This window comes from Streptomyces sp. NPDC048297 (assembly GCF_043201585.1).
Lineage (GTDB): Bacteria > Actinomycetota > Actinomycetes > Streptomycetales > Streptomycetaceae > Streptomyces.
Genome location: NZ_JBICZA010000046.1, coordinates 1 through 50,453 on the forward strand (window position 1 = coordinate 1; position 50,453 = coordinate 50,453).

The 50,453-nt window shown below is 69.3% G+C and carries 37 protein-coding genes and 1 pseudogene; 23 read left to right on the forward strand and 15 right to left on the reverse strand.

Annotated elements, in window-relative coordinates; translation table 11 throughout:
• Window positions 1-128: pseudogene (locus ACGFYV_RS33695) on the forward strand (IS630 family transposase); the annotation flags it as partial.
• Here ACGFYV_RS33695 and ACGFYV_RS33700 read toward each other — a convergent pair.
• From ACGFYV_RS33700 to ACGFYV_RS33710, 3 genes are all read right to left on the reverse strand, one after another.
• Complete coding sequence (locus ACGFYV_RS33700; protein ID WP_393882329.1) at window positions 125-1,033, reverse strand: aminoglycoside phosphotransferase family protein; 909 nt, start codon at window positions 1,031-1,033, stop codon at window positions 125-127. The pseudogene ACGFYV_RS33695 and the gene ACGFYV_RS33700 overlap by 4 nt on opposite strands.
• Window positions 1,034-1,153: 120 nt before the next feature.
• Window positions 1,154-1,663: a ferritin-like domain-containing protein gene (locus ACGFYV_RS33705; protein ID WP_393882330.1), complete on the reverse strand. Its 510-nt coding sequence runs from the start codon at window positions 1,661-1,663 to the stop codon at window positions 1,154-1,156.
• Entirely contained in the window at window positions 1,660-2,217 is a 558-nt protein-coding gene (locus ACGFYV_RS33710; protein ID WP_393882331.1) for a hypothetical protein, read from the reverse strand. The genes ACGFYV_RS33705 and ACGFYV_RS33710 overlap by 4 nt, the downstream gene beginning before the upstream one ends.
• Window positions 2,218-2,522: 305 nt before the next feature.
• Here ACGFYV_RS33710 and rimP point away from each other — a divergent pair, with 305 nt between their 5' ends.
• The 9 genes from rimP to ACGFYV_RS33755 all read left to right on the forward strand — a co-directional run bounded on the left by rimP (window position 2,523) and on the right by ACGFYV_RS33755 (window position 15,374).
• Window positions 2,523-3,041 carry a ribosome maturation factor RimP gene (rimP, locus tag ACGFYV_RS33715; protein WP_393882332.1) on the forward strand — a complete coding sequence of 173 codons (519 nt, stop codon included), beginning with the start codon at window positions 2,523-2,525 and terminating at the stop codon, window positions 3,039-3,041.
• 2 nt (window positions 3,042-3,043) lie between these two features.
• Window positions 3,044-4,030, forward strand: a complete 987-nt coding sequence (gene nusA / locus ACGFYV_RS33720; protein WP_393882333.1) for a transcription termination factor NusA — start codon at window positions 3,044-3,046, stop codon at window positions 4,028-4,030.
• A 243-nt stretch (window positions 4,031-4,273) separates the two neighbouring features.
• Window positions 4,274-4,570, forward strand: coding sequence for a YlxR family protein (locus ACGFYV_RS33725; protein ID WP_393882334.1), 297 nt, complete (start codon window positions 4,274-4,276; stop codon window positions 4,568-4,570).
• A gap of 146 nt (window positions 4,571-4,716) precedes the next feature.
• Window positions 4,717-7,806, forward strand: a complete 3,090-nt coding sequence (gene infB, locus ACGFYV_RS33730; RefSeq protein WP_393882335.1) for a translation initiation factor IF-2 — start codon at window positions 4,717-4,719, stop codon at window positions 7,804-7,806.
• Between the two features lie 198 nt (window positions 7,807-8,004).
• Window positions 8,005-8,301, forward strand: coding sequence for a DUF503 domain-containing protein (locus tag ACGFYV_RS33735; RefSeq protein ID WP_393882336.1), 297 nt, complete (start codon window positions 8,005-8,007; stop codon window positions 8,299-8,301).
• Between the two features lie 40 nt (window positions 8,302-8,341).
• Window positions 8,342-8,803, forward strand: a complete 462-nt coding sequence (gene rbfA / locus ACGFYV_RS33740) for a 30S ribosome-binding factor RbfA (RefSeq protein WP_393882337.1) — start codon at window positions 8,342-8,344, stop codon at window positions 8,801-8,803.
• Window positions 8,800-9,705, forward strand: a complete 906-nt coding sequence (gene truB / locus ACGFYV_RS33745; RefSeq protein WP_393882338.1) for a tRNA pseudouridine(55) synthase TruB — start codon at window positions 8,800-8,802, stop codon at window positions 9,703-9,705. Before rbfA ends, truB begins: the two co-directional genes overlap by 4 nt.
• A 680-nt stretch (window positions 9,706-10,385) precedes the next feature.
• Window positions 10,386-14,288, forward strand: coding sequence for a trypsin-like peptidase domain-containing protein (locus tag ACGFYV_RS33750; RefSeq protein WP_393882339.1), 3,903 nt, complete (start codon window positions 10,386-10,388; stop codon window positions 14,286-14,288).
• Between the two features lie 138 nt (window positions 14,289-14,426).
• Window positions 14,427-15,374: a bifunctional riboflavin kinase/FAD synthetase gene (locus tag ACGFYV_RS33755; RefSeq protein WP_393882340.1), complete on the forward strand. Its 948-nt coding sequence runs from the start codon at window positions 14,427-14,429 to the stop codon at window positions 15,372-15,374.
• Window positions 15,375-15,481: 107 nt separating this feature from the next.
• Here ACGFYV_RS33755 and ACGFYV_RS33760 read toward each other — a convergent pair whose 3' ends face one another.
• The 3 genes from ACGFYV_RS33760 to eccE form a co-directional block, all read right to left on the reverse strand.
• Window positions 15,482-18,886 carry an SCO5717 family growth-regulating ATPase gene (locus tag ACGFYV_RS33760; RefSeq protein ID WP_393882341.1) on the reverse strand — a complete coding sequence of 1,135 codons (3,405 nt, stop codon included), beginning with the start codon at window positions 18,884-18,886 and terminating at the stop codon, window positions 15,482-15,484.
• A gap of 361 nt (window positions 18,887-19,247) precedes the next feature.
• The gene (locus ACGFYV_RS33765) at window positions 19,248-19,967 is read right to left on the reverse strand and encodes a hypothetical protein (protein WP_393882342.1); all 720 of its coding nucleotides are present in this window, start codon (window positions 19,965-19,967) and stop codon (window positions 19,248-19,250) included.
• A gap of 128 nt (window positions 19,968-20,095) precedes the next feature.
• Window positions 20,096-21,268 carry a type VII secretion protein EccE gene (gene eccE / locus ACGFYV_RS33770; protein WP_393882343.1) on the reverse strand — a complete coding sequence of 391 codons (1,173 nt, stop codon included), beginning with the start codon at window positions 21,266-21,268 and terminating at the stop codon, window positions 20,096-20,098.
• A gap of 350 nt (window positions 21,269-21,618) precedes the next feature.
• Between eccE and eccB the strand changes: the two genes are divergently transcribed.
• A complete protein-coding gene (gene eccB / locus ACGFYV_RS33775; protein WP_393882344.1) occupies window positions 21,619-23,148 on the forward strand; it encodes a type VII secretion protein EccB in 1,530 nt (509 codons plus the stop codon).
• A gap of 42 nt (window positions 23,149-23,190) precedes the next feature.
• Window positions 23,191-24,402, forward strand: coding sequence for a type VII secretion-associated serine protease mycosin (gene mycP, locus ACGFYV_RS33780; RefSeq protein ID WP_393882345.1), 1,212 nt, complete (start codon window positions 23,191-23,193; stop codon window positions 24,400-24,402).
• Window positions 24,403-24,669: 267 nt separating this feature from the next.
• Here the strand turns inward: mycP (ACGFYV_RS33780) and ACGFYV_RS33785 are convergent, their stop codons facing one another.
• The gene (locus ACGFYV_RS33785) at window positions 24,670-24,972 is read right to left on the reverse strand and encodes a DUF397 domain-containing protein (RefSeq protein ID WP_393882346.1); all 303 of its coding nucleotides are present in this window, start codon (window positions 24,970-24,972) and stop codon (window positions 24,670-24,672) included.
• A gap of 285 nt (window positions 24,973-25,257) precedes the next feature.
• Between ACGFYV_RS33785 and ACGFYV_RS33790 the strand changes: the two genes are divergently transcribed.
• Complete coding sequence (locus tag ACGFYV_RS33790; protein ID WP_393882347.1) at window positions 25,258-25,620, forward strand: WXG100 family type VII secretion target; 363 nt, start codon at window positions 25,258-25,260, stop codon at window positions 25,618-25,620.
• 23 nt (window positions 25,621-25,643) lie between these two features.
• Window positions 25,644-25,958 (forward strand): WXG100 family type VII secretion target, encoded by a 315-nt coding sequence (locus ACGFYV_RS33795; RefSeq protein WP_393882348.1) that lies wholly within the window; start codon window positions 25,644-25,646, stop codon window positions 25,956-25,958.
• Between the two features lie 852 nt (window positions 25,959-26,810).
• Here the strand turns inward: ACGFYV_RS33795 and ACGFYV_RS33800 are convergent.
• The 6 genes from ACGFYV_RS33800 to eccCa form a co-directional block, all read right to left on the reverse strand.
• Window positions 26,811-27,449 carry a hypothetical protein gene (locus ACGFYV_RS33800; RefSeq protein WP_393882349.1) on the reverse strand — a complete coding sequence of 213 codons (639 nt, stop codon included), beginning with the start codon at window positions 27,447-27,449 and terminating at the stop codon, window positions 26,811-26,813.
• Between the two features lie 32 nt (window positions 27,450-27,481).
• The gene (locus tag ACGFYV_RS33805; RefSeq protein ID WP_393882350.1) at window positions 27,482-29,728 is read right to left on the reverse strand and encodes a hypothetical protein; all 2,247 of its coding nucleotides are present in this window, start codon (window positions 29,726-29,728) and stop codon (window positions 27,482-27,484) included.
• Window positions 29,729-29,730: 2 nt separating this feature from the next.
• The gene (locus ACGFYV_RS33810; RefSeq protein ID WP_393882351.1) at window positions 29,731-30,153 is read right to left on the reverse strand and encodes a hypothetical protein; all 423 of its coding nucleotides are present in this window, start codon (window positions 30,151-30,153) and stop codon (window positions 29,731-29,733) included.
• A gap of 49 nt (window positions 30,154-30,202) precedes the next feature.
• Complete coding sequence (gene mycP / locus ACGFYV_RS33815; RefSeq protein WP_393882352.1) at window positions 30,203-31,612, reverse strand: type VII secretion-associated serine protease mycosin; 1,410 nt, start codon at window positions 31,610-31,612, stop codon at window positions 30,203-30,205.
• A 1,568-nt stretch (window positions 31,613-33,180) separates the two neighbouring features.
• On the reverse strand, window positions 33,181-33,690 hold the full coding sequence (locus ACGFYV_RS33820) for a hypothetical protein (protein WP_393882353.1): 510 nt from the start codon (window positions 33,688-33,690) through the stop codon (window positions 33,181-33,183).
• Window positions 33,691-33,759: 69 nt separating this feature from the next.
• Window positions 33,760-37,722 carry a type VII secretion protein EccCa gene (eccCa, locus tag ACGFYV_RS33825; RefSeq protein WP_393882354.1) on the reverse strand — a complete coding sequence of 1,321 codons (3,963 nt, stop codon included), beginning with the start codon at window positions 37,720-37,722 and terminating at the stop codon, window positions 33,760-33,762.
• Between the two features lie 163 nt (window positions 37,723-37,885).
• Between eccCa and eccD the strand changes: the two genes are divergently transcribed.
• The 6 genes from eccD (at window position 37,886) to ACGFYV_RS33855 (ending at window position 44,973) form a co-directional block, all read left to right on the forward strand.
• The gene (gene eccD, locus ACGFYV_RS33830; protein ID WP_393882355.1) at window positions 37,886-39,349 is read left to right on the forward strand and encodes a type VII secretion integral membrane protein EccD; all 1,464 of its coding nucleotides are present in this window, start codon (window positions 37,886-37,888) and stop codon (window positions 39,347-39,349) included.
• Between the two features lie 181 nt (window positions 39,350-39,530).
• Complete coding sequence (gene rpsO / locus ACGFYV_RS33835; protein WP_046416809.1) at window positions 39,531-39,818, forward strand: 30S ribosomal protein S15; 288 nt, start codon at window positions 39,531-39,533, stop codon at window positions 39,816-39,818.
• A gap of 313 nt (window positions 39,819-40,131) precedes the next feature.
• Complete coding sequence (locus ACGFYV_RS33840) at window positions 40,132-42,351, forward strand: polyribonucleotide nucleotidyltransferase (RefSeq protein WP_393882356.1); 2,220 nt, start codon at window positions 40,132-40,134, stop codon at window positions 42,349-42,351.
• On the forward strand, window positions 42,348-43,727 hold the full coding sequence (locus ACGFYV_RS33845; RefSeq protein ID WP_393882357.1) for a M16 family metallopeptidase: 1,380 nt from the start codon (window positions 42,348-42,350) through the stop codon (window positions 43,725-43,727). The genes ACGFYV_RS33840 and ACGFYV_RS33845 overlap by 4 nt, the downstream gene beginning before the upstream one ends.
• Before the next feature lie 27 nt (window positions 43,728-43,754).
• A complete protein-coding gene (gene dapB, locus ACGFYV_RS33850; protein WP_393882358.1) occupies window positions 43,755-44,507 on the forward strand; it encodes a 4-hydroxy-tetrahydrodipicolinate reductase in 753 nt (250 codons plus the stop codon).
• Window positions 44,508-44,520: 13 nt separating this feature from the next.
• Entirely contained in the window at window positions 44,521-44,973 is a 453-nt protein-coding gene (locus ACGFYV_RS33855) for a hypothetical protein (RefSeq protein ID WP_393882359.1), read from the forward strand.
• A 113-nt stretch (window positions 44,974-45,086) separates the two neighbouring features.
• Here the strand turns inward: ACGFYV_RS33855 and ACGFYV_RS33860 are convergent, their stop codons facing one another.
• Window positions 45,087-45,641: a hypothetical protein gene (locus tag ACGFYV_RS33860; RefSeq protein ID WP_393882360.1), complete on the reverse strand. Its 555-nt coding sequence runs from the start codon at window positions 45,639-45,641 to the stop codon at window positions 45,087-45,089.
• Window positions 45,642-45,731: 90 nt separating this feature from the next.
• Window positions 45,732-45,968, reverse strand: a complete 237-nt coding sequence (locus tag ACGFYV_RS33865) for a hypothetical protein (RefSeq protein WP_393882361.1) — start codon at window positions 45,966-45,968, stop codon at window positions 45,732-45,734.
• Window positions 45,969-46,173: 205 nt separating this feature from the next.
• Between ACGFYV_RS33865 and thyX the strand changes: the two genes are divergently transcribed.
• From thyX to ACGFYV_RS33880, 3 genes are all read left to right on the forward strand, one after another.
• On the forward strand, window positions 46,174-46,917 hold the full coding sequence (gene thyX / locus ACGFYV_RS33870; RefSeq protein ID WP_393882362.1) for an FAD-dependent thymidylate synthase: 744 nt from the start codon (window positions 46,174-46,176) through the stop codon (window positions 46,915-46,917).
• Window positions 46,918-47,128: 211 nt separating this feature from the next.
• Entirely contained in the window at window positions 47,129-48,028 is a 900-nt protein-coding gene (gene dapA, locus ACGFYV_RS33875) for a 4-hydroxy-tetrahydrodipicolinate synthase (RefSeq protein ID WP_393882363.1), read from the forward strand.
• 216 nt (window positions 48,029-48,244) lie between these two features.
• Window positions 48,245-49,930: a ribonuclease J gene (locus ACGFYV_RS33880; RefSeq protein WP_393882364.1), complete on the forward strand. Its 1,686-nt coding sequence runs from the start codon at window positions 48,245-48,247 to the stop codon at window positions 49,928-49,930.
• Window positions 49,931-50,453 lie beyond the last annotated feature (523 nt).

The window sequence follows — 50,453 nt, forward strand, 5'->3', positions numbered from 1 at the left end:
AGGACATCCGCAGCTGGATCGCCGCCTGGAACACCGACCCGAAGCCCTACGTCTGGACGAAGACCGCGGACGAGATCCTCGAACGCCTCGCCAGTTATCTGAACAGAATTCCCGACTCAGAACACTAGAGCCAGCTCGCGAACTCCAGCAGCAGCTCAGCGTCCTGTTCGCGGCCCACTCTGCGTGCCCGTACCCCGGACTCCACCGCACGGAACAGCGTCCAGCCGCGCAGCCGCTCCTGGTCCACCTCCAGGGACTCGGCGAGGCGTTTGATCCGGCGCCGGGTGGTGACCGGCCCGGACGGCGTCGCGATCAGGTCCTCCACCCGGTCTCGTACCAGCCGTGCCAGGTCGAACGCGCACTCGCCGACCACCGGATCCGGTCCCACGGCCAGCCACGGGATCCGCTCCCCGGCGAGCACCTTGCTCTGCCGGAACGTGCCGTGCAGCAAGCGGTGTTCGGGCGGCGATGCCAGCAGCTCGGTGCGGGCCGCGAGCGCCGCGTCCACCAGCGCCGCCGCCTCGGGCTCGCTCCGCCCGCCCGCCCGCATCGCCTCGGCCTGCCGGCCGGTGCGCTCCGCCACCGTCTCGAAGGTGTGGTCGCCGGGCGGCTCGACCCACAACCGCCGCAGGGTGCCCGCCGCCTCCAGCAGCGCCTTGGCCTCGGGCAGCGACCGCACCGAGACGTCGGGATGCAGCCGCTCCAGCAGCAGCACCCCCTCGGCGGTGTCCTCGGGCTCCGCGTCCAGCAGCTGTACGGCACCCAGGCCGCCCCAGTGCGCCAGCGCCGCCCGCTCGCTCTCCGGCCGGGCACGGGCCGGGGCCAGCTTCAGCACGGCCGGGGTGTCGTCCGCACGTCGCACCAGCACCACCAGGCTGCTGCGCCCGCCCGGCAGCTGCACCCGTTCCACGGTCAACTCGCGCCGGACGACGGCCCGTTCGGCCGTACCGGGCAGCCTCGCCAGCCAGTCGTCGCCGGCCGGTGCCGTCTCCCCGATCGCCCGCACCAGGCGCCGCGGCGGTTCGAAAGCCATGCGCGAGTCGTTCCTTTCCTCCTGGACCCTCCTGGATCCGCTCCTCCTGGATCCACCTGGATCCGCCTGGACCCTCCTGGATCCGCTGTACGGGCAGCGCCGTACGGATGCTGTCCGGCGTCACGCCGTCGTTGACGCGGCCCCCTTCGGGACCGTCGAACCGGTGGCGCCGGCCCGTCCGGCCGTGTCGCCGGCTCGCTCGGCGAGCCCAGGGAAGGCTACGCTCCCCCCGCTCCAGCGCACCGCCCGCACCGCTGACTCCCGCAGCGCACCGGCCGCCGAAGCCCGCCGCGCGCCGGTCGTGGCCCGCACCAGGTCCGAGTACACCCCGGCGACCCGCTCCTCCAGTTCGGCGGCGAGCCGTACCGCGGAGGCGGGGTCCGCCACCGGGAACGGCAGCGCGTAGGCGGCGTTGGAGGCCACCGGTTCGCCGCCCAGGTCACGGACCTCGCGCATCAGCGCGTCCCGGCGGGCCCGGTGCGCGTCGTAGGCGGACCGGGCATCGGCGCGCCGCGGCCCGTCGATCCGGCCGCCGACAACGCCGTACCCGTACACCGCCGCGTGCTCGGCCGCCAGCGCCGCCTGCAGGGCGGTCAGTTCGGCCTTCCCGGCCTCGTCGCCGCCGCTCACCGGGCCCCCTCGGTCAGCAGGTACGCGTGCGCGGCCCCGGCCGCCGCCACCGACGCCATCAGGCGCGCCAGTTCGCCCGGCACCTCCAGCAGGTCCTTCGCCCTGCGGTCGGCGAGGGCGCGCTCGGCGGAGGCGAGCGAGGCGAGCGCGTCCTTCGCGGTCGTGGGCACGGTCGGCGCCGACGACGGCGAGGCCGTGCCGGAGGCCGGGGCAGAGGTCTTGGAGGTCGCATTGGAGGAGGCCTTGGGGGAAGGCGACCCGGTGGCCGTGCCGCCGCCGAACGCCTTCACATGGGCAGCCACCTCGGTGCGCAGCGGCCGCAGCCGCCCCGCCAGCGCGGGATGGGCGCCCAGCACGGCGTCGTACCGCGAGAGCAGGCCGGCACTGTCCCCCGCCGCACGCGCGCGTGTCCGGGCGGACACCGACGAACTGCCGCCGCCGTCCCCGGAGTCGGGACCGGAGCAGCCCATCAGCAGGGCGGCCCCGGCGGCCGAGGCGAGCAGGGATCTTCTGCGCGGCCCTGAGGGGGTGCGCGGCGGCGGTGGGTACGGCACGGCAGACGTCCTCGGGGCACTCGTACGAAGGGAAGACCGGGCGTAGGGAAGACCGGGCGTAGGGAAGACCGGGCGTAGGGAAGACCGGGGGCGGCTCGCCCGTGATCACGGTACCCGCGCTCGCCCTCCACCCCCGACACCGGCTCGGCAGGCCCGCCTGAAGGGACGCGGGGCCGTGCCGGCGCGCGGCTGTGTCACCCGCCGCACCGCCGGAGGCAGGACGCAACACTCTCCGCGACCGGATACCCTTTGACCAGACACGCGACCCATCCCACAACAGCACACGCGGCCGAGGAGTCACCCGGATGAGCACCACCCAGAGCGAGAGGCTGCGAGAGCTGCTGGAACCGCTCGTCACCTCCCAGGGGCTGGATCTCGAAGAGATCGCCGTGGACGCGGTCGGACGCAAGCGGGTGCTGCGCGTGGTGGTCGACTCCGACACCGGAGCGGATCTGGACGCCATCGCCGATGTGAGCCGCGCGCTCTCGGCGAAGCTCGACGAGACCAACGCGATGGGCGACGCCGCGTACGACCTGGAGGTCGGCACCCCCGGCGCGGAGCGCGCCCTCACCGAGCACCGGCACTTCGCGCGCGCCGTGGACCGGCTCGTGAAGTTCCAGCTGACCGAGGGCGGCGAGCTGGTCGCGCGCATCCTGGACGTGGACGACGAGGGCCTGGACCTTGAGGTGCCCGGCGTGAAGGGCCGCAAGGCGACGAGCCGCAGGCTCGGCTTCCCGGAGATCGCCAAGGCGCGCGTGCAGGTCGAGTTCAACCGCAAGGACACCAAGGACACGAAGGACATGAAGGAAGAGGAGGAGGCGTAGCCGTGGACATCGACATGAGCGCCCTGCGGGGCTTGGTTCGGGAGAAGGAGATCTCCTTCGACCTGCTGGTCGAAGCGATCGAGTCGGCCCTCCTCATCGCCTACCACCGCACCGAGGGAAGCCGCCGTCACGCGCGCGTGGAGCTCAACCGGGAGACCGGGCATGTGACCGTGTGGGCGAAGGAGGACCCGGAGGACCTGGAGGAGGGGCAGGAGCCCCGCGAGTTCGACGACACCCCGTCCGGGTTCGGCCGGATCGCGGCCACCACCGCCAAGCAGGTGATCCTGCAGCGGCTGCGCGACGCGGAGGACGACGCGACGCTCGGCGAGTACGCGGGCCGTGAGGGTGACATCGTCACCGGCGTGGTCCAGCAGGGCCGCGACCCGAAGAACGTGCTCGTCGACATCGGCAAGCTGGAGGCCATCCTGCCCGTGCAGGAGCAGGTCCCCGGCGAGACGTACCCGCACGGCATGCGGCTGCGCAGTTACGTCGTCCGGGTGGCCAAGGGCGTGCGCGGTCCCTCCGTGACCCTCTCCCGTACGCACCCGAACCTGGTGAAGAAGCTCTTCGCCCTGGAGGTGCCGGAGATCGCGGACGGCTCGGTGGAGATCGCGGCGATCGCCCGCGAGGCCGGCCACCGCACCAAGATCGCCGTACGGTCCACCCGTACGGGCCTGAACGCCAAGGGCGCGTGCATCGGCCCGATGGGCGGCCGGGTGCGCAACGTGATGGGCGAGCTGAACGGCGAGAAGATCGACATCGTCGACTGGTCGGACGACCCGGCCGAGATGGTGGCGAACGCGCTGTCACCCGCACGGGTGAGCAAGGTGGAGGTCGTCGACCTCGCCTCCAGGTCCGCCCGGGTGACCGTGCCGGACTACCAGCTGTCGCTGGCGATCGGCAAGGAAGGCCAGAACGCCCGCCTCGCCGCCCGGCTCACCGGCTGGCGGATCGACATCCGCCCCGACACCGAGCAGGCCGGGGAGTAACCGGGCAGGTCCGGGAACAACCGGGCCGGTCCGGGGGTGACCAGGCAGGCCGGGGGTAACCGGGTGGGCCGGGAGCAACCGAGCCGACCGGGAAACGGCTGGGAAACGGCCGGGAAACGACTGGGAGGCGGTCGGGGAACGATCCCGGCCGCCGACCGCTCGGATCACGACAGGTACACGCGCGGCAACTGTTCGATCTTTGCCCTGAACGGGTGAGGTCGGTACGGGGAGGTAGACTTAACGGTGTCTGGCCGGACGCACGCGGGATCATGCCCTGAACGCACCTGTGTGGGGTGCCGGGAGCGGGCGGCCAAGGACGAGCTACTGCGGATCGTGAAGATCGAGGACGAGTGCGTCCCCGATCCGCGCGGTACGCTGCCCGGCCGGGGTGCCTATGTACACCCGGCGCCGGTCTGTCTCGACCAGGCGGTACGCCGCCGGGCGTTCACGAGGGCACTGCGCGCCCCGGGAGCGCTCGACACAAAGGCGTTGCGCCGATACGTCGAGCAGACGACAGTTGCCGAGCAGGCAGCACCGTAGGACGCGTCGTACGGAACCCCCCGTACGGCCTGGTACCTCGCGAGTCGAAAGCAGGTCGAGATTGCGATGAGCACTCGATGAGTACGCGATGAGTACGCCCATGAACTAGCGGCGGTCCGGCTTCACCCGGACCTCAAAGGAGCGAAGTGGCTAAGGTCCGGGTCTACGAACTCGCCAAGGAGTTCGGTGTCGAGAGCAAGGTCGTCATGGCCAAGCTCCAGGAACTCGGTGAATTCGTCCGTTCGGCGTCTTCGACCATCGAAGCGCCCGTAGTACGTAAGCTGACCGACGCCTTCCAGGGCGGTTCCGGCAAGTCCGCCGGCAAGCCCGCCCCCCGCAAGGCGACCCCCAAGCCCGCCGCGCCCTCTCCGGCGCAGGCGGCTCGTCCGGCTGCCCCGAAGCCGGCGCCCAAGCCTCCGACGGCTGCGCAGCCCGCCCCCGCGGCGGCGCCCACGACTCCGTCGGCCCCGCTGACCCCCACGTCGGGCCCGCGTCCGGTCCCGGGCCCCAAGCCCGCGCCGCGCCCCGCCCCGGCCGCCCCGGAGTTCACCGCTCCGCCGGCCGCGCAGGCACCGCAGGCTCCCGCCGCGCAGGGTCCGCGTCCCGGTGGCGCCCGTCCCGGTGCTCCGAAGCCCGGTGGCCGTCCGGCCGCGGGCGGTCAGGGCCAGGCCCGTCCGGGCCAGGGTGCCCCCCGTCCCGGTGGTCAGGCCCCGCGTCCCGGTGCCCGTCCGGCCGGCCCGCGCCCGGGTAACAACCCCTTCACCTCCGGTGGCTCCACCGGCATGGCCCGCCCGCAGTCGCCCCGTCCGCAGGGCGGTGGCCCGCGTCCCGGCGGCGGCCACGGCGGCCACGGCGGTCCCGGTGCCCCCGGCGCCGGTCCCCGTCCGCAGGCGCCCGGCGCGCAGGGCGGCGGTCCGCGTCCCCAGGCTCCGGGCGGTCAGCGTCCGACGCCCGGCGGCATGCCCCGTCCGCAGGGCGGTCCGCGTCCCGGCCCGGCCGGTCCGCGTCCGAACCCCGGCATGATGCCGCAGCGTCCCGCTGCCGGCCCGCGTCCCGGCGGCGGTGGCCCCGGTGGCCGTGGTCCCGGTGGCGGCGGTCGCCCCGGTGGCGGCGGCGGTCGTCCCGGTGGCGGCGGCTTCGCCGGTCGTCCGGGTGGCGGCGGTGGCGGCGGCTTCGCCGGTCGTCCCGGTGCTCCCGGTGCCGGTGGTGGCGGCGGCGGCTTCGCCGGTCGTCCCGGTGGTCCCGGTGCCGGCGGCGGTGGCCGTCCCGGCTTCGGTGGCCGTCCCGGTGGTCCCGGTGGCCGTGGTGGCACGCAGGGCGCCTTCGGCCGTCCCGGTGGTCCCGCGCGTCGTGGCCGCAAGTCGAAGCGGCAGAGGCGCCAGGAGTACGAGGCCATGCAGGCCCCGAGCGTCGGCGGCGTGATGCTGCCGCGCGGCAACGGCGAGGCCATCCGCCTCTCCCGCGGCGCGTCGCTCACGGACTTCGCGGAGAAGATCAACGCCAACCCGGCGTCGCTCGTCGCGGTCATGATGAACCTCGGCGAGATGGTCACGGCCACGCAGTCGGTCTCCGACGAGACCCTGCTGCTCCTCGCGGGCGAGATGAACTACGAGGTTCAGATCGTCAGCCCCGAGGAGGAGGACCGCGAGCTGCTCGAGTCCTTCGACATCGAGTTCGGCGAGGACGAGGGCGGCGAGGAGGACCTCGTGGTCCGTCCGCCGGTCGTCACCGTCATGGGCCACGTCGACCACGGTAAGACCCGGCTGCTCGACGCCATCCGCAAGACGAACGTCATCGCGGGCGAGGCCGGCGGCATCACCCAGCACATCGGTGCCTACCAGGTCTCGACCGAGGTCAACGACGAAGAGCGCAAGATCACCTTCATCGACACCCCGGGTCACGAGGCGTTCACCGCCATGCGTGCCCGTGGTGCGAAGTCGACCGACATCGCGATCCTGGTCGTCGCGGCCAACGACGGCGTCATGCCGCAGACGGTCGAGGCGCTCAACCACGCCAAGGCGGCCGACGTCCCGATCGTCGTCGCGGTCAACAAGATCGACGTCGAGGGTGCCGACCCGACCAAGGTGCGCGGTCAGCTGACCGAGTACGGCCTGGTGGCCGAGGAGTACGGCGGCGACACCATGTTCGTCGACATCTCCGCCAAGCAGGGTCTGCACATCGACTCGCTGCTGGAGGCCGTGGTCCTCACGGCCGACGCCTCGCTCGACCTGCGGGCCAACCCGGCCCAGGACGCGCAGGGCATCTCGATCGAGTCCCGTCTCGACCGCGGCCGTGGTGCCGTGGCGACGGTCCTCGTCCAGCGAGGCACGCTGCGGGTCGGCGACACGATGGTCGTGGGCGACGCCTACGGCCGCGTGCGCGCCATGCTCGACGACAACGGCAACAACGTCGCCGAGGCCGGCCCGTCGACGCCGGTCCAGGTCCTGGGCCTGACCAACGTCCCGGGTGCGGGCGACAACTTCCTGGTGGTCGACGAGGACCGTACGGCCCGTCAGATCGCCGAGAAGCGCGCCGCCCGCGAGCGCAACGCCGCGTTCGCCAAGCGCACGCGCCGTGTCTCCCTCGAGGACCTGGACAAGGTGCTCAAGGCCGGCGAGGTCCAGCAGCTGAACCTGATCATCAAGGGTGACGCTTCCGGTTCCGTCGAGGCGCTCGAGTCGTCCCTGCTCCAGCTGGACGTCGGCGAAGAGGTCGACATCCGCGTCCTGCACCGCGGTGTCGGTGCGGTCACGGAGTCCGACATCGACCTGGCGATGGGCTCCGACGCCATCGTGATCGGCTTCAACGTCCGCGCGGCCGGCCGCGCGGCGCAGATGGCCGAGCGCGAGGGTGTGGACGTCCGGTACTACTCGGTCATCTACCAGGCGATCGAGGAGATCGAGGCGGCCCTCAAGGGCATGCTCAAGCCGGAGTACGAAGAGGTCGAGCTCGGTACGGCGGAGATCCGCGAGGTCTTCAAGTCGTCCAAGCTGGGCAACATCGCCGGTGTGCTCATCCGGTCGGGCGAGGTCAAGCGCAACACCAAGGCGCGCCTCATCCGCGACGGCAAGGTCGTCGCGGAGAACCTCAACATCGAGGGCCTGCGTCGCTTCAAGGACGACGTCACCGAGATCCGCGAAGGGTTCGAGGGCGGTATCAACCTCGGCAACTTCAACGACATCAAGGTCGACGACGTCATCGCGACGTACGAGATGCGGGAGAAGCCGCGGGTGTGATGACCCACGGATGACCCAGGGTGCGTGACGCCGGCCGGCGGGACTTCGGTCCCGCCGGCCAGCGGGCCTTTCCGCACCCCGCGGTGACGCGGAAACCCTGTCGAGGCACCGGCGGGCACGCGGTACCGTTCTTGGTGTCCCCGGCCATACGGACCCGGGGCCACCGATCCCGTACCGGCGGGTGAACCGGTCACACACATGTACGTGGGGACTCTGTCCTTCGACCTCCTCCTCGGCGACGTCCACTCGCTGAAGGAGAAACGCTCCGTCGTCCGCCCGATCGTCGCCGAACTCCAGCGGAAGTACGCGGTGAGCGCGGCCGAGGTGGACCACATGGACCTCCACCGGCGGGCGATCATCGGCCTCGCGGCGGTCTCCGGAGACGCGGCACATCTCACCGACCTACTCGACCGGTGCGAGCGGCTGGTCGCAGGCCGCCCCGAGGTGGAACTGCTGTCCGTACGACGGCGCTTCCACGGCGACGACGACGACTGACCACAGAACGCAAGAAGAAGAAAGAACGGGAGACGGACCAGTGGCCGACAACGCGCGGGCGAAAAGGCTGGCGGACCTCATCCGAGAGGTGGTGGCCCAGAAGCTGCAGCGCGGGATCAAGGACCCGCGGCTCGGCTCGCACGTCACCATCACGGACACCCGCGTCACGGGTGACCTGCGGGAGGCGACCGTCTTCTACACGGTCTACGGCGACGACGAGGAGCGCAAGGCCGCGGCCGCGGGCCTGGAGAGCGCCAAGGGCATCCTGCGCTCCGAGGTCGGCCGCGCGGCCGGTGTGAAGTTCACGCCGACCCTCACCTTCGTCGCGGACGCCCTGCCGGACACCGCCCGGACCATCGAGGACCTCCTCGACCGGGCCCGGCAGTCCGACGCGGCGGTGCGCGAGGCGTCCGCGGGCGCCGCGTACGCCGGCGAGGCGGACCCGTACAAGAAGCCGGACTCCGAGGACGGGACGGACGAGACGGACGACGCCGCCGAATGACCAGCAAGCCCACCCCGCCCGACGGCCTCGTCATCGTCGACAAGCCGTCGGGCTTCACCTCGCACGACGTGGTCGCCAAGATGCGCGGGATCGCCCGGACCCGCCGCGTCGGCCACGCCGGCACCCTCGACCCCATGGCGACCGGCGTCCTCGTCCTCGGCCTGGAGAAGGCCACCAAGCTCCTCGGGCACCTCGCCCTCACGGAGAAGGAGTACCTGGGCACCGTCCGCCTCGGGCAGAACACGCTTACGGACGACGCCGAGGGGGAGATCACCTCCTCCACCGACGCCTCCAAGGTGACCCGGGACGCGATCGACGCCGGCATCGCCAAGCTGACCGGCGACATCATGCAGGTACCGTCCAAGGTCAGCGCCATCAAGATCGACGGCGTGCGCTCCTACAAGCGGGCCCGCGAGGGCGAGGACTTCGAGATCCCCGCCCGCCCGGTGCGCATCTCCTCCTTCACGGTGTACGACGTCCGCGACGCCGTCGCCGAGGACGGCACCCCGGTGCTCGACCTGGTCGTCTCCGTGGTCTGCTCCTCCGGCACCTACATCCGCGCCCTCGCCCGCGACCTGGGCGCCGACCTGGGCGTCGGCGGTCACCTCACGGCGCTGCGCAGGACGCGCGTCGGCCCGTACAAGCTGGACCTGGCGAAGACGCTCGACCAGCTCCAGCAGGACCTGAGCGTGATGCCGATCGCCGAGGCGGCCGCGGCCGCGTTCCCGCGCTGGGACGTGGACGCCAAGCGCGCCCGGCTGCTCACCAACGGCGTGCGCCTGGAGATGCCGGACGCGTACGCGGGCGTCGGCGCGGTCGCGGTGTTCGACCCCGAGGGCCGCTTCCTCGCGCTCGTCGAGGAGCACAAGGGCAAGGCGAAGAGCTTGGCTGTCTTCGGCTGAGCTGGGTCCTGGCTGGCCGGGTTCTTGGGTGGTCTGGGTTCTTGGGTGGTCTGGGTTCTTGGCTGGTCCGGATTCTCGGGTGGTCCGGGTACGTGGCTGGTCCGGATTCTTGGGTGGTCCGGGTACGTGGCTGGTCCGGATTCTCGGCTGGTCCGGATTCTCGGGTGGTCCGGATTCTCGGGTGGTCCGGGTCCTTGGGTGGTCCGGGTCCTTGGGTGGTCCGGGTTCTCGGCTGGTCTGGATCACCGGCCGACCGTGATCCGGTCCCCGCTCCGCAGGTGCCTGCCCGTGGAGCGGCGGCCACGGGTGACTGCCGTTGCCGCCGCTCCACGGTCCCCCCTCGGTTCCCCCACCCCTAGCGTGTGTCGGGACGCCCCCGCCTATTCACCCGTCCGGGCAGGCGCTCGGAGTGAACCGGGGGAGCGGAGGGGGGCGCTTTCACCTCGCCACCTGTCCCGCTGATCACCGCGCGCCTACCGTCGAAGGGGAGGGCGCGGGTGCACGGGCGGGGAGGCGCGGCGATGACGGGACGAGGCCGACGACCCGAAAGCGGTCACCGAACACCGAGGGGCGCTACGCGTCACGCGTACGGCAGTTGGGGTGCTGGTGCTGGTGCTGGTGCTGGTGCTGGTGCTGGTGCTGGTGCTGGTGCTGGTGCTGGTGCTGGTGCTGGCACGGGCATGGGCATGGGCATGGGGGCGGGTGCGAGGACGGGTACGGGTGCGGGTGTGCTCGTCCAGATCCGTGATCTGGCCGGCCGTCCCCGTGGCGTCGGCTTTCTCGCCGACCACCACGGAACCCTCCTCACCAGCCACGAGGCCGTCGACGGCCTGGCCCAGGTGGTGCTGCACGCGGCCGGGGAGCGCACGTGCGTGGTCGGGGCGGAGGCCGTCGTCCCGCTTCCCGCGCGCGGACTGGCCCTCATCCGCACCGAGGGGCTGGGCGTGGAGCCGCTCGCCCTGAGCGTGCGGGACCGGATCGAGGCCGGTACGTACGTCAGGATCGCCGCGGGCTGCTGGCGCGAGGCACGGGTGCTGTCCTCGACCCAGGTGACGTACACCGCCACGGACCGCTTCCATCTCCTCGACGACGCCCTGGAGTTGGCGATCGGCACGGCGGGCCGGGACGCGCTCCGGCTCGGCGGCGGCACGGCCGGCGGACCGGTGCTGGACGCGCGGACCGGCGCGGTCCTCGGAGTACTCGGCACCGCCCTGCACACCGCCCAGCGGGACGCGGGCTTCGCGGTACCGCTGCGCACCCCGGCACCCGTTCCCGCCAGGGCCGCCGCCGACGCGTGCTCGGCCGCCGAACGCGCCCTCACCGACCTGCTCGCCCGCAACGAGGCCACCGTGCCCGCCTACGGCGCCGACCTCAACCTCGCCGGTGTCCTGGAACTGATGGCCACCTCCGTGGCCCAGGACGGCCCACCGGGCGCCCTCACAGGGCACTCCGACGGAGGCGGGGTCGGGATGGGGATCGGGGTCGGGGTCGGGGCGCCGGTCGAACGTGTCGTCGTCGCAAGGGAGTTGACGATCTTCAGCGATGGCCCCCGCTCCCTGCTCGGTCTCGTCGGCGCCCCGGGCAGCGGTCGTACGACCGAACTCGCGGCCCTCGCCGCCCGCCGCGACCGGGGTGAACGGCCGGCCCCCACGCTGTGGCTGCGCGGCGCGGATCTGCGGGACGCCGACAACTCCGTGGCCGACGCCGCCCAGCGGGCTCTTGAGCGAGCGGCACGGGTCGTGACGGCGTCGCGTGGTGCGGGGGGTGGTGCGGGCGTCGAGGGGCATGCCGGTACGGGGGATGCGGCCGACCTCGCCGGTCCTGCCGGTCCCGCTGGTCCCGTAGACCTCGGCGACCTCACGCCCGAGCGGGTGGCCCGTCTCGCCGGACGAGCCGGCCGCCCCCTGCTGCTGCTCCTCGACGGTCCCGAGGAGATGCCGCCCGCCCTCGCCCACCGGTTGTCCGAGTGGTCGGACGGGACTGCCGAGTGGCTGCGCGGGAGCGGGGCGCAGTTGGTGGTGGCCTGCCGGGAGGAGTACTGGGAGCGTGTCGGCGCCGAGTTCCCCGCGGACCTGCTCCACAGGCCGGCGGACGACGTCGCCCCGCTCCCGCCCTGTGTACGGCTGGCCGACCTCACTCCGGAGGAGGCACGCCGGGCCCGCTCCCGGTACGGCATCCCGGACGGCATGCTCACCGAGCGCGACGCCCGGCACCCGCTCACCCTGCGTCTCCTCTCCGAGGTCTGCGCGGCTCTCCTGGAGTCCCCGGAGTCCCCGGAATCCACTGAGTTCCCGGAATGCTCGGAGTCGCCGGAGTCGCCGGCGGTCCGAGCCCTGGACCGGCACGACGTCTTCACCGCCCACCTCGACCTGATGTGCCTGCGCGTCGCGGTCCGCCTCGCCGCCGCCGACGGCCTGCGCGGGACGGCCGTACGGCGGCTCGCGGCCCGGGTTGCGGGGCAGGTGCACGAGGCCGCCCGGCGCAGCCTCGGCCCCGGGCAGGGTTCGCTGGACCGGGAGTCGTTCGAGGCGGTGTTCCCGTGGGGGCCCGCCCCGGCCGCGCCGGGCGGTGGCACCGGCTGGGCGTCGGCCGTACTCGCCGAGGGCCTCCTGGTCCCGGCGGGTGACGGCTACCGCTTCGCGTACGAGGAACTGGCCGACTGGCTCCAGGGCATGCACCTCGACCTGGACGAGGCCCTGCACGCCCTGGTCCATCGCCCCCGCACCCCGCAAGGAGCGCCACCGCTGCCCGTGCCGCACCATCGCGCGGGCCCGGTCGTCCAGGCCCTGCTGCTCCTCGGACGCGAGTCCGGAACCCGTCAACTCTCCTTCCGGCTCCGTGAGTTGACCGACGTCCTGGACCTGGACCCCGCCTCCTGGTGGGCCGCCCGCCTGCTGTCCCGGACCCTGCTGGAGGTACCGGAGGCGACGCCCTACCGCGAGGTGCTGCGCCTCCTGGCCGACCGCATCGTCACCTGGCGCCGCACCGGCCGCCCTGTACCGTCCGACTTCGCGCCCGCCTTCTGGACCACCGTGCCCCTCCCGGTCGCCGAACGCCTCGACCTGCTGCAACGCCTGATCCTGGCGGACGAGGCGCCGATGGGCCCGGGGGAGGGGAGCCCTGCCGACCGGGCCGCCGAGCCCCTCGGGCCCCTCGGCGACGGACGTCGTGCCGTGGAGCCAGGGAGTGACGGACGTCGTGCCGCCGAGCCGGCGGGTGAGCGGTATCTCGATGCCGTCGCCCGGCTGCTGGTGGCCGATCCCGCGGCCGTGCAGGCGCAGCTCGCGCGCTGGTTCGCGGACGAGCGGGCGTTGCCGGCGACCCCGCACGCCACCGTGGCGACCGCCGCGCAGGCGCTGCTGCACACGCACCGGCGCGGCGCCCTGGACGACCTCACCGAGGTACTGCTGGACAGCGCGCACCGCAGGGCCGACGAGCTGCTCGCCGTGCTCGCCGAGGACGAGCCCTCGGCCGTGTGCCGGGCCGTCGACCGCTGGGCGCACGACGAACGCCCCGCCCGCCGCGCCGCGGCCGTCGCTTTCGGCCTGCGCGCCGCCCCGCACGCCCGCTCGACGGCCGACCGCGCGCTGCTGCGCTACGCCGCCCAGGCCGTGCTCGCCCGCCCTGCCGACCGCACCCTGCACGGCGGCGCCCTCGGCCTCCTGGTCCGCGACCCGGACGCCCGCGACCAGTACCTGGACGAGGCACTGCGCCGCTTCTCCGACGGCGATCCACAGATCCCCCCGGACGCCCTGGTCACCGCCCTGACCACCCACTCCGCACCGGTCCTGGACGCCTTCCGTACCCGCCTGAGCGTCAGCCTCGACCCGACGGAAACGCTGCGTGCGCTCGCCGACGCCACCGCCCCGGCGCTCGCCGACGCCACCGCCCCGGCGCTCGCCGATGTCATCGACCCGGCGCTCGCCCGCCGGGCCACCGCCCTGGTCCGGGAGACCGTCGCGGTCCGGCCCGAGACGGCCGGACACGTGGCCGTGTACGTCGACCGGCTCCTCGGCCGTGGCCCCACCGCCCGTCCCGTGCTGTTGCCCCTGGTCACCGGCCTGCTCGACGGCGGCTCGGGGCAGGTCCGCGCGGCCCTCGCCACCGTGCTGGGCGCCTCCGGTTCCCCCGCCTCCCAACCGCTGCGCCGCGAACTGCTGGAACTCCTGCTCACAGAGGAGAGGGACCCGGCCGTTCTTGTCGCGCTGCTGCACACCGCCGTTGAGGCGTCCCACGAGGAGTCCGATGGTGAGGAGTCCGATGGTGAGGGGGCCGATGGTGAGGGGGCCGATGGTGAGGGGGCCGATGGTGAGGAGTCCGATGGTGAGGGGTCCGATGGGCATGCGCGTCGGGACGACGAGATGCGCGGGCTCGTGCACCGCACCGGTCTGCTTCTCGTCCGCACTCCCGAGGGCGCCACCCGTTTCGACCGCGGCCTGGTCGACCTGGCCCGCCACGTGCCCGGCTTCGCCGCACGGGTGGCCCGCTGGCTGACCGACACCCCGGACGACTGGGCCGTCGTCGTGGGCCCCAGCACCCGCCGCACGATCGAGAACCTCGCGGGAATCCGCGTACCGGCGTGAGGCCTGGGACCCCCGCGCGAACGTGCGCCCGGTCACAGCCACCATGCCGATGCGGGCCGACGGCACGTGGCATGGCACCCTTAGACCTGCACAAGAGGTCAACGGTAGACACGGACACAGGTTCGAGGAGCGGTCACAGTGCAGCGCTGGCGTGGCTTGGAGGACATCCCGCAGGACTGGGGGCGCAGCGTCGTCACCATCGGTTCCTACGACGGCGTCCACCGCGGCCACCAGCTGATCATCAAGCATGCCGTCGACCGCGCCCGCCAGCTGGGCGTCCCGACCGTCGGGGTCAGTTTCGACCCGCACCCCAGCGAGGTCGTGCGCCCCGGCAGTCACCCGCCGCTGCTGGCCCCGCACCACCGCCGGGCCGAGCTGATGGCGGAGCTGGGCGTGGACGCGGTGCTCGTCCTCCCCTTCACCTCCGAGTTCTCCAAGCTGTCGCCGGCCGACTTCGTGGTCAAGGTCCTGGTCGACAAGCTGCACGCCAAAGCCGTCGTCGAGGGCCCGAACTTCCGCTTCGGCCACCGCGCGGCCGGCAACGTGGAGTTCCTCACCGAACAGGGCAAGGTCTACGACTTCGAGGTCGAGGTCGTCGACCTGTACGTCACCGGGGACGCGGGCGGCGGACAGCCGTTCTCCTCCACTCTGACCCGGCGCCTCGTCGCCGAGGGTGACGTGGTCGGCGCCCGGGAGATCCTGGGCCGCCCGCACCGCGTCGAGGGCATCGTCGTACGCGGCGCCCAGCGTGGCCGCGAGATGGGCTTCCCGACGGCGAACGTCGAGACCCTGCCGCACACCTGCGTCCCCGCCGACGGCGTCTACGCCGGTTACCTCCACGTCGAGGGCGAGGCCATGCCGGCCGCGATCTCCGTGGGCACGAACCCGCAGTTCGACGGCACCGAGCGCACGGTGGAGGCTTACGCCATCGACCGCGTCGGCCTGGACCTGTACGGCCTGCACGTCGCCGTCGACTTCCTGGCGTTCGTACGCGGCCAGGCGAAGTTCGACTCGCTGGAGGCCCTGCTGGAGCAGATCGCCGAGGACGTGGAGCGGTGCCGCCAGATCGTGGCGGCGCAGGCGTAGCTCCCGGCCCCGCACGAACAGCGGGACGCGAAGACGAACAGCGGAACGCGAAGGGCGGCCGGTGCGGTGAGCACCGGCCGCCCTTCGTCGTACCGTCCCTCTCCTGCCTACTGCGGGCCCTGTCCGGGCTGCGGGTATCCCGGCTGCGGGTAACCGGGCTGCTGTGGATACGGCTGCTGCTGGTCGGGAGCGGCCTGCGGATACGGCTGCCCCGGCACGGGCTGACCAGGGTAGGGCTGACCCGCCACGGGTTGCCCGGGAGCGGCCTGCGGATAGGGCTGCCCCGGCATGGGCTGACCGGGAGCGCCCTGCGGATAGGGCTGTCCCGGCATCGGCTGGCCGGGCATGGCCTGGCCGGGCATCGGCGGGGCGGCCATCGGCGGCGGGTTGCCGTCGCTCGTCCACAGCCCGTGCATCTGCTGGTGCCGTACGAAGTCCTCGGCGACCATCGCCGCGAGGTTGAAGTAGGCCTCTCGCACCTTCGGCCGCATCATGTCGAGGTCGACCTCGGCACCGGCGGCCAGGTGCTCGTCGAACGGCACCACGACCACGCCACGGCAGCGCGTCTCGAAGTGCGACACGATGTCCTCGACCTTGATCATCTTTCCGGTCTCGCGGACCCCGGAGATGACCGTGATCGACCGGGAGACGAGGTCGGCGTACCCGTGCGCGGACAGCCAGTCCAGCGTCGTACTGGCGCTGCTCGCACCGTCCACCGACGGCGTGGAGATGATGATGAGCTGGTCGGCGAGGTCCAGCACCCCGCGCATCGCGCTGTACAGCAGCCCGGTGCCGGAGTCGGTGAGGATGACCGGGTACTGGTTGCCGAGCACCTCGATCGCGCGCCGGTAGTCCTCGTCGTTGAACGTGGTCGAGACGGCCGGGTCGACGTCGTTGGCGATGATCTCCAGACCGGAGGGCGCCTGGGACGTGAACCGCCGGATGTCCATGTACGAGTTCAGGTACGGGATCGCCTGGACCAGGTCACGGATGGTCGCTCCGGTCTCGCGGCGCACCCGGCGGCCGAGCGTGCCGGCGTCCGGGTTCGCGTCGATGGCGAGGATCTTGTCCTGCCGCTCGATGGCGAGGGTGGAGCCGAGCGCGGTGGTGGTGGTCGTCTTGCCGACACCGCCCTTGAGGCTGATCACCGCGATCCGGTAGCAGGACAGCACCGGCGTGCGGATCAGGTCCAGCTTCCGCTGCCGCTCGGCCTCCTCCTTCTTCCCGCCCAGCTTGAACCGGGACGACGCGGCGGTGGGCCGACCGCTCTTCGCCTTCTGCTTCTTGTTGTTGAGCAGCCGGTCCGAGGACAGCTCCACGGCCGCGGTGTAACCCAGCGGCGCCGCCCCCGGGTTGGTCATCTGCCGCTGGTCGTGCTGCATGGGCTGCGGCCACGCGGCACCGAGCCGCGGGTCGACGGACGGCTGCGCACCCTGCTGGCCCGGAGCCCCGCCGGCCTGGGCAGCCGCCTGGGCAGCGGCCTGTACGGCGGCCTCGGGTCCCTGCGGGGCCAGCGGCTGCTGACCCGGCTGCGGGAAGCCGTAACCACCGGGCTGCGCCTGGGGGTTGGGGACGCCGGGCTGCGGGAAACCGTACCCACCGGGCTGGCCCTGCGAGTTGGGCACGCCGGGCTGCGGAAAGCCGTAACCGGCCTGCGCGTTGGGGTTGCCCGGAACCTGCTGGGCCGCCGGGGGCTGCGGGAAGCCGTAACCGCTCGGCGGGGTGGGTCCGGCGGGGGGCTGCTGCGCCGGCCCGGAGGCCGCGAACGGGCCGGGGGCAGGGGCAGGGGCGGCATGAGCGGGTGCGCCGGGCTGACCGGGCTGGCCGGGCTGGTTCCAGGCGGCCGGGGCGGGCTGCGGCGGCTGGGGCTGGAACGGCGCCGGCTGTCCGGGCACGCCCGCGTGACCCTGCGCCGCCGCGGGCTGCGGCTGACCGGGCACCGGGCCCGGCTGCTGCGGCGCGGGCTGCACGGGCCACTGGGCGGCTGCGGCGGGGGCGGCGGGATGGTACGACGGCGGCAGCGGGGGCATCCCGTCCTGCGGCACCGGCGGGGGAGACCAGGGAGCCGGTGCGCTGTGGGGCGCGGCCGGAGCGGGCGGGACGGCGTCCTGGGGCGCGGCGTCATGCGGGACGGCGTCCTGGAGCGCGGCGTCCTGCGAAACGGCGTCCTGGAGCGCGGCGTCCTGCTGAACGGCGTCCTGAGGAGCGGAGTCCCGGAGAGCGGCGTCTCGGGGAGCGGGGGCTGCCGCGGGGGCCGCGTCCTGCGGTTCCGGTGACACCGTGTACGTGGACTCCCCCGGGCCCGACCCCGTCGTCGCGGTTCGGAACGAGACGCCGTCCTCAGGGAAGGCGCTGCTCTCGGACGCAGTGGCACCCGAGGCCTCGGGGAAGTCGTCACCCTCGACCCAGTCCTGCTCCTCGGCGGACGTGGCGAAAGCCTCCGCGTCGGCGCCCGCCACCTCGGCCTCCTCGGCCGCGTCGCTCTCGCCACCGGCGTCCTCGGAACGCTCCTGCGCGAAGTCGTCCTTCTCGGCGCTCGTCCCGGAGCCGGCCGCAGCGGAGCCGACCGACGACGAAGCCACCGCATCGACATCAGTCCCGGCATCGGCCTCGCCCTCAGCGACAGGCGCGCCGACGGTGAACCCCTCGTCAGACCCCTCGTCGCCCTTTCCTTCCCCGCCTTCCTCCTCCGCCGAACCGGCACCCTCCCGGGAGCCCCCGCGCGCGGGCTCGGTGGCCCGCAGCTCGGCGGCGGCGCGCTCCGAGATCTCGGCGATCTCCCGCTTCAGGGCGACGGCGGAGAACCGCATGGTCGCCCCGCTCTCCAGATCGCCGTTGCCCACCTCGACCTCGGCCTCGTGAGCGGTGGCGGGGGCAGGGGCGGACGGAGTCACCGGAGCGACCGGTACCGGCGGCGCCTGCTGCGGGAACGACGGCTGAGGCGCCTGCTGTCCCTGCTGCGGCTCGAAGCCGGCCGGCAGGTTCGGCACCGGAGCGGAGTTGCCGACCGGCGGCGCCGGCGGAGCGTACGGCGCGGCCGTACCGGGGACCGGAGCCGGCGCGGGCGCCTGCGGGGCGAAAGGCATGCCGGGCGTCGGCGCCGCGGGCGCGGGCGGAGTCGGAGCCTGAGGGGAGAACGGAACACCGGCCGCCGGCACACCGGACACCGGCGCCGCGTGTGGCGGCGTCGGACCCGGCACGGAGGCGGGCGGCGGGAACGACGGAACCGGCGCGCCCTCGGACCCGCCGACCGCACCGGGACCGTAAGGGCCACCGGCGACACCCTGAGCCTCACCCGGACCCGGGGAACCGCTCGGCCCCGGGGCCGGTGCGGGCGAACCCCCGGCCGCCCCTGTCGCCCCGGAGGCCCCGGACGCGTTCTGCGTGTACCAGGCGGGCGGGGCGTAGTCGATGGTGAACTCGCCGGTGGTCTCGATGGCCGACTCCGCGTCGGGCTGGTCATCGTCGGGTGTGCCCCAGCCCCCGCGGATCCCGTCCCGATCGCTGCTCACAGTTCCTCCTGGTGTGGTCGCGTACCCGAATGGCGTGCCGGGGCGACCAAGTCGTGTTCGTTCAAGTCGTCCGTAGTCGGTTCGGGGCAGGCCGATCCGCCGGTTCTCCCCCTGAGGACGCCGACACCCGGTCCACGGGTTCTGGCATCGCGCCCCCTACCCAGCCTAATCACCGGAAGCAACACCTCGGCAGGGCCGCCCGCCTCTCGTCACCCGACCACGTGCCCGCGCCCCGCTCGTACCCTTCCCGTCAACTCCGACCTCTGCCACGGCAATCGGGGAGTAAACGGTGGACAAGGGGCAAATTCCCGACACGCGCGGACGGCCCGCTCGACGAACAAACCGGACAAGAAAGGTCAGTTCAGTCCATCCGGCGTGGGGTCCCCAACAATCCGATCTCGGCGTCGGTGGGTTGGGTCATCACATACTGCCGGTCACGGTCCGTACACCACAGGGTGACGCCGTCGGGCAGAGTCGGCAGCGACTCCACCTCGGTCCGGGACAACCCGACCGTGCGCCCCAGCTCCGCGGCCTCGTCCGGCGAGACCCGCTGGATGCCCGCGAGCCGCGCCTGGCGCAGCAGCCGGGGAGCGACAGGGCTGAGATACGGCAGCAGGGTCAGCACCGACTGCCACGGTCCGCCCACCACCCGGCCGCGCGGCGGCCGCATGCCGCAGTCCCGCACCACCAGAACGGGCGTACCGGCCGACGCGCCCTGGGGCGGCACCCGCCCGACGTCGTACACGGCGAGTCCGTTGTGCCCGCCGCCCATGGCGTGCACCATCTGCATCCAGGCCTGCGGCCGACCGGTCTCCACGGCCACCCGCGCACCCGTCGCCGCCGTCCGCAGCGCCACCACCTGTGCGGTCCACAGACCGCCGATCAGGACGACGTCGTACGGAGTGGGCCGGTTGATGCCCAGCACGGCCGGCTGCCCCTCGGCGTCCACGCCGGCGACCACACCGTCGTCCCCGATGGGTAGGGCGAGCGCGTCCAGTTGTCCCGCGGGCAGCGAGTGCCGTCCGTGCCGGGGCCCGATCAGCCCGAGCCCGTGCCGCAACCGCTCACCGGCCCGCCGCACCCGCGACGTCCCCGCCGTCTCCGGTCCACCCGCGCCCGGTCCACCCGCGCCCGGTCCACCCGCGCCCGGTCCACCCGCGCCCGGTCCACCCGCGCCCGGTCCGGCCGGGACCGCTGGCGTCGTCGGAATCACCGCGCACCTCCCAGGGGCAACGTGGCCAGCATGCCCGGCAGTTGCTCACGGTCCAGCCGGGCCAGTCCGGCACCGGCCTGCCGGGCCGCGTCCTCCAGCGCGCGCCGCGCCGCGACCAGTTCGTCGTCGCTGCGTCCGGTCACCCGCAGATGGCCGCACAGCGACACCTCCTGCCGCTCGCCGCGCGCGAGGGTGAGGCTGAAGGTGGTGGCCAGTGCCGGGATCGCGGTGACCCGGGCGATGAACTGGGGCAGTGACTCGCCCCGGGCGCCGCCCAGTTGAGGCCAGCGTCTGACCCAGTACGTCGTGTGCCGCCGGTTGTCGCAACGCCAGCTGCGCCCCGACTCCTCCGTACGCCGCTCCCGCGTCTCGGCGCGCCCGGCCTCGGCGGTGACCAGGGGATTGGCGCAGGCGGAGGTGGCGAGCGCGGCGATCAGCTCCTCCTCGTCCAGCACGCTGGCTCTGAAGCCCGCGCCGGTCAGCCGGCTCGCGAGATGGTCCGCGATCCGCACCACGCACTTCTGCGCCCCCTGCAGCCCACCCCCGCGCGCGGCGACGGCCTCCGCGCACAGCTCCGGATCGAGTTTCAGCGCGATCCAGGTGATACGCACCGCCGGGGCACCCGTCTGCTGCTGCAGCGGCACGTAGTTGGCGACGGCCACGGACTGCTGCGGCAGATGCAGCGCCGGCGCGGGCTGCGTGTGCAGCACGACCTGCGCCGACTCCAGCCGTATCCCGTCCACCTCCAGCGCGTCCCGCACCAGGCCGAGCGGCAGCGGCTGCCGGCCGCGCTCGGCCCGCAGCGCGGTCGCGTCGGCCTCCACCTGCAGCACGGCGGTCAGAAAGGTCCCGTCCCCGGCCATCCCGACCGGCCGCCGGTCCCGTCCCCCGTACGAGTACGTCCGCAGCGCGGGCTCGCACTCGAGCGCGGGCACCAGCGCGGGCTCCGTGCCCGGCGGGATACGGGTGGCGGCCGCGCGCCGCTGACGTGCCTTCAACTGCCGTGCCGTAGCCGCCCACTCGGGCAGCGACCGCCCCCGACGGCGCACCACCGCAAGCACCACGAGCCCCACCGCGACCGGCACCGCGGCGATCATCGCCCAAGGGGCGATCACCCACCCGACGACCAGCACGGCGACCGCCAGCTCCAGCAGCACGAGTCGTTGCATCCGGAACGACCCACCCTGCCCAGGCGACGTCCTGACGTGCGACGCACCACCACCGGACGCCTGGCGAGCGGCCCCACCGGACCCGCCGGCCGCCGCGGAGGCGGCAGCGCGGGAGGCCTCACCCCTCACCGGGCCACGCGATCGCGCCCGCGTACCGGAAGCCGTCACCAAATCCCCCCGCTTCGCTCACAATTCGCTGGTCCGCGCATCGCGCTCGACCCCGCCCAAGGCCCCGGTACCCTACCCGCTCCACCAGTTCCCACGGACACCATGCATAGTAGGGGGCCGGTCTGACATCGCGACGCGCACCAGCCGCCCGCCGCCGCGAGCACGGGGAGAAGCAGGCACCAATGGCATCACAGCGGGACGAACTCAACGCTTACACGTTCGCGAAGAGGCGCACCCTTGCCGCCTTTATCCAGCCATCACCATCTGGTTCGGAGGAAGGGGCGCCCAAGCCGCTGCGGGCGGTCGTGCCCAGCTTGGTGGCCGGAGCCATGACACTGGCCGTGTTCGGCGCATGGGGCATGTTCCAGCCAACCGCACCCACAGGCTGGGACAAGCCGGGGACCCGCGTGATCGTCGGAAAGCAGTCGACGACCCGTTACGTCGTGCTCAAGACGGGCAAGACCTCCCGCCTTCATCCCGTCCTCAATCTCGCCTCCGCCCGCCTGCTGATGAACGACGCCGATTACCAGGTCATTCAGGTGAGCGACAAGATTCTGGATTCTGGCAAACTGCCGCGCGGCCCCATCCTCGGCATCCCCTACGCCCCCGACCGGCTGCCTTCGCCCGACGAAGCCGGGAAGCTCAAACGGTGGGCCGTCTGCGACCAGCCCGGCGGCAAGGGCGAGACCGTGCAGCAGGCTACGTTCGTTCTGGCCCGACGCGACGCTACGAAGACGGAAGGCTCTGGACGTCTGAAGGCAGGAGACGTCCTCTACGTCACCACACGCACCGGCGAGCGTTTCCTCGTCGACGCGCACGGAACCTCGTACGCCGTCACCGGAACCAAGTCCGACACGCTGACGAACGCCCTCGTGGGCACCCGTAAACCTCAGCTCGTCACCAAGGAGTGGCTCGCCACCCTCCATCCGGGTGATCCGATCGCGTTCCCGCAGCTGCCCCCAGGAGTCGGCTCACGCGCACACGTACCAGGGCAACTGTCCGCGGCGGAGGACCGGATCGGCATGGTCCTGCGGACCGAGACCGGCGACGGCACCAAGTACTACGTGGTCCTGCCCGGCAAGGTGCAGCCCGTCAGCGAGTTCACCGCTTGGCTGCTCAAATCCTCACCTCAGACCGCCGGCCTCAACATGAACGGCAAGGACCGCACAGTCGGCCTGCAGGACTTCACCGCCGATCCCCAGCCCTTCGCCGGGCAGCCGGCCAAGTGGCCCCAGCAACGTGCCCAGCAGGTCAACGCGGTCGACTCCAGGTCCTCGCATGACACCGTGTGCAGCGTGCTGCGTGATGTCAGCGGCGACACCGCCACCGCCGCGACACTGAGCACCTGGGCCGGCACCGCTTACCCGGTCGAGGCCACCGCTGACGGCACCAGCACCTACGTGACGCCAGGAACAGGGCTGCTCTACACCCAGATCCAAGGCACCGAGACCGGCGCCGGAGCGCTCTTCCTCGTCACCGACACGGGTCTGCGGTACGCCGTCCAGGCCAACGGGGACAGCGACAGCCGCAAGTCGAACATCGGCGCGGGCGGAAAGGAGACCTCCGACGGCAGCCCCGAGCCCAGCGAGGCCCAGGTCAAGCTCGGATACCAGAACGTCAGGCCCGCCAAGGTTCCGGCGGTGTGGTCCGAACTCCTCGCCAAGGGCCCCCGGCTCGACACCAACAGTGCCCGGCAGCCGCAGGGTTCGTAACCCCCTCTTTCCACGGATATGACGAAGAGGAGCGCCGCACGCGTGCTGCCGACGAAGGCAACCCTACTGACCGCCGCCGTACTGCTCGTCACCCTCGGCACCACACCACCCGCACCCGTCCTCCGCCTCGACGGCAGCGGCGAATGCACCTTCCCCGCCCAGCAGATCAAGAGGACGCCCTGGTCGCTGCAGCGCGTCCTGCTCGACGAGTTGTGGCAGGGAACCAAGAAGGGCAAGGGGGTGCGGGTCGCGGTCATCGACACCGGAGTGGACGACAAGAACCCGCAGCTCACCCCGGGCGTGGACAAAGCCTCCGGGCGTGACTACCTGACGAAGGGCAAGGGCGGCGATCCGACGAACGACCAGGTCGGACACGGCACGAAGGTCGCCGGTATCATCGCCGCGCGTCCGCGGAAAGGCACAGGCTTCGTAGGCCTCGCCCCGAACGCCACGATCATCCCCATCCGGCAGAACGACGCCAACAGCAGTGGGGACTCGGACACCATGGCTCAGGCGATCACCTACGCCGTGAGCGAGGGCGCCGACGTCATCAACATCTCCCAGGACACCACCAAGCCCCTGTCGGCCACCTCCGCCCTGGCCGAAGCCGTGCGCAAGGCGATCGCCCAGAAGGTCGTCGTGGTGGCCTCCGCGGGCAACGACGGCCTGGACGGCAAGGTCAAGTCCACATATCCGGCCGCCTTTGACGGCGTCCTGGCCGTGGCTTCTTCAGGCCGTAACAACGAACGCGCGCCATTCTCCCAGGCAGGCTCCTTCGTCGGGGTGGCCGCCCCCGGCGTGGACATCGTCTCCACTGTCCCCGCAGGCGGTCAGTGCACGGACAACGGAACAAGCTTCTCCGCGCCGTTCGTGGCCGGCGTCGCGGCACTCCTCAAGGAGAAGCACAAGGACTGGACCACCGCCCAGATCGTCACCCAGATCGAACAGACAGCAGAGCGCTCGACCAACGGGCATGACAACTACGTCGGCTGGGGTGTGGTCGACCCGGTTCGTGCCGTCCAGAAGTCGGACGCCGCAGACCCGCCGTCGTCCCCGGTCCCCGACCCCGGCATGTCCAGAGGGCCCGTCCCGGATGTGGCCCCGTTCTCCCTGGCTGAGACTCCCGCGCAGCGCAACCAGCGATACGCCACCTACGCCCTCGGTATCGCGGTGGTCCTCCTGGCGATCACCGCCGGTACGGCCATCGTCACGCGCGACCTCCGTCGGCGTCATCGGAAGGAGCCTTCGGCGTGAGCTTCGGCCCACGTCCGTCGACGTTTACCGAGTCTGCCCGCGTCGCGACCACGACCACGACCACGACCACGACCGACGCCTGACGATGGCCCCTCTGAAGGACAGGCTCTCGGGAACGCGGCGTTGTCCGTAGAGGCGGGCAGGACCGCCGGAACGTCCAAGGAGCGTTCTTCGCGAAACGGCCCCTTGCTCGCCGAGGAGGCGTACCACACCCCTCCGAAGCTGGAGGCGATCGGATCGAGGCGCGCTCACTGGAGCAACTGGGGCCTATTCGGCCTCGCGGACCTCCAGACCGCCGTTGTGCGCCGCCGGCGTCAGATCGAACTCCCCATCACGTGCGCCGAGAACGAAGGCGCGCCACTCGGCCTCCGTATACCGCAGCACGGTGCCCGAATCGAGGGACGAGCGCATGGCCACGGCGCCTTCGGGGAGGTAAGCGATCTCGACCCGCTCCTCGTGCGCCTCCGTCCCAGGCGCGCAGTGCCACTCAACGCCAGAGATGTCCAGTGCGTACAACTCGTCCCGCTCGCGCTCCTTGCGTGCCTTGATCTCGTCAGCCGTCTCGCTCATGCCGTAAACGCCCCTTCCCCATGCGTAAATGATCCACGTGGCAGCCTAGCCCCACCTGAACTGGCCACGAACTCCTTTGCAGTTGGAAGCAACACGTCGAGTGACTAGAGTGGCTTCCAGTACTACGCGAGTGGTATTTCACGGGGGCGACGCGGTGTTGCGCCCCGCGTCGCAGCACGCGGGGGACGATGACACCTCTTGCCCACGGACGGGCATCTCGGGGGATCCATCCGGTGTCTGCCCATGGATGTCGCCACGTTCAGGACAACAGGAGGGCAAGAGGCAATGGCGAACGGGAACTCTTCGTTCGATTTCAGCCATGACAGCATCACACAGCTGTCCAAGGACATCGACGCCTTCAACATCGAACTGAGCAAGCGGATCGGTTCGTTGAACCAGGTTGTCGACATGGTCCAAGAGGGTTGGCAGGGCGCCGCGGGCAAGGAGTTCGACTCCCTGCAGCGAGGAATCAACGGGAACCTGAGGAAGCTCCAGGACAACCTCTCCGACCTCGAAGAGATCGTGCGTATGAGCACCGGCAAGTTCAGTGCTCACGAGCAGGAGCGCATCGCGGAGATCCGGAAGGTGGACAACTCTGGAGACGTCCAGAGCAAGATCCTCGGCCAGGTCGGCGTCAACTACCTCTGAACCGCCAGAAAGGAACGAAGAAGATGTCGAGCAACTTCGACCGGACAGCGGTCAACTACGACACCGTCACTCAGGCCGCCACCGACGTGCGCAACACGGCCAAGGATCTCAGCGAGCACCTCGAGGCCTTGATGCGCGCGGTCAAGACCAAGGCCGAGTCCTGGCAGGGTGAGGCCAAGACGGCCTTCGACGAGATCCAGCGGAGCAATACCCAGGAAATGGCCGCCATGACCGAGAAGCTCGGTCGCGTCGCCGCACTTCTGGACCAGTCGGTCATCGGCTACCAGGACACGGACAAGGGCAACGCGGCACGTTTCCGCATGCTGATGGGCGGCTGAGCGGCCCCTGCACACACCAGAGGGAGACAGCGCCCTGCGCGCTGTCTCCCTCTTTCTTTTGTCCCGGACTTGCTACCACGGCCGGCGGCTACCACCGCCAGAGAAATGGTTCGGATGCTGGCGGCATGGCCTGGTGGGAATGGCTGACTCTGATTGTGGCCGTCGTCGCATTGATCCTGTTGGTGATCAAGTACCCGGCGTAGAGCGGGGAGTGAACGCGACCGGGACGGCTCCATCGGTCCAGCGACTTTATGGCAGCACATTCTCAGCCAGCGCACCGGTTAACCGGGCCCCAAAGAGGCGCTTCCCCATGACTCGGAGCTATGGGAACCCGAGGGCTCTTCGAGGCATCCGTACGCGTCCTCGGCCATGTCACTGACAAACGGGCCGTAGTAATCACTTCCCCCGTGAGCTGTTGCCGAGAACGCAGTACTCGACCGGGGCGCTACGTGCAGCGGTCTCCAGCAAGGTGTACGGAGGGGCTGCCGACAGAAGGCTCTACGTGCACCTCAACGCGGGTCCCCGCAGGTGCTGGCCCACCGCACCGTCGAGCGTGACGAGCAAATGGTTGCGCGGTGGTGGACGGAGTAGTGGTCACGGATAAGAGAACAGCCCAGCTCCTGGAGTGGGTTGTCTTTGAGGACGAGGCCGGGCAGAACCTGAATCCCGGGAAAGGCCGGACCTGGTCGTGCGGGGCCTGACCTTGGTGATCAGGTTTACGAGCAAGGGATCGGGCCGGTCCTGATGACTGGGATGATCTGTTTCAGGCCGGGCCGCGCAATCAAGTCTGACGCTTGCGTACTGGAAGAGCCTTCCAAACTTGGTGTGAACTTGATCCGCAGTCCATGAAGGTCACTGAGTCATGCGCGGTGGCTCAGGCGGGGGTGTGAAGTCCTCCTGGCAACCGGTCTGGAGTTGAGCCTCAAAGAATATGCGGCTGGCCAACTGAGCGAGATCCTCTTTCGCGGTCTCGTCGTTACTTGCAGCAGATCCGTTGGCAGTAACAGTGATCGACAGATATGGCCGCCCGAAGCCAGCTGTGTAACTTGAACCTTCTGTATGCGGCTTACATTCGGCATAGATTGCCGCTTGCTTCCTCCAGGCCAATGCTGAAGTGCCCGCTTTGAAGGCTGAAGCGTCTGACGTATTCCTCGAACCTAGCCCTGCGAGCCAGTCCTTCTTGTTTCCATTTTTCATTTCAGCCGACATATTCACGACGCCACGACTCGTCCGGTTATCGCAAGTGATCTTGAAGGAAGTGTCGGTGGCTACTCGTGACCAGGTCGAATGGAAAGATGATTCATGCGGCAGTAGTCTCTCCAATGGTTCCAGATTGCTGGAAAAAATACCCTCATTGCAGGTATCCGCAGCCTTGAGATTCCCACTGGAATCATGGGAACCGAGGGCCCATATGGTTGCTCCGACTCCAATGATGGCCAGCACTCCGCTCACGCTGATGGCAAGGCGCCGACGTCGGATGAAATCTCGCATGTGCTTCTCCGGTGACGCGTCCGGTGATTCAATCACGCCTTGCCCAGCTTCTGTCGATACTCCTGAAGAACGTCGTGGGCTTGAGAGGTCCCGTCAAAATGGCCAGTGCGTACCGCGGTCTCCCGAAGTGCCGGTGTGAGACTGGATGGATACGCCGCGTCTGCTGCCGTAGCTGCATCCTGGGCAGCCTGCAGTGTGTCGGACTTGTGCTTTTCCCAGTCGTGGCCAGAGGTGAACAAGGCGTGATCTGAACTGTCTCGCGGATCAGGGAATAGGCCGTCGACCATCTGGCCGCTCAGATCGCTCATTGCGGCTGCCGCGAATGCGCCCGCCACAGGAGATGCCGCGGCGCTGACACCCGCTCCGATGGTGATGTTGGCGAGGGTGTTTGCCCACGCCTTCCACTTGTCCATGTCCTTATTGAATGCGGCGTCTCCCTCTGCGCTCTTCTGGATATCTGAGTCTTGTCGGGCCAATCCCAGGATTCCTTGCACCTCCGAATTACCTGTAGAGATTTCTTTAATAGTGTCGGATGTTGATTCACCGTAGATGTCTGGGTTGGCGAGGTGATAGCCCATCAAGTCGCTCGTGTAGAGCGATTCGCCAATATTGATCGCTTTATAGCCATCGGGCGTCTGCCCAAGGTCATACATGAAGCGAGTGATGTCCTGCTCGCTGAAATCAGCCAGTGCTCCCTTGGCTGGATAGAGGTCGGACAATGTATCGCCACCTGCCTTACCGCCCGAGAGTGCCCGATGGATATCAGGCATGTATTCCGAGCTCATCTGCCCGAGGCTCTCTTCCATCCCGCTGTGTAGCTTGAATTCGTCATCGGGGTCCGAAAGGCCGTGGACGATCTTCGTCATCAGCTCTGCTTGGGCCTTGGTGTGCGGCGGCATGTCCGGGCTCGGACCCACGTCGTAAGCGTGGCCCGTGGTGGCTGATTCCAGTGCATGAGAAAGCGATCGATATCCGGCCGAAGCCCCCGTGTCATTGTCGCCGACTCCGTCAGACGGCCAATCGCGGTCCGATGTCAGATAGTCGAAGTTCTTGTCATTTGAGAAAAATTCATTGGAAGCCTCAGGGTTGTGGCCCAACGCCTGCATGAAGCCGGTCACAGGATCCTGACCGCGATCATCCTTCGCGCCGAAGTTCAGGTCAGCCTCATTATTTCGCGTCCAGAATTGGGCAGGAGAGAATGGGGCATCACTCCAACGCTTGTCTTCCTTCATCAGCTCATTGCCATAAGCCTTAAGGAAATCTGTATCGTAGTTCCCTTGGCGCATGAGATTGCTCATTACCTGGAAGCCGTATGGGCTAGGGGACGCATTGGGGCTTTCGATATGAGAGCTACCGAGATCGATTATATCCCTCTCCCATGTTCGCATGGCTGCACTGTCGGAATGGGTAGCTGAAGCCAGTGCCCTTCCGAGATTTCCCTGAAGTGTTTTGAGTTGCCCCAGCCGTTCCTCGCTGGGATCGTGGGGCCCCTGCGAGTACGGGTCTTTCTTAGGGTCGGCCATCTCCGTCCAGAACTGGAGAGTTCCCTTCGCTCCCAGACCAGTCGTGAACTTCTCATTGAAGAGTGGGTCGCCTTCGTACTCGACCAGAACTTTATTCATGTGTTGTAGTTGCGCAGTGCTCATTCCATTGCCCAGATGGGCGAGTTTCGCCATCGCCCGCGCTTGTTTGATGGACTCCGTTCGCTCTTTCTCGGCCTCGCTTATACTGGTTGCCGTCTCCGTATTGAATCCTTGCTCGCGACCGTTGGCATCCCTTGTGAGTGCCCAGTGAAGAGCTGTGTCTGCGTCATCTGCGTCCTGGAGTGCAGCTTCGATCCTGTTGTTGCACTCATGGACTGAGTCGAGGTAGCCCTTTTGTAGTGCTGCTTCTTGCCCTCTCGGAGCTTTGGAAGTGTCGCAGTAGACATGTCCCTCGGTAGTGATCTCCAAGTATTTGTCGTCGTGGACGTATTTCTCGATCTTCTTCAGCTCTTCCTTGGCCGCTTGGAATGAATCCAGTGCGCTTTTGAATAGAGCACAGATGTCTTTCGCCTCATCGGCTGCAGCCTTCATCTGCTTTTCGATCATCGGAAACTTATCGAAGACCTCGTCGGCAGCTTCTCCCTTCCAGTCAGAATCTCTGAGCCCCTTCGTGACCGTAGAACCGAAGGATCGTGCGATGGTGTCGAAGTGGCCAGGAAGGCGACGCCATGCATCTACTGCGTCCGATAGTGAAGTGAGATCTACGGATCGGAGTTGCGCATAACTAATGCTCATGATCAGCTGCCTGCCTTGCCCTGCTGGCGTTTGATATCTTGACGTCGCTTCTCTTCTTCAGCCTTGTATTCGGCCGTTGACACGCGCAGGTTGCCGACTGCGCCCTTTTCTAGCAGTTCGTCCATGTATTGCATCTGAGAGCGCCATCGTTTCTGAAACGTGGCGACAGCACGGTCGGACTTGAACCCTTTCAGCTCAATCCGGCCTGTAGCAGTCATGGTCTTGTTGTCGGCGTCCTTGAAGTTTGTGCGCACGGTCTCCGCTTTTTTGGCCCGTTCCTCGAGCACGCTGGAATCCACATGCAGTTGGTCCTTCGGACTGCGACCGCCACCACCGTCCGCGATGAGTTGATTCAGTTCCATGCTCGAATGCTGACGCGCGGCGGCATTTGTGCGGGCCTGCCCCCACATCTCATCGAATGACATGTCTGTCCTCTCGGCTATCACCAATAACTGAGCGAGTGCGTCCTCGTGCTCATGGGTTTTGGTGAGGTGGAGACGGCGCTTCCCCAGTCGGTGGCGTGCGATTGACTTGAGCCTGTGGTGGTCCGAAAGGTGGATACTGCTGCTGGGGCGATGCATACGGCTGGTACACGGGTGGCATCGGCGGAGCGGTGGGAGTCGGAGCCAACTGGCGACGGCGGGCACGGAGGATCGGGACCGTGATTGCTGCCCCAAGGAGCACGGCGGCTGCGATGCCGAGGCCTATCCACAGCGGAGTGCTGCCGTCGCCGCTCTCTTTCGCGGCGGTGGCTCGGGGTGTCTCGTCGGCGTTGCCGGCACTTGCGGGTCCCGTGGATTGGGCTGCTTCAGGCGACGGAGATCTGGCGGCTGCCGCCGCCAGATCAGGAAGTGGGTATTCGTCGGCAGGTCCCGGGTCGCCTGGGTTTTGGAGGGCAACACGCGGACGGACGATTCCGTAGCCGAAGTCGTCGTTTCGCGTCCAGCTTTTCTCATTACTCTTCATGGTGTTGACAAGCACGCGCAAGACTTGGTTGTTCGTCCAATCGCGATGCTTCGACCAGATGAGGGCAGCGGAGGCGGAGGCGATGGCGGTGGCGGCACTAGTTCCCTGACCCTCGCAGATCTCCGTTCCGCCAGGGCAGGCGTGGAACATGTTCACACCGGGTGCGGTGACGTCGACCTCCGATCCGTGCTGAGAGAACGTGGCACGCTTGATCTGCTTGGTGATCGCGCCCACCCCCACGACCCCCGGTGTGGAAGCCGGGTATTGGGGGAGATTGGACGTATCACCACTGTTGCCCACGCCAGCGAAGATCAGTTTTCCCTTGGCGATGGCATACTTCACCGCGGCCGCCAGTTCCGGCGTACTGACGTTCTTCCGTCCGGGAGAATTCCCAGTTGCCATGGAGATGTTAATGATCTGAGCCTTGGAGTCTGCCGCGTAGCGGATGGCCTTGGACATCGTGCGGGCATACTCTGTCCCCTCATCGACCTGGCCGAATTGCTCGGTCGAGTAACGCATGCGAATCGGGAGGATCTTGGCTCCCGGTGAGAGACCGAATGACCCGTCCAGCGAGCCCCGTGCACCGGTGGCGGCGATGAGCGCCGCAATGCCAGTGCCATGGCCGGCCAAGTCGGTGTGTTCGTCGCCTCGCTGGGTCGAGTAGTCCTTGCCGTCCAGTACCTGGCCCTTGAGGTCGATCAAAGATTCATCGACTCCCGAGTCGATGACGGCCACCGTGATGCCACGGCCAGTGCTGGTCTTCCACATCTCGGGCGCATGCATGGCATCTAGGTGCCACTGTCGTGCTCGGACTGACTCCGCGTAGGCGGGGGTGACGGCGATGCCGATGAGGAGCAGGCCTAGAACAGCCGATGCTGTCGACAGGGGCCACGGTGTCCGCTTGCCTCTGGTTCGCATATGCCTTCCTGTGGTGGAGTGGTCCGGGATTCAGTCGACCACCGGCGGAGGAGTCTGGCGTTTAACCGGTGTCCAGGTCTCTTCGTCCTCGACGAGGTAGTCCGGTCGTTGGCTTTCCTGCTGGGCTTTCTTGGAGGCGGTGGCTCGATTGGTGGCTCCCATGCGGCCGGTCGTCGAGCCGGGGGTTGCGTCAGCCGTACCCCTCGACGATCGGAGTAGCCCCGAACCACCAGGCGTGAATGGGCGTCCGCTCGTGCGGCCGGGTTGGCCTTGGCGGCTACCGACGACCCCACCGGACTCCGACGCGAGGCGACGGCCACCGACTGAGCTGCTGCCCGAGCGGGTGCCTTCGGCGACCGGGGACCCCGGGGAAATGCCCCGCCCCATAGAAGTGCGGCCCTGTACGTTCTCTTTGCCGATCACAGTTCCGCGTGGGAGGCCATTCGTTGCTCGTCCAGGAGTGTTGACGGGGCGGCCCCCTACAATCCCAGTCTCCCGCGGCATGCGGGGCAGGTTCCCAGTTGGGTTTGCGATTCTGGGGACCTGCGGAAGCCGCGAGGATGCGGGCAGGCGCCCGGGGGAGTTTGGGACGGGTTCACGCCCACCATTGCTGGATACGGGCGGCATGACCGTCGGCTGCTCCGCCAGAGGCAGATCGCGGTGTGGCATGCCGGTGCCAGTGGGAGCCGGAGGGCCGGAAGTCGGAGTTCTCTGTAGCGTATCGGTGCTGTCGATACCCATCTCAACGGGCTTTGGCTGCTCAGGGTAGTGACCACTCGTGTTCGGGTGGACCTGGCCGGGGACGGCGGGCGAAAGGGTGTGCACGGCCGGATGAACACCTGTGCCACCCGTGTGGACCGCTTGAGCCGCACCTCGCGGCGTTCCAGTACCTGCGTATGCGCTGCCGCTGGAAACGTGCTGATCTTCCCCGACCCACCAACTATTGGACCCCGTCTTCCCTGCCGGCGGCGAAAACGTAGGCGGCTGCACGCTATTGACCTGCTGTGCCGAGTACTCGTACGTCTGCGCCAACTTCCGCATCTGCTGGATCGCCTCTCCGCGAGCCGCATCAATGCGCTTCTGAGCAGTCGTGGCGTCGGTCTGTGCCGTCTGGGCCAGCTTTCGTGCGTCAGGGTCGTTGTGGGCGCCGGGCGCCCTGGCCGCCGCGATGGTCGAGTGGGCGTCCGCAAGATCCTTCTTGGCCTGGGCCGTCTCCGATGTTTCCGGCATCGCTGCCTTCGCCTCGGCGATTGCCTGTGACACCGTGCCCATCCAGCGGGATGCGACCTCCGCGTACTGTCCCAGGTGCAAGGCCGCGCTTGCCGCGTGCCCGCCCCAGTCGCGGAACGTGTCTCCGGCCTGCCCCTGCCACTCCAGGCTCTTGACGTGTTTCATCAAGTCGTCGCCGATCTTGGTGATCGTGGACGCTGCGGTGGAGAGCTTGCTGGACAGGTGAGACGCACCGGTGGAACTCGCCCCGTCGAGCATGGCTGCCAATTGCTCGTGGGTCATGGACTCGAAGTCGGTCCGGGCGAGCTTCGGGTCCCGTCGCTCGGGCTGTTCACCCATTACAGACCCTCCTCGCTTCCGGCTTCGTGGGTGGACGAAGTTCCCGACGGGTCGCGCTGGTCCGCGTACGGATCCCGGTCGATGTCGTAATACTTCTCCGACTCGGCGTTGACCGCCTTCATTCGCGCCTTGATGTCCTCGTCCAGGTTCTGGTACCCCACCCGCGACGCGTGCACGGCCAGCCCCATCCCCTCGATCTGGGCGCTCAGCGCTTTCGAGAGGTTCTCCAACTCGTCGTGGACGATGGTGTACGAGTCGTAGAGGAACTGTGCTTCCTTGAAGTGGGTGGAGCCCAGCTGGGAGCGGGGCAGGCGGTCGTCGCCCACCTTGCCCGGGGCGGCCTCCGACTTCTCCAGGTCGATGAGCAGTTCGTCCACGCGCTTCTTGAACTTCTTCATGGCGTTGTGCTGGATGTCCAGCGCCATTTGAGGGTTCACACCGGAGAGGCCGTCGAAGGACTTGCCAGTGTCCGGTGCGCTCCTCGACCTGTCGCCCCCGTTCGAACTCACCTCGGTCGCCTCCCCGTACTCCCCGTATGCTCCGCTCGGTCGAACGGAGTAAACACTTGGTCAATCACTCTAATGCCGTTGCGTAAGCAACCCCAGCTGAATCAGTGACGTCCCCCGCTTGCGGGAAACGAACACGCCACGGCCCGGCGGCATCGGACGGGCCCGGACGGTGCCCAGGATGTCGCCCTCGCTCGGGTCACCCGAAAGGATCACTCCCTGCGCGCCCAGCTCCTTCACCCGCTGCATGAAGGACTCGTACATGGCCCTGGAGGCGCCGGCCGCGCTGCGGGCGACGATGAACTTGACGCCGACGTCCCGGGCGTAGGGAAGGTGCTCCACCAGCTGGCTCAGCGGGTTGCCCGAGTTGGTGGCCACCAGTTCGTAGTCGTCGATGATGACGAACAGCTGGGGGCCGGTCCACCAGCTCCGATCGCGAAGCTGCTGCGGTGTGATGTCGGGCTTCGGTGCGCGCATCTCCATGAACTGGCGGATCGCGTCCATGTGGACCTGCATCGCCGACGCCATGGGCGCGTATTCGAGCAGGTGCTCCTCCGAGACCGCTTCGAGCATCGAGCGCCGGTAGTCGCCGACGACGATCCGGGCCTCGGCGGGTGTGTAGCGCTCCGCGATCTGCTTGGCGATCAGCCGTAGCAGGTTGGTCTTGCCCGACTCGCTCTCACCGAAGACAAGGAGGAACGGGTCGGTGTCGAGGTCGATGAAGACGGGCTCCAGGTTCGCCTCGTCGATACCGATCGCGATGCCGTGCTGCGGGAACTCGAAGCCTTTGGGAAGCTGGTCGGCCGGCAGCTTGCGGGGCAGCAGGCGTACCGCGGGCGCGGCCGGCCCGTTCCAGGCGGCCTTCACCGCCTGCACGAACTGCGCTGTCGCGTCGGCGAGGTCGTCGGGCGACGAGCGGGAGTCGACGCGCGGCAGCGCCGTCATGAAGTGGAGCTTTTCCGGGACCTGTCCCCGGCCGGGCACACCGGCCGGTACGTTCACGGCGACCTTGCGGTCGAACTCGGAATCCATCACGTCGCCCAGACGCAGCTCCAGCCGCCCCAGAACCTGGTCCTTGAGGGCTGCGCGGACCTCCATGTAGCGCGACGCCGAGACGACGACGTGGATGCCGTAGCCGAGGCCTCGGCCCGCGATGTCGTTGACGACGCCTTCGAGGCCTTCGTAGTCCGTCTTGAAATTGCCCCAGCCGTCGATGACGAGGAAGGCATCGCCCCAGGGCTCGCTGGGCAGCTCGCCGGCCGCACGGCGACGGCGGTACGTCGTGACGGAGTCGATGTTGTTGGTGCGGAAGAACTGCTCGCGGCGGTTCAGGATGCCCGCCACCTCCGCGACCGTGCGGCGGACTCGCTCGGGGTCCAGCCGGGAGGCGACGCCGCCCACATGCGGAAGGTCCGCCAGGGCGGCCATGCCGCCGCCACCGAAGTCCAGGCAGTAGAACTGCACTTCGTGCGGGGTGTGAGTGAGTGCGAAGGAAGAGACCAGGGTGCGCAGGAGCGTCGACTTTCCGGACTGAGGGCCACCCACGACCATCATGTGACCCGCCGCGCCCGAGAAGTCGCGGTAGAGCACCTCGCGCTTCTGCTCGAACGGCTTGTCGATCAGACCGAGCGGGACGGTCAGTCCGCCCAGGCGCGTGTAGTCCGGCGTGTGAAGGCCGCGCTCGGGGGTGGTCGCCAGGGCGGGGAGCAACTGGTCCAGCGTCGGCGCCTCGTCCAGCGGAGGCAACCACACCTGGTGGGCCGGAACACCCTGGCCTTCAAGACGCTGCACGACCACGTCCAGCACGGTGTCGGCCAATGCGTCGTCCTCCGCACGGACCGCCTGAGCCTGCAACTGCGCCGGGTCGGGCGCCGCGTAGGTCATAGGGACGGGAAACGCGGTGAAGTGCGCCGGCCGGCGGTCGATGGGCAGACTGCCCTGCGTGACCTGGGGCCCACCCGTGCGATACGCCCCCGACACATACGCCGCCTTGAAGCGCACCATTTCGTCCGTACCGAACTTCAGGTACCCGGAGCCCGGGACGGAGGGGAGGTGATACGCGTCCGGAACACCCAGGGCCGCCCGGGACTCCGCCGCGGAGAAGGTCCGCAGGCCGATTCGGTACGACAAGTAGGTGTCGAGGCCGCGCAGTCGGCCCTCCTCCAGACGCTGCGAGGCGAGCAGCAGATGCACACCCAGGGATCGACCGATTCGCCCGATCTGGATGAACATGTCGATGAAGTCGGGCTTGGCTGTCAGAAGCTCGCTGAACTCGTCGATCACCAGAACGAGTGATGCCAGCGGCTCCAGGGGAGCGCCGGCGGCCCGTGCCTTCTCGTAGTCGTGGATGTTGGCGTAATTGCCGGCCGCGCGGAGCAACTCCTGACGTCGCTGCAGCTCGCCCCGGATCGCGTCTCCCATGCGGTCGACCAGGGTGAGGTCGTCGGCGAGGTTGGTGATGACGGCAGCCACATGCGGCATTTGAGACATGCCGGCGAACGTCGCGCCGCCCTTGAAGTCGGCAAGGACGAAATTGAGAGTCTCCGAGGAGTGCGTGACCGCGAGGCCCAGCACCAGGGTGCGCAGCAGCTCCGACTTGCCGGAGCCGGTCGCACCCACGCACAGACCATGTGGTCCCATGCCCTCCTGCGCGGCCTCCTTGAGGTCGAGCATGACGGGCTGGCCGTCCTCACCGACGCCGATCGGCACGCGCAGCCGCTCCGGCATGGAGCGCGGCCGCCAGGTGCGCTTGACGTCCACGGAAGCCGCGTCGCCGAGACCCAACAGATCGGTGAAGTCCAGGTTCGCGAGCAGCGGTTCGTCGTCGTCGCCACCGCCCATGCGCAACGGAGCGAGCTGGCGGGCCAGTGCCTCCGCGGCCGGCACCGACAGGCCGTCGGGCACGCCTTCGAAGGCGACACCGCCACCGGAGTCCAGCCACAGCCTTTCCGGACGCACGACGATCGACAGGTCGCCCCGGGGCCGTTCGAGCTCACCGGAGACGACTTCCACGATCGTCACACTCTGCAGGCCCTCCGCCGCTGCGAACACGGACGTGGGCGGTACCACGCCGCCGTCCACGATCACCAGAATGTGCGGCTGGTCCAGCAGCGGCTGTCCGCTCCGGCTGAACCGGGGCCGACCCTCCAGGCGGGCTGCGAGCAGCTGCTCCAGTTCACCCAGGTCGTCGCTGAACAGACGACGGGTGCCGGCCCCGTCGAACTGACCCGCCAATTGGCAGTGCGGCAGCCACTTCGTCCAGTCCCAGCGGGCGGCGGCGCTCCTCGAGGCCACCACGGCCACGATCAGGTCGTCGGGGGAGTGCAGGGTGGTCGCCTGGGACACGAGCGCACGCGCCTCGGACTGGGCGCACTCGAGCTCCCCGGAGATCGTGAGGTGGTAGAAGGCGCGTAGTGACAGTGCCACGGGCAGACCGTCCAGCTGGCCGTGCACCGCCAGGAATCGCTGCATGGCGCCGGCGCACAAGGGTTCCAGTTCGTCCACCGGAGCGGTCTCGGGCGCCACCAAGGGGGTGGCCAGCTGCTGCAGCCCCAGACCGATTCGCACCTGTCCGAAGTCTTCGTCGCCGATGCGCCTCTCCCACACCCGGCTGCCCTCGGCGACCAGCGCCCACAACTGGTCCGGGGCGGGGTGCAGGTACAGCTGCGCGTCGCGCTGGCGCAGTGCCGTCTTGCGGACCGTACGGCGCGTCTGGGCGAGGTAACGAAGGTAGTCCCTGCGGACATCGGACATTTGCCCTTGTGTACCGCGGCGGTGGCGGACGATCTGTGAGACCACCATCGCAGCCGTCGATACGAGCATCACCACACCCATGATCCGCATGAACGGATGGGCATTGGGTGAGGCGAAGTAGAACACCACTGAAGAGCCCATGCCGAGGGTGGGCAGGACCTGCATCAGCATGCCCTCCTGCTGCCCACGAGGCAGCTCCGGAGGAGCTTCCAATTGCACCTCGTCCGAGGGCACTTCGGGCGGCAGTGCACGTGGCGGGCGCTTGATGACGATCTGGCTCACCGGAGCATCAATCCTCCTGTAGGGACGATCGGTTGATCACCGGCACCCCCGTGGCGACGGCTGTCCTCAGCTTGTTGCGTGATCCTACTGGTCACCACCGACGCGGGCTCCCGGTAGGGTGACGCCCGCAGCGTGCGCATCCGCGAACAGGGGGTCTGTGAAGGTGAGTACGACAGCGGCGACGGGATTCTGCAGAGTCACCGTCGTGGCACCGGACAGCCGCATCGACGTGTCGCTCCCGGTGGACATCGCCGTGGCCGACATCTACCCGGAGATCCTGCGCCTGACAGGACAGACCCAGGCTGTCGGCGCCCCGGTCGGCTACCACCTCGTTCGTCGTGACGGCCGGGTACTCGACAGCTCCCGCACCCTCGCGGACGAACGGGTCCTCGACGGCGAGGTCCTCAGCCTGCGCCCCTTCGCCGAGTCCCTGCCTCCCACGGTCTACGACGACGTCTCGGACGCCGTCGCGTCCGCCGTCGTACGCGACCGTCATCTCTGGAGCGACGAACTGCTGCGCGTCGCGGGCCTGACCGGTGGCGCCCTGCTCCTGCTGCTCTCAGGCTTCGTCCTCTGGTACTCGGACCCCGTCCGCCACGACATGCACGGGCTGCCCGGAATCATCGCCGCCGGTCTTGGCGTGCTGCTCACCGCATTCGCCGGCGTTCGCGCACGCGTGTACGGCGACCGGCCTGCCGCCATCGCGTCGGGGCTCGGCGTGCTGCCTCTGCTGATGATCGCGGGCTCCGGGATCATCAGCCCCTCGGCGGGACAGGGACCGGGAAAGCTCCAGTTCATGCTGGGCTGTGTGGCCGTTCTGGTGGCGTCGGTCGTCCTCGTCGTACTCACACCCGGCGGTGACGCGCCTTTCGTGGCGACGTCCTTCCTGTCCACGGCCGGGACTCTGGCCACCTTCGTGGCCCTCCTCGCCGATGCCTCCGCGACCGCCGCCGCGTCGGTGTGCGCCCCGGTGGCGATCGGCCTGCTCGCTTTTCTGCCCGGACTCTCCGCTCGCTTCGCCCGGCTGCCCATCGGCTATGCCTCACCGCGCTCGGCCACCGACGACGACCTTGACCCCACGCAGGGTGCGGACGCCGAACCACTGGATGCCGAGCGGATCGCCGCACAGGCGCGGCGGGGCCACGACATGCTGCTGGGGCTGGTCGGTGGCGCGACGGCGCTGGTGGTCGCCTCGGCTGCCGTCCTCGGCTTCTCCGACAACGTCTGGGGGCAGCTGCTCGCCCTGGCCGCGGGCCTGGCCGCGTTGATCCGTGCGCGCCTGTTCCGCTACACCTCCCAGGTCACCTGCGTCCTGGTCGCCGGTCTCGCGGCGATCGCGTTGCTGCTGCTCGGCCTCGCCCTGAACCCGCCCGCCGGCGCCCTCACCGAATTCCTCCTCCACGACGACCGTGGGGCTCTCGACCTGCGTACCGCCTGGCTCACGGCGGCCGTCGCCGCCGGGGCCGCACTGGTCATGGCGATCGGCCTGATCGTCCCGAGCAAGGGCCTGTCACCGTTCTGGGGTCGCTTCCTCGACCTCGCCGAGAGCACCGTCCTGCTCTCCCTGGTCCCGCTCTGCCTCGCCGTGCTGGGCGTCCTGACGGACGTACGGTCGATGGTCGGCTAGGTCCCGGGAAAGGGTGCTCCCGGGCACTGGTACCCTGACTGACGGCCGTACCCGCACGCCCCCCGGAGCCCACCGCCCCGAAGGACGCGTGCCGGCGGATCCCGCCTCCCGAGTAACGGAAGCTTCCCCGAGATGAAGACCGGGGGCACTCGGAGGCACTCACAGACTATGAGGAGTACGCGTGTCGCTCGACGCCGCTACGAAGAAGCAGATCATCGGCGAGTTCGGTACCAAGGAGGGTGACACCGGCTCCCCCGAGGTCCAGGTCGCTCTGCTGTCCCGTCGGATCTCCGACCTGACGGAGCACCTCAAGGCCCACAAGCACGACCACCACTCCCGCCGTGGTCTGCTGATCCTGGTCGGTCAGCGCCGTCGCCTGCTGCAGTACCTGGCGAAGAAGGACATCCAGCGCTTCCGTGCGCTGGTCGACCGCCTCGGTATCCGCCGCGGTGCGGCGGGCGCCAAGTAAGACGCCATGAAGGGGGCGGTTCCCGTGACAGATCGGGAGCCGCTCCCTTTTTGCTGTACGTGCGGAAACGTGCGGAGTGTCACTCACGCTTTGTAGTGTGGTAGCGCAACGCATGACGCACGACGCATGACGCACGACACAGAACGAGGAGGAGGAGCGCGCCTCGCCGCCGCCGGTCCTCGGTAGTGGCTCCCGGGGGAAAGCGAACCCGGGTGCTTCGATCGAAGACCGGCCCGCACCGCACGGCGCGCTGCTCCACAACCGTCCCCCCGCCACACGGGCGAGGAGGGACGAAGACGAGGAGAAAACGCTAGTGGAGAACGAGACCCACTACGCCGAGGCCGTCATCGACAACGGCGCCTTCGGCACCCGCACCATCCGCTTCGAGACGGGCCGCCTGGCCAAGCAGGCCGCCGGCTCCGCCGTGGCGTACCTGGACGACGACACCATGGTGCTGTCGGCCACCACCGCCTCCAAGAACCCCAAGGACCAGCTCGACTTCTTCCCCCTGACGGTGGACGTCGAGGAGCGGATGTACTCCGCCGGCAAGATCCCCGGCAGCTTCTTCCGCCGCGAGGGCCGCCCCTCCGAGGACGCGATCCTCACCTGCCGGCTGATCGACCGCCCGCTGCGCCCGTCCTTCAAGAAGGGCCTGCGCAACGAGATCCAGGTCGTCGCCACGATCATGGCCCTCAACCCCGACCACCTGTACGACGTCGTCGCGATCAACGCCGCGTCCGCGTCCACGCAGCTGGCCGGCCTGCCCTTCTCCGGCCCGATCGGCGGCGTCCGCGTCGCGCTGATCCGCGGCCAGTGGGTCGCCTTCCCGACGCACTCCGAGCTCGAGGACGCCGTCTTCGACATGGTGGTCGCCGGCCGCGTCCTGGAGGACGGCGACGTCGCGATCATGATGGTCGAGGCCGAGGCCACCGACCACACGATCAAGCTGGTCGAGGGCGGCGCCGAGGCGCCGACCGAGGAGATCGTCGCCGCCGGTCTCGAGGCCGCGAAGCCCTTCATCAAGGTCCTGTGCCGTGCCCAGGCCGACCTCGCGTCCAAGGCCGCGAAGCCGACCGGTGAGTTCCCGATCTTCCTGGACTTCCAGGACGACGTCTTCGAGGCCCTGACGGCCGCCGTCAAGCCCGAGCTGGCCCAGGCGCTCACCATCGCCGGCAAGCAGGAGCGCGAGGCCGAGCTGGACCGCGTCAAGGCGCTCGCCGCCGAGAAGCTCCTGCCGGAGTTCGAGGGCCGCGAGAAGGAGATCTCCGCCGCCTACCGCGCCCTGACCAAGAAGCTGGTCCGCGAGCGCGTCATCAAGGAGAAGACCCGCATCGACGGCCGCGGTGTCACCGACATCCGCACGCTGGCCGCCGAGGTCGAGGCCATCCCGCGGGTGCACGGCTCCGCGCTGTTCGAGCGTGGCGAGACCCAGATCCTGGGCGTCACCACCCTGAACATGCTCCGCATGGAGCAGCAGCTGGACACCCTCTCCCCGGTGACCCGCAAGCGCTACATGCACAACTACAACTTCCCGCCGTACTCCGTCGGTGAGACCGGCCGCGTCGGCTCCCCGAAGCGCCGCGAGATCGGCCACGGCGCGCTCGCCGAGCGCGCGATCGTGCCGGTGCTGCCGACGCGCGAGGAGTTCCCCTACGCGATCCGTCAGGTGTCCGAGGCCCTCGGCTCCAACGGCTCGACGTCCATGGGCTCGGTCTGCGCCTCCACCATGTCGCTGCTGAACGCCGGTGTGCCGCTGAAGGCCCCCGTCGCCGGTATCGCCATGGGTCTGATCTCCGAGGACGTCGACGGCGACAAGCACTACGTCGCCCTCACCGACATCCTCGGTGCCGAGGACGCCTTCGGTGACATGGACTTCAAGGTCGCCGGCACCAAGGAGTTCGTGACCGCCCTCCAGCTCGACACCAAGCTGGACGGCATCCCGGCCTCTGTCCTGGCCGCGGCCCTCAAGCAGGCCCGCGACGCCCGTCTCCACATCCTCGACGTGATGATGGAGGCCATCGACCGGCCCGACGAGATGTCCCCGCACGCCCCGCGGATCATCACCGTCAAGATCCCGGTCGACAAGATCGGTGAGGTCATCGGCCCCAAGGGCAAGATGATCAACCAGATCCAGGAGGACACGGGCGCCGAGATCACCATCGAGGACGACGGCACGATCTACATCGGTGCCGCCGACGGTCCCTCGGCGGAGGCCGCCCGCGCCACGATCAACGGCATCGCCAACCCGACGATGCCCGAGGTCGGCGAGCGCTACCTGGGTACGGTCGTCAAGACGACCACCTTCGGTGCGTTCGTCTCCCTGCTGCCCGGCAAGGACGGTCTGCTGCACATCTCGCAGATCCGCAAGCTCGCCGGCGGCAAGCGCGTGGAGAACGTCGAGGACGTCCTCGGTGTGGGCCAGAAGGTCCAGGTCGAGATCGCCGAGATCGACTCCCGCGGCAAGCTCTCCCTCATCCCCGTGATCGAGGGCGAGGACGGCGACGAGACGAAGAAGGACGACGCCGACCAGTGACGTCCCGCAGCTCGCAGGCGACGGCCCGCACCTCTTCGGAGGCGCGGGCCGTCGCCCGTACCCAAACCCTCATCAAGGGGCAGAACGGCATCGGCACGGTCCGCAAGACCACCCTCCCGGGGGGACTGCGCATCGTCACCGAGACCCTGCCCTCCGTGCGCTCGGCCACCTTCGGCATCTGGGCACACGTCGGCTCCCGCGACGAGACACCGTCCCTGAACGGGGCCACGCACTACCTGGAGCACCTGCTCTTCAAGGGCACCGGCCGCAGGTCCGCGCTGGACATCTCCGCCGCCCTCGACGCCGTCGGCGGCGAGATGAACGCGTTCACGGCCAAGGAGTACACGTGCTACTACGCGCGCGTGCTCGACACCGACCTGCCGCTCGCCATCGACGTCGTCTGCGACATGCTCACGGGCTCGCTCATCCTCGAAGACGACGTCAATGTCGAGCGGGGCGCGATCCTCGAGGAGATCGCGATGACCGAGGACGACCCGGGCGACTGTGTGCACGACCTGTTCGCGCACACCATGTTCGGCGACAACCCCCTCGGCCGCCCGGTCCTCGGCACCGTCGACACGGTCAACGCCCTCAGCGCCGACCGCATCCGCCGCTTCTACAAGAAGCACTACGACCCGACGCACCTCGTGGTCGCCTGCGCCGGCAACATCGACCACGACAAGGTCGTACGACAGGTCCGCGCGGCCTTCGAGAAGGCGGGCGCCTTCAAGAACCTCGACGCCCACCCCATCGCCCCGCGCAACGGCAGCCGTACGATCCGCACGTCCGGCCGCGTCGAGCTGACCGGACGCAAGACCGAGCAGGCCCACGTCGTCCTCGGCATGCCGGGCCTCGCCCGCACCGACGAGCGCCGCTGGGCCATGGGCGTCCTGAACACGGCCCTGGGCGGCGGCATGTCGTCCAAGCTGTTCCAGGAGGTCCGCGAGAAGCGCGGCCTGTGCTACAGCGTGTACTCGTACACCTCCGGCTTCGCCGACTGCGGCCTGTTCGGCGTGTACGCCGGCTGCCGGCCGAGCCAGGTGCACGACGTGCTGAAGATCTGCCGCGACGAGCTCGACAAGGTCGCAGCGAACGGTCTCTCGGACGACGAGATCAACCGCGCCATCGGCCAGCTCCAGGGCTCCACCGTCCTCGGCCTCGAGGACACGGGCGCGCTGATGAACCGTATCGGCAAGAGCGAGCTGTGCTGGGGCGAGCAGATGTCCGTCGACGACATGCTGGGCCGGATAGCCGCGGTCACCCCGGACGAGGTCCGGTCGGTCGCCCGCGACATCCTGGGACAGCGCCCGTCCCTGTCCGTCATAGGCCCGCTGAAGGACAAGCAGGCCGCACGGCTGCACGACGCCGTCGCCTAACACCCGTCTTCGGTAAGGAAGCAAGAGATGAGCAAGCTGCGCGTGGCGGTCCTCGGTGCCAAGGGCCGCATCGGGTCCGAGGCGGTACGGGCGGTCGAGGCCGCCGAGGACATGGAGCTGGTCGCCGCCCTCGGCCGCGGCGACCGGCTGGAGACGCTGGCGGAGGCCGGCGCCCAGGTCGTCGTCGAGCTGACCACCCCCGCCTCCGTCATGGGCAACCTCGACTTCTGCGTGCGCCACGGCATCCACGCCGTCGTCGGTACGACGGGCTGGACCGACGACCGCCTCGCGCAGCTGAGGGGCTGGCTCGCCCAGTTCCCGGAGACGGGCGTGCTCATCGCACCGAACTTCTCCATCGGGGCCGTCCTGACCATGAAGTTCGCGCAGATCGCCGCGCCCTACTTCGAGTCGGTCGAGGTCGTCGAACTGCACCACCCGAACAAGGTGGACGCCCCCTCCGGCACCGCCACCCGTACGGCCCAGCTCATCGCCGAGGCCCGCCGGGCCGCCGGCACCGCCCCGGCGCCGGACGCCACGGTCACCGCCCTGGACGGCGCGCGCGGCGCTGACGTCGACGGCGTCCCGGTGCACGCCGTACGGCTGCGCGGCCTCCTGGCCCACCAGGAGGTGCTGCTCGGCGCCGAGGGCGAGACCCTCACCATCCGCCACGACTCCCTGCACCACAGCAGCTTCATGCCGGGCATCCTGCTCGGCGTCCGCCGCGTGGTGTCCACCCCGGGCCTGACCTTCGGCCTGGAAAACTTCCTCGACCTGGGCTGAACCCGGACACCTCATGCGCGCGAAGATCACCTACCTCGTCACGGCCGCCGTCCTGCTCTTCTACTTCGTACTGGTCGGCAGCCGCGGCGTGATGCTCATCCAGTCCGGCACGCTGCTCACCGTCACCTTCGGCGTGGCGGTGCTCATCCTGCCGGTCATCGGACTGTGGTTCCTGTGGAAGAACACCCAGTTCGTCCGCAAGGCCAACCAGCTCGCCGCCGAACTCGACGCCGAGGGCGGACTGCCCGTCGACGAGCTCAAGCGCACCGCGGGAGGCCGGATCGACCGTGACTCGGCCGACGAGGTGTTCGCCAAGCGCAAGGCGGAGACGGAGGCGGCCCCGGACGACTGGCGCAGCTGGTTCCGGCTGGCCGTCGCCTACCACGACGCCCGCGACACCCCACGCGCCCGCAAGGCCATGCAGCGCGCCATCGCCCTGCACGACGGCCGTCCCGTCCAGGCCTGACCCGGACGCACGACAACGGCGGACGACAACGCCGACGACAACGACGCACGGCAGAGGGGCCGGTCCGCACCGAGCGGGCCGGCCCCTCTGCGATGGCCTACGGGGTCACGGGGTCACGGGCGCACGTACTCCGCCGCCCACGCCTCCACGGTGTCCGCCGCCCGGTCGAAGGCCGAGGGGCGGTTCAGGAAGTCCAGCGTGTGCGTGGTGAGCAGCGGATCGGTGTCCTCGGGAGCCCGGTCCTTGCGGACGAACGTGAGGGCCTGTCCCTGCACCGTGCGGGGCAGCCCGAGCAGGCGCACCGGCTGCTGTGCCGTGCGCACCGAGACCACGCGCCTCCAGGGCACCGTGCGCGTCATCAGGAAGGACACGTGACGCAGCCCGCGCGCGCTCACCCACACGCCCATGCGCAGCACCCGCAGCGCGGAGGCGATGATCGCCAGCGCGAGCCCGAGCACCACGGCGGCGGAGGACACCGATCCGGTCAGGGCGATGAGGACCGCCGCGAACAGCACGAACGAGGACAGGAGCAGCCCCAGCGCGGCACCGCCCACGCGCCAGGGGCCGGGGCGGTAGGGGCGCCGCCAGCGGTCACGGTCGTCGTAGGGCAGCGAGCTGTCGGTCGCCGCGTCGAAGGTGCGGTCGGCCGTCAGGAAGGGCAGGGGCACGGCTGGTCCTCACTCGGTCCTCGCGTGGGCTGTGCCCGGTGAGGCTATCCGGCCCCGTTGCCGCTCACCACCCGTGGGCGTCCGTAAGGGTCAGTGCCCCTGGGAGGCCTGGGACTGCTGGGCGGGCGTGCTCGACGGCGTGGACAGGGCGGGCGTGCCGATGATCACCGCGCCCACGAGCCCGGCCACGATGGTGAGCCCCAGCAGCCACTGCCCGGCTATTCGCCCGGCGGAGGACCGCCGGCGGGGCGGGGGAGCGACATTGCTGCGGAACCTGTTCGCCTCGGCCAGGAAGGCGAACGGAACGGGCTCACGCCGTCGGAACATGGAACGTACGCCTCCACTCGGGATCGTCTCGGGATCGTCTCGAAGTCGTCTCAGGGGCCGAATGTGCGGTCCTCACCCATACAGACGCTCGATTGACACAAAAGGTGCCCATGTCCGAAAAAATCCTCGACGGGTGTGTGCTCCGCGTCTGTCTTTCGGGACTGTCAGAGGTCCCCCGTACAGTGGGCGCGAACCTGAAGAAGTGATGGGAAGGACCCCCGTGACCACCCCCGAGTCGCTCACCCTGCGCGGTGACGTCACCGTCGAGCTCGTGAAGTCCAGCGCGTCGGATGCCGACGTCCTCTTCGCCGCCCGTGTCTCCACGCTCGGCGAGCAGTCCCTGGACGAGCTGAAGAAGGACCCCGAGCGCTCCAAGGGGCTGATCAACTACCTGATGCGCGACCGGCACGGCAGCCCGTTCGAGCACAACTCGATGACCTTCTTCATCAGCGCCCCGATCTTCGTCTTCCGCGAGTTCATGCGGCACCGCGTGGGCTGGTCGTACAACGAGGAGTCGGGCCGCTACCGGGAGCTGGAGCCGGTCTTCTACGTCCCCGACACCTCCCGCAAGCTCGTCCAGGAGGGCCGTCCGGGCAAGTACGTCTTCGTCGAGGGCACCCCGGCCCAGTACGAGGCGGTGAGCAGCACCCTGGCCGAGAGCTACGAGCAGGCGTACGCGGCCTACCAGAAGCTGCTCGCCGAGGGTGTCGCCCGCGAGGTCGCCCGCGCGGTGCTCCCCGTCGGCCTCTTCTCCTCGATGTACGCCACCTGCAACGCCCGCTCGCTGATGCACTTCCTCGGTCTGCGCACCCAGCACGAGCTGGCCAAGGTGCCGTCCTTCCCGCAACGGGAGATCGAGATGGTCGGCGAGAAGATGGAGCAGGAGTGGGCCCGGCTCATGCCGCTCACCTACGCCGCCTTCAATGCGAACGGCCGTGTGGCCCCGTAGCGAAGCCCTGTTCCCCCGCGCGGAACGGATGTACGGATCAGCCGCCCGAAGTGTCCGTATTGCGGCATTTGGAGAAGTTCATCTAGCCTGATCAAACGGACCCGGCACTGCTTGAACCCCCGAGCAGGCAGTGCCGGGCTCCATATTTGTCCTGACTTTCCCGGCACCCCAAGGGCAGACCCCGGATTGCGCACCGAGTAGCGTGTTACCCATGGCTCCGACCTCGACTCCGCAGACCCCCTTCGGGCGGGTCCTCACCGCCATGGTCACGCCCTTCACGGCGGACGGCGCACTCGACCTCGACGGCGCGCAGCGGCTCGCCACCCACCTGGTGGACGCAGGCAACGACGGCCTGATCGTCAACGGCACCACCGGCGAGTCCCCGACCACCAGCGACGCGGAGAAATCGGACCTCGTACGAGCCGTCCTGGAGGCCGTCGGCGACCGCGCCCACGTCGTGGCCGGCGTCGGCACCAACGACACCCACCACAGCATCGAACTGGCCCGCGAGGCCGAGCGCATCGGCGCCCACGGCCTCCTGGTCGTGACGCCGTACTACAACAAGCCTCCGCAGGAGGGCCTCTACCGGCACTTCACGGCCGTCGCCGACACCACCGGCCTGCCGGTCATGCTCTACGACATCCCCGGCCGCAGCGGTGTCCCGATCAACACGGAGACCCTCGTCCGGCTCGCGGAGCACCCCCGGATCGTCGCCAACAAGGACGCCAAGGGCGACCTGGGCCGCGCCGGCTGGGCCATCGCCCAGTCCGGCCTCGCCTGGTACTCCGGCGACGACATGCTCAACCTGCCCCTGCTGTCCGTGGGCGCGGTCGGCTTCGTCTCGGTCGTCGGCCACCTCGTCACCCCCGACCTGCGCGCCCTCGTCGACGCGTACACCTCGGGCGACGTCGTCAAGGCCACCGAGATCCACCAGAAGCTGCTCCCGGTCTACACCGGCATGTTCCGCACCCAGGGCGTCATGACCACCAAGGCCGCGCTCGCCCTCCAGGGCCTGCCCGCCGGACCGCTGCGCCCCCCCATGGTCGAGTGCTCGCCCGAGGAGATTGCCCAGCTCAAGATCGATCTTGCCGCCGGCGGGGTACAGCTCTGACAACAGACTTGGCACCACCCGAGCTCGACCAGCTCCACGAGCTCAGCAGGCTCCACCAGCTCCACAGGCTCCACCGGCCTCACAAGCTTCACAACTGAATCCGACAACAGCACAGCGGGCCACCGGTGCCCGCATCCACAACGACAACTGCTTCTGCACGAACGTCATGCGCGCCACGTGCCACCGGTACGTGGCGCGTGTGGTGAGGAGAGTCTTTTGAGTCATCCGCATCCTGAACTCGGCCCGCCCCCGCCGCTGCCCAAGGGCGGCCTGCGTGTCACCCCGCTCGGCGGCCTCGGCGAGATCGGCCGGAACATGACCGTCTTCGAATACGACGGCCGCCTTCTGATCGTCGACTGCGGAGTGCTCTTCCCTGAGGAGGAGCAGCCCGGAATCGACCTGATCCTGCCGGACTTCTCGTCCGTCCGGGATCGCCTCGACGACATCGAGGGCATCGTCCTCACGCACGGCCACGAGGACCACATCGGCGGCGTCCCGTTCCTGCTCCGGGAGAAGCCGGACATCCCGCTGATCGGCTCCAAGCTGACCCTCGCGCTCATCGAGGCCAAGCTCCAGGAGCACCGGATCCGCCCGTACACCCTTGAGGTGGCGGCCGGGGACCGCGAGCGCATCGGCCCCTTCGACTGCGAGTTCGTCGCCGTCAACCACTCCATCCCGGACGCCCTGGCGGTCGCCATCCGCACCCCCGCCGGCATGGTGGTGCACACCGGCGACTTCAAGATGGACCAGCTCCCGCTGGACAACCGCCTCACCGACCTGCACGCGTTCACCCGGCTGTCCGAGGAGGGGATCGACCTCCTCCTCAGCGACTCCACGAACGCCGAGGTACCCGGCTTCACCCCGCACGAGCGCGACATCTCCAACGTGCTGCGCCAGGTCTTCGCCGGCGCCCGCAAGCGGATCATCGTCGCGAGCTTCGCCAGCCATGTCCACCGCATCCAGCAGATCCTGGACACGGCACAGGAGTACGGCCGCAAGGTCGCCTTCGTCGGCCGCTCCATGGTCCGCAACATGGGCATCGCACGGGACCTCGGCTATCTGAAGGTGCCGGGGGGCCTGGTGGTCGACGTCAAGACCCTGGACGACCTCCCGGACGACAAGGTGGTCCTGGTCTGCACGGGCTCCCAGGGCGAACCGATGGCGGCCCTGTCCCGCATGGCCAACCGTGACCACCAGATCCGGATCGTCGAGGGCGACACGGTCATCCTGGCCTCGTCCCTCATCCCCGGGAACGAGAACGCGGTCTACCGCGTGATCAACGGCCTGACCCGCTGGGGCGCCAACGTCGTCCACAAGGGCAACGCCAAGGTCCACGTCTCCGGCCACGCGTCCGCGGGCGAGCTGCTGTACTTCTACAACATCTGCCGCCCGAAGAACCTGATGCCCGTCCACGGCGAATGGCGCCATCTGCGGGCCAACGCCGAACTGGGCGCGATGACCGGCGTTCCGCACGACCGGATCGTCATCGCCGAGGACGGCGTGGTCGTCGACATGATCGAGGGCAAGGCGAAGATCGCCGGCAAGGTCCAGGCCGGTTATGTGTACGTCGACGGCCTCTCCGTCGGCGACGTCGGCGAGCCGGCCCTCAAGGACCGGAAGATCCTCGGCGACGAGGGCATCATCTCGGTCTTCGTGGTGGTGGACTCCTCCACCGGCAAGATCACCGGCGGCCCGCATGTGCAGGCCCGCGGCTCCGGCATCGACGACTCGGCCTTCGCGGCCGTCCTCCCGAAGATCAGCGAAGTCCTGGAGCGCTCCGCCCAGGACGGCGTCGTGGAGCCGCACCAGCTCCAGCAGCTCATCCGCCGCACGCTCGGCAAGTGGGTTTCCGACACCTACCGTCGGCGCCCGATGATCCTTCCGGTCGTCGTCGAGGTCTGACCGTCCAGGTCCGACCCGCACGCCGACCAGCAGTGGGGCCCCTCGACACGCGTCGAGGGGCCCCACTCGCCCGTTCGGATGAAAAAATCTTGACAGACGGGGTTGACACCCCTGTGCCCCGCACGTAGAGTTCCATGTCTGCCCCGGAGCCGGAACGGTTCTGTGGTGGCACCTTCGCCGCGAAAGCGGCACCCCAACCACCAGCACGATCTCCCGATCGGGACTCCATTCGGCGCGGCCGAATGTAATTCGATCGGGGCCGGCGGCCCGATTAGGAACTGCCGAGCTGATCCGCTAAGGTCTGGGAAGTCCGAACGGCCCAACAGCCAGGAAGACAGCCCCCTCTGACGGGGAATCAGACACCGCGAGGATCTGATAGAGTCGGAAACGCCGGAAAGGGAAACGCGAGAGCGGAAACCTGGAAAGCGCCGAGGAAATCGGGTCGAGAAAAGATCTGATAGAGTCGGAAACGCAAGACCGAAGGGAAGCGCCCGGAGGAAAGCCCGAGAGGGTGAGTACAAAG

Bases quoted from the DNA above. Each gene is read 5' to 3' on its own strand.
- mycP (WP_393882352.1), bottom strand. From the start codon at position 31,612: ATGCGAACCAGAGGCAAGCGGACACCGTGGCCCCTGTCGACAGCATCG.
- ACGFYV_RS33805 (WP_393882350.1), bottom strand. From the start codon at position 29,728: ATGAGCATTAGTTATGCGCAACTCCGATCCGTAGATCTCACTTCACTA.
- dapB (WP_393882358.1), top strand. From the start codon at position 43,755: ATGAGCAAGCTGCGCGTGGCGGTCCTCGGTGCCAAGGGCCGCATCGGG.
- dapA (WP_393882363.1), top strand. From the start codon at position 47,129: ATGGCTCCGACCTCGACTCCGCAGACCCCCTTCGGGCGGGTCCTCACC.
- thyX (WP_393882362.1), top strand. From the start codon at position 46,174: ATGGGAAGGACCCCCGTGACCACCCCCGAGTCGCTCACCCTGCGCGGT.
- rimP (WP_393882332.1), top strand. From the start codon at position 2,523: ATGAGCACCACCCAGAGCGAGAGGCTGCGAGAGCTGCTGGAACCGCTC.
- ACGFYV_RS33855 (WP_393882359.1), top strand. From the start codon at position 44,521: ATGCGCGCGAAGATCACCTACCTCGTCACGGCCGCCGTCCTGCTCTTC.
- ACGFYV_RS33795 (WP_393882348.1), top strand. From the start codon at position 25,644: ATGTCGAGCAACTTCGACCGGACAGCGGTCAACTACGACACCGTCACT.
- ACGFYV_RS33865 (WP_393882361.1), bottom strand. From the start codon at position 45,968: ATGTTCCGACGGCGTGAGCCCGTTCCGTTCGCCTTCCTGGCCGAGGCG.
- ACGFYV_RS33750 (WP_393882339.1), top strand. From the start codon at position 10,386: ATGGGCATGGGCATGGGGGCGGGTGCGAGGACGGGTACGGGTGCGGGT.
- ACGFYV_RS33700 (WP_393882329.1), bottom strand. From the start codon at position 1,033: ATGGCTTTCGAACCGCCGCGGCGCCTGGTGCGGGCGATCGGGGAGACG.
- ACGFYV_RS33810 (WP_393882351.1), bottom strand. From the start codon at position 30,153: ATGTCATTCGATGAGATGTGGGGGCAGGCCCGCACAAATGCCGCCGCG.
- ACGFYV_RS33790 (WP_393882347.1), top strand. From the start codon at position 25,258: ATGGCGAACGGGAACTCTTCGTTCGATTTCAGCCATGACAGCATCACA.
- eccE (WP_393882343.1), bottom strand. From the start codon at position 21,268: ATGCAACGACTCGTGCTGCTGGAGCTGGCGGTCGCCGTGCTGGTCGTC.
- truB (WP_393882338.1), top strand. From the start codon at position 8,800: ATGACCAGCAAGCCCACCCCGCCCGACGGCCTCGTCATCGTCGACAAG.
- eccB (WP_393882344.1), top strand. From the start codon at position 21,619: ATGGCATCACAGCGGGACGAACTCAACGCTTACACGTTCGCGAAGAGG.
- ACGFYV_RS33735 (WP_393882336.1), top strand. From the start codon at position 8,005: ATGTACGTGGGGACTCTGTCCTTCGACCTCCTCCTCGGCGACGTCCAC.
- ACGFYV_RS33800 (WP_393882349.1), bottom strand. From the start codon at position 27,449: ATGCGAGATTTCATCCGACGTCGGCGCCTTGCCATCAGCGTGAGCGGA.
- ACGFYV_RS33785 (WP_393882346.1), bottom strand. From the start codon at position 24,972: ATGAGCGAGACGGCTGACGAGATCAAGGCACGCAAGGAGCGCGAGCGG.